The sequence below is a fragment of the Mycobacterium rhizamassiliense genome (assembly GCF_900157375.1).
Taxonomy (GTDB): domain Bacteria; phylum Actinomycetota; class Actinomycetes; order Mycobacteriales; family Mycobacteriaceae; genus Mycobacterium; species Mycobacterium rhizamassiliense.
The window spans coordinates 5,879,286-5,934,973 of sequence record NZ_LT721901.1 but is presented as its reverse complement, the minus strand read 5'-3'; the positions used below and the strand labels follow the sequence as shown (position 1 = coordinate 5,934,973).

At 68.6% G+C, this 55,688-nt stretch carries 58 protein-coding genes and 2 pseudogenes (1 of these 60 only partly in view); 30 read left to right on the top strand and 30 right to left on the bottom strand.

Features of this window, described 5'->3' with window-relative positions:
* The first annotated feature begins 39 nt into the window (after nt 1-39).
* The 3 genes from nrdF to MRAB57_RS27985 all read left to right on the top strand — a co-directional run bounded on the left by nrdF (nt 40) and on the right by MRAB57_RS27985 (nt 1,971).
* On the top strand, nt 40-1,014 hold the full coding sequence (nrdF, locus tag MRAB57_RS27995; protein WP_108638025.1) for a class 1b ribonucleoside-diphosphate reductase subunit beta: 975 nt from the start codon (nt 40-42) through the stop codon (nt 1,012-1,014).
* Nucleotides 1,015-1,027: 13 nt separating this feature from the next.
* On the top strand, nt 1,028-1,516 hold the full coding sequence (locus MRAB57_RS27990; protein WP_077090227.1) for a hypothetical protein: 489 nt from the start codon (nt 1,028-1,030) through the stop codon (nt 1,514-1,516).
* Between the two features lie 161 nt (nt 1,517-1,677).
* Nucleotides 1,678-1,971 carry a DUF3349 domain-containing protein gene (locus tag MRAB57_RS27985; RefSeq protein WP_077090226.1) on the top strand — a complete coding sequence of 98 codons (294 nt, stop codon included), beginning with the start codon at nt 1,678-1,680 and terminating at the stop codon, nt 1,969-1,971.
* Between the two features lie 42 nt (nt 1,972-2,013).
* Here MRAB57_RS27985 and phoU read toward each other — a convergent pair whose 3' ends face one another.
* Complete coding sequence (phoU, locus tag MRAB57_RS27980; RefSeq protein ID WP_077090225.1) at nt 2,014-2,658, bottom strand: phosphate signaling complex protein PhoU; 645 nt, start codon at nt 2,656-2,658, stop codon at nt 2,014-2,016.
* 96 nt (nt 2,659-2,754) lie between these two features.
* Here phoU and MRAB57_RS27975 point away from each other — a divergent pair, with 96 nt between their 5' ends.
* Nucleotides 2,755-3,063 carry a DUF3349 domain-containing protein gene (locus MRAB57_RS27975; protein WP_245836032.1) on the top strand — a complete coding sequence of 103 codons (309 nt, stop codon included), beginning with the start codon at nt 2,755-2,757 and terminating at the stop codon, nt 3,061-3,063.
* Nucleotides 3,064-3,178: 115 nt separating this feature from the next.
* On the top strand, nt 3,179-3,595 hold the full coding sequence (locus tag MRAB57_RS27970) for a DUF3349 domain-containing protein (protein WP_077090224.1): 417 nt from the start codon (nt 3,179-3,181) through the stop codon (nt 3,593-3,595).
* Here the strand turns inward: MRAB57_RS27970 and MRAB57_RS27965 are convergent.
* Nucleotides 3,584-4,624, bottom strand: a complete 1,041-nt coding sequence (locus MRAB57_RS27965) for an NAD(P)-dependent alcohol dehydrogenase (protein WP_077090223.1) — start codon at nt 4,622-4,624, stop codon at nt 3,584-3,586. The two genes, MRAB57_RS27970 and MRAB57_RS27965, sit on opposite strands and share 12 nt — an antisense overlap.
* Before the next feature lie 127 nt (nt 4,625-4,751).
* Nucleotides 4,752-5,831, bottom strand: coding sequence for an iron-siderophore ABC transporter substrate-binding protein (locus tag MRAB57_RS27960; protein WP_216823781.1), 1,080 nt, complete (start codon nt 5,829-5,831; stop codon nt 4,752-4,754).
* Between the two features lie 226 nt (nt 5,832-6,057).
* On the opposite strand from MRAB57_RS27960, the gene ctaD reads away from it, so the two are divergent.
* The 5 genes and pseudogenes from ctaD to MRAB57_RS27935 form a co-directional block, all read left to right on the top strand.
* Nucleotides 6,058-7,806 (top strand): aa3-type cytochrome oxidase subunit I, encoded by a 1,749-nt coding sequence (gene ctaD, locus MRAB57_RS27955; protein ID WP_077090926.1) that lies wholly within the window; start codon nt 6,058-6,060, stop codon nt 7,804-7,806.
* Between the two features lie 22 nt (nt 7,807-7,828).
* Nucleotides 7,829-9,070: a phosphoserine phosphatase SerB gene (gene serB / locus MRAB57_RS27950; RefSeq protein ID WP_077090222.1), complete on the top strand. Its 1,242-nt coding sequence runs from the start codon at nt 7,829-7,831 to the stop codon at nt 9,068-9,070.
* Nucleotides 9,071-9,121: 51 nt separating this feature from the next.
* The gene (locus tag MRAB57_RS27945) at nt 9,122-9,991 is read left to right on the top strand and encodes an ABC transporter ATP-binding protein (RefSeq protein WP_108638024.1); all 870 of its coding nucleotides are present in this window, start codon (nt 9,122-9,124) and stop codon (nt 9,989-9,991) included.
* Complete coding sequence (locus MRAB57_RS27940; RefSeq protein WP_077090220.1) at nt 9,988-10,803, top strand: NUDIX hydrolase; 816 nt, start codon at nt 9,988-9,990, stop codon at nt 10,801-10,803. The genes MRAB57_RS27945 and MRAB57_RS27940 overlap by 4 nt, the downstream gene beginning before the upstream one ends.
* A pseudogene (locus MRAB57_RS27935) lies at nt 10,800-11,453 on the top strand (enoyl-CoA hydratase); the annotation flags it as partial. The gene MRAB57_RS27940 and the pseudogene MRAB57_RS27935, both read left to right, overlap by 4 nt.
* 24 nt (nt 11,454-11,477) lie before the next feature.
* On the opposite strand, the gene MRAB57_RS27930 reads toward MRAB57_RS27935, so the two are convergent.
* The 7 genes and pseudogenes from MRAB57_RS27930 to MRAB57_RS27895 form a co-directional block, all read right to left on the bottom strand.
* Entirely contained in the window at nt 11,478-11,987 is a 510-nt protein-coding gene (locus MRAB57_RS27930) for a hypothetical protein (protein ID WP_245836030.1), read from the bottom strand.
* A 74-nt stretch (nt 11,988-12,061) separates the two neighbouring features.
* Nucleotides 12,062-12,325 (bottom strand): colicin immunity domain-containing protein, encoded by a 264-nt coding sequence (locus tag MRAB57_RS27925; protein WP_077090219.1) that lies wholly within the window; start codon nt 12,323-12,325, stop codon nt 12,062-12,064.
* Between the two features lie 244 nt (nt 12,326-12,569).
* Nucleotides 12,570-13,181: a hypothetical protein gene (locus tag MRAB57_RS27920; RefSeq protein WP_157900673.1), complete on the bottom strand. Its 612-nt coding sequence runs from the start codon at nt 13,179-13,181 to the stop codon at nt 12,570-12,572.
* Nucleotides 13,181-13,587, bottom strand: a pseudogene (locus MRAB57_RS27915) (PPE family protein); the annotation flags it as partial. The pseudogene MRAB57_RS27915 and the gene MRAB57_RS27920, both read right to left, overlap by 1 nt.
* Before the next feature lie 1,095 nt (nt 13,588-14,682).
* The gene (locus tag MRAB57_RS27905; protein ID WP_077090215.1) at nt 14,683-15,192 is read right to left on the bottom strand and encodes a barstar family protein; all 510 of its coding nucleotides are present in this window, start codon (nt 15,190-15,192) and stop codon (nt 14,683-14,685) included.
* 2 nt (nt 15,193-15,194) lie between these two features.
* The gene (locus MRAB57_RS29690; RefSeq protein WP_077090214.1) at nt 15,195-16,241 is read right to left on the bottom strand and encodes a ribonuclease domain-containing protein; all 1,047 of its coding nucleotides are present in this window, start codon (nt 16,239-16,241) and stop codon (nt 15,195-15,197) included.
* Between the two features lie 3 nt (nt 16,242-16,244).
* Nucleotides 16,245-16,544, bottom strand: coding sequence for a hypothetical protein (locus tag MRAB57_RS27895; RefSeq protein WP_077090213.1), 300 nt, complete (start codon nt 16,542-16,544; stop codon nt 16,245-16,247).
* 120 nt (nt 16,545-16,664) lie between these two features.
* Here MRAB57_RS27895 and MRAB57_RS27890 point away from each other — a divergent pair, with 120 nt between their 5' ends.
* The 3 genes from MRAB57_RS27890 to MRAB57_RS27880 all read left to right on the top strand — a co-directional run bounded on the left by MRAB57_RS27890 (nt 16,665) and on the right by MRAB57_RS27880 (nt 19,562).
* Nucleotides 16,665-17,627, top strand: a complete 963-nt coding sequence (locus MRAB57_RS27890) for a class I SAM-dependent methyltransferase (protein WP_077090212.1) — start codon at nt 16,665-16,667, stop codon at nt 17,625-17,627.
* The gene (locus tag MRAB57_RS27885) at nt 17,585-18,808 is read left to right on the top strand and encodes a THUMP-like domain-containing protein (protein WP_077090924.1); all 1,224 of its coding nucleotides are present in this window, start codon (nt 17,585-17,587) and stop codon (nt 18,806-18,808) included. The genes MRAB57_RS27890 and MRAB57_RS27885 overlap by 43 nt, the downstream gene beginning before the upstream one ends.
* A 70-nt stretch (nt 18,809-18,878) precedes the next feature.
* Nucleotides 18,879-19,562: an esterase gene (locus MRAB57_RS27880; protein ID WP_077090211.1), complete on the top strand. Its 684-nt coding sequence runs from the start codon at nt 18,879-18,881 to the stop codon at nt 19,560-19,562.
* Nucleotides 19,563-19,572: 10 nt separating this feature from the next.
* Here the strand turns inward: MRAB57_RS27880 and MRAB57_RS27875 are convergent, their stop codons facing one another.
* Nucleotides 19,573-20,847 carry an outer membrane protein assembly factor BamB family protein gene (locus tag MRAB57_RS27875; protein WP_216823767.1) on the bottom strand — a complete coding sequence of 425 codons (1,275 nt, stop codon included), beginning with the start codon at nt 20,845-20,847 and terminating at the stop codon, nt 19,573-19,575.
* A gap of 141 nt (nt 20,848-20,988) precedes the next feature.
* Between MRAB57_RS27875 and MRAB57_RS27870 the strand changes: the two genes are divergently transcribed.
* Nucleotides 20,989-21,726: an acyltransferase gene (locus MRAB57_RS27870; protein WP_077090209.1), complete on the top strand. Its 738-nt coding sequence runs from the start codon at nt 20,989-20,991 to the stop codon at nt 21,724-21,726.
* Between the two features lie 77 nt (nt 21,727-21,803).
* Nucleotides 21,804-22,088, top strand: a complete 285-nt coding sequence (locus MRAB57_RS27865; protein ID WP_245836029.1) for a hypothetical protein — start codon at nt 21,804-21,806, stop codon at nt 22,086-22,088.
* A gap of 6 nt (nt 22,089-22,094) precedes the next feature.
* On the opposite strand, the gene MRAB57_RS27860 is transcribed toward MRAB57_RS27865, so the two are convergent.
* The 4 genes from MRAB57_RS27860 to MRAB57_RS27845 all read right to left on the bottom strand — a co-directional run bounded on the left by MRAB57_RS27860 (nt 22,095) and on the right by MRAB57_RS27845 (nt 26,872).
* Entirely contained in the window at nt 22,095-22,856 is a 762-nt protein-coding gene (locus MRAB57_RS27860; protein ID WP_077090207.1) for a DUF4333 domain-containing protein, read from the bottom strand.
* Between the two features lie 82 nt (nt 22,857-22,938).
* Nucleotides 22,939-24,267, bottom strand: a complete 1,329-nt coding sequence (locus MRAB57_RS27855) for a cryptochrome/photolyase family protein (protein WP_077090206.1) — start codon at nt 24,265-24,267, stop codon at nt 22,939-22,941.
* Nucleotides 24,267-24,755: a TspO/MBR family protein gene (locus tag MRAB57_RS27850; protein WP_077090205.1), complete on the bottom strand. Its 489-nt coding sequence runs from the start codon at nt 24,753-24,755 to the stop codon at nt 24,267-24,269. Before MRAB57_RS27850 ends, MRAB57_RS27855 begins: the two co-directional genes overlap by 1 nt.
* Nucleotides 24,752-26,872, bottom strand: a complete 2,121-nt coding sequence (locus MRAB57_RS27845; protein WP_077090204.1) for an MMPL family transporter — start codon at nt 26,870-26,872, stop codon at nt 24,752-24,754. The genes MRAB57_RS27850 and MRAB57_RS27845 overlap by 4 nt, the downstream gene beginning before the upstream one ends.
* A gap of 63 nt (nt 26,873-26,935) precedes the next feature.
* On the opposite strand from MRAB57_RS27845, the gene MRAB57_RS27840 reads away from it, so the two are divergent.
* On the top strand, nt 26,936-27,445 hold the full coding sequence (locus MRAB57_RS27840) for a MarR family winged helix-turn-helix transcriptional regulator (protein WP_077090203.1): 510 nt from the start codon (nt 26,936-26,938) through the stop codon (nt 27,443-27,445).
* Between the two features lie 81 nt (nt 27,446-27,526).
* Here MRAB57_RS27840 and MRAB57_RS27835 read toward each other — a convergent pair whose 3' ends face one another.
* From MRAB57_RS27835 to MRAB57_RS27785, 11 genes are all read right to left on the bottom strand, one after another.
* A complete protein-coding gene (locus MRAB57_RS27835; RefSeq protein WP_077090202.1) occupies nt 27,527-28,099 on the bottom strand; it encodes a MarR family winged helix-turn-helix transcriptional regulator in 573 nt (190 codons plus the stop codon).
* Between the two features lie 151 nt (nt 28,100-28,250).
* The gene (locus MRAB57_RS27830; RefSeq protein WP_077090201.1) at nt 28,251-28,469 is read right to left on the bottom strand and encodes a hypervirulence associated TUDOR domain-containing protein; all 219 of its coding nucleotides are present in this window, start codon (nt 28,467-28,469) and stop codon (nt 28,251-28,253) included.
* Nucleotides 28,466-29,488, bottom strand: a complete 1,023-nt coding sequence (locus tag MRAB57_RS27825; RefSeq protein WP_077090200.1) for a DUF5914 domain-containing protein — start codon at nt 29,486-29,488, stop codon at nt 28,466-28,468. Before MRAB57_RS27825 ends, MRAB57_RS27830 begins: the two co-directional genes overlap by 4 nt.
* A complete protein-coding gene (locus tag MRAB57_RS27820; RefSeq protein ID WP_077090199.1) occupies nt 29,485-31,008 on the bottom strand; it encodes a hydroxysqualene dehydroxylase in 1,524 nt (507 codons plus the stop codon). The genes MRAB57_RS27825 and MRAB57_RS27820 overlap by 4 nt, the downstream gene beginning before the upstream one ends.
* Nucleotides 31,005-31,730: a class I SAM-dependent methyltransferase gene (locus MRAB57_RS27815; protein ID WP_077090198.1), complete on the bottom strand. Its 726-nt coding sequence runs from the start codon at nt 31,728-31,730 to the stop codon at nt 31,005-31,007. Before MRAB57_RS27815 ends, MRAB57_RS27820 begins: the two co-directional genes overlap by 4 nt.
* Nucleotides 31,717-32,028: a lycopene cyclase domain-containing protein gene (locus MRAB57_RS27810; protein WP_077090197.1), complete on the bottom strand. Its 312-nt coding sequence runs from the start codon at nt 32,026-32,028 to the stop codon at nt 31,717-31,719. Before MRAB57_RS27810 ends, MRAB57_RS27815 begins: the two co-directional genes overlap by 14 nt.
* Nucleotides 32,025-32,348 carry a lycopene cyclase domain-containing protein gene (locus MRAB57_RS27805; protein WP_077090196.1) on the bottom strand — a complete coding sequence of 108 codons (324 nt, stop codon included), beginning with the start codon at nt 32,346-32,348 and terminating at the stop codon, nt 32,025-32,027. Before MRAB57_RS27805 ends, MRAB57_RS27810 begins: the two co-directional genes overlap by 4 nt.
* Nucleotides 32,345-33,295 (bottom strand): phytoene/squalene synthase family protein, encoded by a 951-nt coding sequence (locus MRAB57_RS27800; RefSeq protein WP_077090195.1) that lies wholly within the window; start codon nt 33,293-33,295, stop codon nt 32,345-32,347. Before MRAB57_RS27800 ends, MRAB57_RS27805 begins: the two co-directional genes overlap by 4 nt.
* On the bottom strand, nt 33,292-34,824 hold the full coding sequence (gene crtI, locus MRAB57_RS27795) for a phytoene desaturase family protein (protein WP_077090194.1): 1,533 nt from the start codon (nt 34,822-34,824) through the stop codon (nt 33,292-33,294). Before crtI ends, MRAB57_RS27800 begins: the two co-directional genes overlap by 4 nt.
* On the bottom strand, nt 34,821-35,927 hold the full coding sequence (locus MRAB57_RS27790; RefSeq protein ID WP_425436830.1) for a polyprenyl synthetase family protein: 1,107 nt from the start codon (nt 35,925-35,927) through the stop codon (nt 34,821-34,823). The genes crtI and MRAB57_RS27790 overlap by 4 nt, the downstream gene beginning before the upstream one ends.
* Nucleotides 35,928-36,164: 237 nt before the next feature.
* Nucleotides 36,165-37,520, bottom strand: a complete 1,356-nt coding sequence (locus MRAB57_RS27785) for a TIGR01777 family oxidoreductase (protein ID WP_077090922.1) — start codon at nt 37,518-37,520, stop codon at nt 36,165-36,167.
* Between the two features lie 65 nt (nt 37,521-37,585).
* Between MRAB57_RS27785 and MRAB57_RS27780 the strand changes: the two genes are divergently transcribed.
* Nucleotides 37,586-37,798, top strand: coding sequence for a hypothetical protein (locus MRAB57_RS27780; RefSeq protein WP_077090193.1), 213 nt, complete (start codon nt 37,586-37,588; stop codon nt 37,796-37,798).
* Between the two features lie 34 nt (nt 37,799-37,832).
* Here the strand turns inward: MRAB57_RS27780 and MRAB57_RS27775 are convergent, their stop codons facing one another.
* Genes MRAB57_RS27775 through MRAB57_RS27765 form a run of 3 tightly spaced genes read right to left on the bottom strand, consistent with a single transcriptional unit; the run spans nt 37,833 to nt 41,448 of the window.
* A complete protein-coding gene (locus MRAB57_RS27775; RefSeq protein ID WP_077090192.1) occupies nt 37,833-39,077 on the bottom strand; it encodes a glycosyltransferase family 4 protein in 1,245 nt (414 codons plus the stop codon).
* Nucleotides 39,074-40,642 (bottom strand): 1,4-alpha-glucan branching protein domain-containing protein, encoded by a 1,569-nt coding sequence (locus tag MRAB57_RS27770; RefSeq protein WP_108638021.1) that lies wholly within the window; start codon nt 40,640-40,642, stop codon nt 39,074-39,076. The genes MRAB57_RS27775 and MRAB57_RS27770 overlap by 4 nt, the downstream gene beginning before the upstream one ends.
* Nucleotides 40,639-41,448 (bottom strand): class I SAM-dependent methyltransferase, encoded by an 810-nt coding sequence (locus MRAB57_RS27765; RefSeq protein ID WP_077090190.1) that lies wholly within the window; start codon nt 41,446-41,448, stop codon nt 40,639-40,641. Before MRAB57_RS27765 ends, MRAB57_RS27770 begins: the two co-directional genes overlap by 4 nt.
* A gap of 228 nt (nt 41,449-41,676) precedes the next feature.
* On the opposite strand from MRAB57_RS27765, the gene MRAB57_RS27760 reads away from it, so the two are divergent.
* From MRAB57_RS27760 to MRAB57_RS27730, 7 genes are all read left to right on the top strand, one after another.
* A complete protein-coding gene (locus MRAB57_RS27760; RefSeq protein WP_077090189.1) occupies nt 41,677-42,468 on the top strand; it encodes an electron transfer flavoprotein subunit beta/FixA family protein in 792 nt (263 codons plus the stop codon).
* 39 nt (nt 42,469-42,507) lie between these two features.
* A complete protein-coding gene (locus MRAB57_RS27755; RefSeq protein WP_077090188.1) occupies nt 42,508-43,464 on the top strand; it encodes an electron transfer flavoprotein subunit alpha/FixB family protein in 957 nt (318 codons plus the stop codon).
* A gap of 164 nt (nt 43,465-43,628) precedes the next feature.
* Nucleotides 43,629-44,486, top strand: a complete 858-nt coding sequence (locus tag MRAB57_RS27750; RefSeq protein WP_077090187.1) for a GNAT family N-acetyltransferase — start codon at nt 43,629-43,631, stop codon at nt 44,484-44,486.
* Nucleotides 44,483-45,328 carry a lysophospholipid acyltransferase family protein gene (locus MRAB57_RS27745; RefSeq protein WP_077090186.1) on the top strand — a complete coding sequence of 282 codons (846 nt, stop codon included), beginning with the start codon at nt 44,483-44,485 and terminating at the stop codon, nt 45,326-45,328. The genes MRAB57_RS27750 and MRAB57_RS27745 overlap by 4 nt, the downstream gene beginning before the upstream one ends.
* Before the next feature lie 41 nt (nt 45,329-45,369).
* Complete coding sequence (locus tag MRAB57_RS27740; protein ID WP_077090921.1) at nt 45,370-46,551, top strand: cysteine desulfurase family protein; 1,182 nt, start codon at nt 45,370-45,372, stop codon at nt 46,549-46,551.
* Nucleotides 46,548-47,624 carry a tRNA 2-thiouridine(34) synthase MnmA gene (gene mnmA, locus MRAB57_RS27735; protein WP_108638020.1) on the top strand — a complete coding sequence of 359 codons (1,077 nt, stop codon included), beginning with the start codon at nt 46,548-46,550 and terminating at the stop codon, nt 47,622-47,624. Before MRAB57_RS27740 ends, mnmA begins: the two co-directional genes overlap by 4 nt.
* Before the next feature lie 138 nt (nt 47,625-47,762).
* Nucleotides 47,763-48,047, top strand: a complete 285-nt coding sequence (locus MRAB57_RS27730) for a hypothetical protein (protein ID WP_077090185.1) — start codon at nt 47,763-47,765, stop codon at nt 48,045-48,047.
* A gap of 72 nt (nt 48,048-48,119) precedes the next feature.
* On the opposite strand, the gene MRAB57_RS27725 is transcribed toward MRAB57_RS27730, so the two are convergent.
* Entirely contained in the window at nt 48,120-48,776 is a 657-nt protein-coding gene (locus MRAB57_RS27725; RefSeq protein WP_245836028.1) for a sensor domain-containing protein, read from the bottom strand.
* A gap of 101 nt (nt 48,777-48,877) precedes the next feature.
* Between MRAB57_RS27725 and MRAB57_RS27720 the strand changes: the two genes are divergently transcribed.
* From MRAB57_RS27720 to MRAB57_RS27695, 6 genes are all read left to right on the top strand, one after another.
* Nucleotides 48,878-49,915 (top strand): uroporphyrinogen decarboxylase/cobalamine-independent methonine synthase family protein, encoded by a 1,038-nt coding sequence (locus MRAB57_RS27720; RefSeq protein ID WP_077090184.1) that lies wholly within the window; start codon nt 48,878-48,880, stop codon nt 49,913-49,915.
* 34 nt (nt 49,916-49,949) lie between these two features.
* Entirely contained in the window at nt 49,950-52,031 is a 2,082-nt protein-coding gene (ligA, locus tag MRAB57_RS27715) for an NAD-dependent DNA ligase LigA (RefSeq protein WP_077090183.1), read from the top strand.
* Nucleotides 52,028-53,137 (top strand): cystathionine gamma-lyase, encoded by a 1,110-nt coding sequence (locus tag MRAB57_RS27710; protein WP_077090182.1) that lies wholly within the window; start codon nt 52,028-52,030, stop codon nt 53,135-53,137. Before ligA ends, MRAB57_RS27710 begins: the two co-directional genes overlap by 4 nt.
* A 21-nt stretch (nt 53,138-53,158) precedes the next feature.
* The gene (locus MRAB57_RS27705; RefSeq protein ID WP_245836026.1) at nt 53,159-53,767 is read left to right on the top strand and encodes a TetR/AcrR family transcriptional regulator; all 609 of its coding nucleotides are present in this window, start codon (nt 53,159-53,161) and stop codon (nt 53,765-53,767) included.
* Between the two features lie 144 nt (nt 53,768-53,911).
* Nucleotides 53,912-54,358 carry an MmpS family transport accessory protein gene (locus MRAB57_RS27700; RefSeq protein WP_216823766.1) on the top strand — a complete coding sequence of 149 codons (447 nt, stop codon included), beginning with the start codon at nt 53,912-53,914 and terminating at the stop codon, nt 54,356-54,358.
* A protein-coding gene (locus MRAB57_RS27695) for an MMPL/RND family transporter (protein ID WP_077090179.1) crosses the window boundary here: on the top strand, nt 54,355-55,688 show its beginning. 1,576 nt of this gene lie beyond the right edge of the window; 1,334 of the gene's 2,910 nt are visible here — the first part of the coding sequence; it begins with the start codon at nt 54,355-54,357; its stop codon lies beyond the right edge, outside the window. The genes MRAB57_RS27700 and MRAB57_RS27695 overlap by 4 nt, the downstream gene beginning before the upstream one ends.

Sequence of the window (55,688 nt, the reverse complement as noted above, 5' to 3'; positions counted from 1 at the left end):
ACGTCCCTCAGGCAAAACGGCGTGTGAAGTGGGGTTCTGGTGACCGAAAACATGAAGCTGATCGACCGCGCTTCGGCGATCAACTGGAACCGGGTGCAAGACGAGAAGGATGCCGAGGTCTGGGACCGGCTGACCGGCAACTTCTGGCTGCCGGAGAAGGTGCCGGTGTCCAACGACATCCCGTCCTGGGGGACGCTGACCGCCAACGAGAAGCAACTGACGATGCGGGTCTTCACCGGCCTGACGCTGCTGGACACCATCCAGGGCACGGTCGGAGCGGTCAGCCTGATTCCCGACGCGCTGACCCCGCACGAGCAGGCCGTCTACACCAATATCGCCTTCATGGAGTCGGTGCACGCCAAGAGCTACAGCAACATCTTCTCGACGCTGTGCTCGACGGTCGAGATCGACGAGGCGTTTCGCTGGTCGGAGGAGAACCCCAACCTGCAGCGCAAGGCCGAGATCGTCATGCAGTACTACCGCGGTGACGAACCGCTCAAGCGCAAGGTCGCCTCGACGCTGCTGGAAAGCTTCCTCTTCTACTCCGGCTTCTACCTGCCGATGTACTGGTCGAGCCGGGCCAAGCTGACCAACACCGCCGACATGATCCGGCTGATCATCCGCGACGAGGCCGTGCACGGCTACTACATCGGCTACAAATACCAGCGCGGCTTGGCGCAGGTCGACGAGGAGCGCAAGCAGGAGCTCAAGGACTACACCTACGAGTTGCTCTTCGAGCTCTACGACAACGAGGTGGAGTACACCCAGGACCTCTACGACGAGGTCGGGCTGACCGAGGACGTCAAGAAGTTTCTGCGGTACAACGCCAACAAGGCGCTGATGAACCTCGGCTACGAGGCACTGTTCCCGCGCGACGAGACCGACGTGAACCCGGCGATCCTGTCCGCGCTGTCGCCCAACGCCGACGAGAACCACGACTTCTTCTCCGGTTCCGGCTCGTCGTACGTGATCGGCAAGGCCGTCGTCACCGAAGACGCGGACTGGGACTTCTAAAGCCCGGGTCGCAATGAGCACCGACGCCCCACTGGGCGCGGCGGACTTCCGTCGCGCATTGGCGCTCATCCAGCACGGCGAGCGCGGGGACGTAGCGGCCATGCGCGTCGTCATCGACGACGAAGTCATTCCGGGCGACCGGCTTACGCAGCTGATCCGCGCCACCGTGTCGATCCTGTGGCAGCTGGTGGCTCAGTTGTGCGAAGCGGACGAAGTCGCCGAGATCGGCGCGATGCTGACCGTGGCGGCCACCGACGACGAAATCGAGCTCGACGGCGACAACCGGCTGGTCGCCCGGATCGCGATGGCGCAGCACTCCGAGGATCCTTCCGCCGAGAACGACGTGCTGCGCGAGGCGGCCGCGGCGCCGGACGGCCTGGTGCGCCTCGCGCTCACCGCCGCGGGTGTCGTCTCCGCGATGCTGCCCCAGCTGCGCACCCCGGTCGGGCGGCAGCTGCTCGACAACCTGGCGACCGAGGCCCTGCGCGCGGAGAACGGCTGAGCGCGACGGCCAAATTAATCGGCCGCCGCGCGTGAGAAATCCCCTCTGAGGGGAATCCCACTGCCTACCGGGCCGGGGGCGTCTATGAGGGGGTGTCCCCGGCTCGGCCTGGGTAGGCTAAGCGCGCAGCTTGCGTTTCCACTGACAAAGGGGAGCCAGGAATGAGTCTTAGCGATGTAGCGGCGCGGGTGCTGGCATTCATCCGTGCCGGCTATCCGGAGGGCGTGCCGCCGACCGATTACTACCCGTTGCTGGCGTTGCTGCGGCATCGGCTGACCGAGGACGAGGTCGCGGCGATCGCCGCTCAGCTGGCGACCGGCGACGGGTCGAGGGTCGAGACCGGCGAGATCCGCCTGGCCGTCACGGAACTGACTGCCGAAGCGCCGTCCGCCGACGATATCGACCGGGTGCGGCGCCGGTTGGAGACGACGGGCTGGGCCGCGGACCCGGTCTAGCACGTAAAGCCCTGTGCTACAGGGCTTTACGTGCTGACATCGTCAGCCGGTCGGGGCGCCCATGGCCTGGAAGATAACCCGCTGGCCCACCGTCACCGCGTGGTCGGCGAAGCGTTCGTAATACCGGCTGAGCAACGTGACGTCGACCGCGACGCCGACGGTGTGGGACCACTTTTGGTCCAAGACGATGGAGAACAACAGCCGGTGCAGCTCGTCCATCGCGTCGTCGTCGCACGCGAGTTGGGCGGCCCGATCCGGATTACCCGACAGCACAACGTCTTTGGCGTTGTGGCCGAGATTGACTGCGATGCGGCCCATTTCGGCGAAGTAGTCGTTGACGTCGGCGGGAATCGCCGGCTCGGGGTGTCGGCGACGGACGATGTCGGCGACGTGACGGGCCAGGACGCCCATTCGGAAGACGTCACCGACGTTTTGCATGCAGCCCAGCACGGCACGCAGATCGGTCGCGACGGGGGACTGCAGGGCCAGCAGGTTGAAGGCGTCGTTCTCGGCCTTGACGCCCAGAGTCACGAAGTCCCGGTGGTCGCTGATCACCGTTTCAGCAAGCACGATGTCGACGTCGAGCAGTGCCCGGGTGGCGCGCTCCATCGCGGTACCGCCGAGCTCGCACATGTCCGCCATGGTGTGCAGTAACGCGTCGAGCTGGCTATGGAATGCGGTACGCATGACAGTCAACGGTAGGCCGCCGCGCAAGGCGGCGTGGGGTATATGCGGCGCGCAGGTAAGTTGGGCTGAGCGTTGGTGAACGATGTGGGGTGTCGCGTGCAGTTGAGTGAGCTGGTGGCCCGATTTGTGGCGTTCATTCGCGCTGGTTACCCGCAAGGCGTCCCGCAAACCGACTACATTCCGCTCGTCGCGCTGTTGCGTCGACGGCTCACCGATGAGGAGATCGCGGCGGTGGCCAGCCAGCTGGCGGCCGATGGCGCGTTGCGCGACTTCACGACCGACATCGCCGACATCGGCGCGGCCATCACACGCATCACCGACGAGCTGCCGTCGCCCGCCGACATGGAACGCGTCCAGCGCCATCTGGAGGAGCTCGACGGCTGGCCCGTCGTCTCCGACGACTAGTCACATTCCGTGCGGCGAGCAAATTCCTCGTCGAAGATGTTCGGGGCATGAACGCCGCATGAATAGTGCCGCTGCTCCGAAGCCAGGGCGGTGCCCCAACCGTGAGACTGGTGAGGTGACGTCAACTCACTCTCACAAGCATGCGAAGTTTCTCCGTTCCGTCGTGCGCTGGCTCGATGTCGGCTACCCGCAAGGCGTTCCCGGGCCCGACCAGGTGGCGCTGTTCGCCTTGCTGCGTAGCACCCCGCTGTCCGAGGAACAGCTCCACGACGTGGTCGTCAACCTCAAGGAGGCGCACCCCGACGCGGACGGCCCGATCAACAAAAGCGAGATCTCCGAGTTCATTTCGCAGACGACTCACAAAGACCCGGGTCGCGAGAACATCATTCGCGTCGCCGCCACCCTGGCCGCCGCCGGTTGGCCGTTGGCGGGCATCGACGTCAGCGAAGTGATTCCCGGCGACGAGCACGGCGAAGCCGCCGAAGAGATCGCCTGCCGCCACGACCTGGCAGAGGGTGTCTCACAAAGTTGAGATGTCGATGACGAAGCGGTAGCGCACGTCGCTGGCCAGGACGCGCTCGTAGGCCTCGTTGACGTAATCCGCTTCGATGACCTCGATTTCGGGGGTCACGTCGTGCTCGGCGCAAAAGTCAAGCATCTCTTGGGTTTCGGGGATCCCGCCGATGTTCGACCCGGACAGGCTGCGGCGCGCCAGCGCCAGCGGGAACGCCCCGATCTGCATGGGGTGCTCGGGGATACCCAATTCCACGAGCGTGCCGTCGACGTCGAGCAGGCTCACGTAGTCGTCGAGCTTCAGGTTCGCCGACACGGTGTTCAGGATCAGGTCGAAGCTGCTGCGCAACTGCTTGAAGGTGCCGCGGTCGGAAGTGGCGTAATAATGCTTGGCGCCCAACCGAAGTCCGTCTTCCATCTTTTTCAGCGACTGTGACAGCACGCTCACCTCGGCGCCCATCGCCGCGCCCAGCTTGACGCCCATGTGCCCGAGGCCACCCAGGCCGATGACCGCCAGGCGCGTGTCCTTGCTGGCCTTCCAGTGCCGCAGCGGGGAGAACAGCGTGATGCCCGCGCACAGCAGCGGAGCCGCCTTGTCCAGTGGCAGCGAGTCGGGGATGCGCAGGACGAAGTTCTCGTCGACGACGATCGCCTGGCTGTAGCCGCCCTGCGTGATGGTGCCGTCTCGGTCGACGGCGTTGTAGGTGAAGGTCGCGCCCCGCTTGCAATAGTTCTCCAGCCCGGCCTTGCAGCTGCTGCACTGACCGCAGGAATTCACCATGCAGCCCACACCGACGTGGTCGCCCACCTTGTACTTGGTCACCTCGGAGCCGACGGCGCTCACCACGCCGGCGATCTCGTGGCCCACGACGAGGGGATAGTTCGGCACGCCCCACTCGCTCTTGGCGGTGTGGATGTCGGAGTGGCAGATGCCGGCGAACTTGATGTCGATCGCGACGTCGCTAGGTCCCGGGTCACGCCGTTCGATGGTCGTCTTGGTCAGCGGTTCGGTCGCCGAGGTGGCGGCGTAGGCCGAAACAGTGCTCATCAGAAATTCCTCTTCGAGTCGTATGCGTCTCTTAAAAGATTAGCTAAGGTAAAGGTCTGAAGCCAGTCGTCGGCGAACAGATCACATATCAGCTTATGACGATGAGTGCGTACCAGCAGCTCCGGTGCTAGTTGATCGGGGCGTTCACCAGACGTAGGTCGTCCACGATCCCCCGGGCCGCGATCACGCCCTCACCCGACTGCCATACCTCGTCGTTGACGATGTAAACGCGGTTGTCGCGATTGGCGGAAAGCTTGCGCCAGGGGTCGCTGTCCAGCAGGACGGCGGCACGGTCGGCTGCGGCCGGCGAGGTGCACGACAGGTAGATGACGTCGGCATCGGCCGCCGAGAGGTCCGGCCCCTTCGCGAGATCCCCATCGGTAGCGCCGATTTCGAGGTACGGCTTGTCGGTGAACCGCTGGGCGGCGGGCCGGTCCACGCCGACCGCGGACAGCACGCTGGCCGGGAAGTTGCTGGCCCCGTAGATCCGCAGGGTGGTGGGCGTCAGCTGGACGATCGAGGCCTGGAAGTGCGCGGCGTCGTGCGCGGCGCCGATCTGGTCCGCCCGCGCGTTGAACCTCTTGATCAGCCCGTCGACGGCGTCGCCGCGCGCGGTGGCGGCACCGAGGGCGCGCAGATTGTCCTGCCATGCCGCGCCGGGCGCCGCGGTGAACACCGTCGGGGCGATCGCGGCCAGCTTTGGATACAGCTTCGGCGTCAGGCCCTGCGAACCCAGGATCAGGTCGGGGTGTGCCGACGCGATCGCCTTCAGGTCGGGGTTGCTGCGGGTCCCGACGCCCGGCAGGACGTGCACCGCGTTGCCCAGATAGGTGGGCTGGCTAGGGGAGCCGTCGGGAACCGCGGCGGCGATGACGCGGGACTGCAGGCCCAGCGCGCAGAGGCCATCGAGCTGGTCGCCGGAGAGGACCACGATGCGTTGCGCCTCGGCGGGGACGTCGACGGTGGCGGGGGTGACGCCCGCCGCGTTGTGGGCCTGTCGCGTCGACGGCCCGGAATCGGCCGCGGCCGGGTCGTGCGCGCAGGACTCGTCGGGCTTGCGGTCGTTGCCCAGCACGCCGGCGCCCGCGATCTGGGTGGTCGGGGTGATCAGCGGGTGGCCCGCAGACCCCTTCGGGGCAGGCTGCGACGAACCGCAACCGGCGCACGCCAGGACCACGGCCGCGGCGATCGCGGCAAGGGTCGCCAGGCGCCCCTTGATGGGTCTGCCGCTGGGCCTTTGTGTAGGCCTCTGTGTGGGTCGCGCCCCGCCGGATTGCACGCGTCCGACGCTAACATCCGGCCAGCTGGGAACCGGTGCGCCGACGCGGCCATGGCCCAATTACGACAGTTTGTAGGACCAGCACTGCCTGCGACCTATCAGGGGGCTAAGATTCGGGGGAACCCCTGTCTGGGATGGATGTTTGGAGGAGCTGTTGACAGCCGAAGCGCCCCCCTTGGGAGAACTCGAGGCCGTTCGCCCGTACCCGGCACGGACCGGTCCCAAAGGGAACCTGATCTACAAGCTGATCACCACCACCGATCACAAGCTGATCGGCATCATGTACTGCGTCGTGTGCTTCGCCTTCTTCTTGATCGGCGGCATCCTGGCGCTGCTGATGCGCACGGAGCTGGCGGCGCCGGGTCTGCAGTTCCTGTCGAACGAGCAGTTCAACCAGCTGTTCACCATGCACGGCACGATCATGCTGCTGTTCTATGCCACTCCGATCGTGTTCGGCTTCGCCAACCTGGTGCTGCCGCTGCAGATCGGTGCGCCCGACGTGGCTTTCCCTCGACTGAACGCCTTTTCATTCTGGCTGTTCCTGTTCGGCGCCACGATCGGTATGGCCGGCTTCATCTGCCCGGGTGGGGCCGCCGACTTCGGCTGGACTGCCTACACCCCGCTGACTGACGCGATCCACTCGCCCGGCCCCGGCGGTGACCTGTGGATCATGGGCCTGATCGTCGCCGGTCTGGGCACCATCCTGGGCGCGGTCAACATGATCACCACCGTGGTCTGCATGCGCGCGCCGGGCATGACGATGTTCCGGATGCCGATCTTCACCTGGAACATCCTGGTGACGTCGATCCTGGTGCTGATCGCGTTCCCGCTGCTGACCGCCGCCCTGTTCGGGCTGGCCGCCGACCGCCACCTGGGCGCCCACGTCTACGACCCGGCCAACGGCGGAGTTCTGTTGTGGCAGCACCTGTTCTGGTTCTTCGGCCACCCCGAGGTGTACATCATCGCGCTGCCGTTCTTCGGCATCGTGACCGAGGTGTTCCCGGTGTTCTCCCGCAAGCCGATCTTCGGCTACACCACGCTGGTCTACGCGACGCTGTCGATCGCCGCGCTGTCGGTCGCGGTGTGGGCGCACCACATGTTCGCCACCGGAGCCGTTCTGCTGCCGTTCTTCTCGTTCATGACGTACCTGATCGCGGTGCCCACCGGGATCAAGTTCTTTAACTGGATCGGCACAATGTGGAAGGGCCAGTTGACGTTTGAGACCCCGATGCTGTTCTCGGTCGGGTTCCTGGTGACCTTCCTGCTGGGTGGTCTGACCGGCGTGCTGCTGGCCAGCCCGCCGCTGGACTTCCAGGTCACGGACAGCTACTTCGTCGTCGCGCACTTCCACTACGTGCTCTTCGGCACGATCGTGTTCGCCACCTACGCCGGCATCTACTTCTGGTTCCCGAAGATGACCGGCCGGCTGCTGGACGAGCGACTGGGCAAGCTGCACTTCTGGCTGACGTTCATCGGCTTCCACACCACCTTCCTGGTGCAGCACTGGCTGGGTGACGAGGGCATGCCGCGCCGGTACGCCGACTACCTGCCGACCGACGGCTTCCAAACCCTGAACGTGGTTTCCACGATCGGCGCCTACATCCTGGGCGCGTCGATGTTCCCGTTCGTGTGGAACGTCTTCAAGAGCTGGCGCTACGGCGAAGTCGTCACCGTCGACGACCCGTGGGGTTACGGCAACTCGCTGGAGTGGGCGACCAGTTGCCCGCCGCCGCGGCACAACTTCACCGAGCTGCCGCGCATCCGCTCCGAGCGGCCCGCGTTCGAGCTGCACTACCCGCACATGGTGGAGCGAATGCGCGCGGAGTCGCACGTCGGCCGGTCACACGGCTCCGAGGGCCACGACGTCACCCGGCTTGACGACGTCAGCGTCCGCACCGAATGACGCATAGCGGGGGCACTCGCGGGTGAACACGCCACCCAAGGTGTCGGTGCTGATCACCGTCACCGGAGTGGATCAGCCAGGTGTGACATCGGCGCTCTTTGAGGCGCTGTCCGGCCACGGGATCGAATTGCTCAACGTGGAGCAGGTGGTCATCCGGGGCCGCCTGACGCTGGGTGTGCTGCTGTCCTGCCCGCCGGAGGTCGCCGAAAGCATCGTGGTCGGCGACGGCGTCGAGGACGCCATTCATGCGGTGGGCCTCGACGTCACCATCGAGCGCAGCGACGACGTGCCGATCATCCGGGACCCGTCCACGCACACCATTTACGTTCTGGGCCGGCCGATCACCGCCTCGGCGTTCGGCGCGGTGGCCCAGGAGGTCGCGGCGCTGGGCGTCAACATCGACCTCATCCGCGGCGTGTCCGACTACCCGGTGACCGGCCTGGAGCTGCGGGTGTCGGTGCCGCAGGGCGCCGACGTCGCGCTGCGGACCACGCTGAACCGGGTCTCGTCCGCCGAGCGCGTCGACATCGCGGTCGAGGACTACAGCCTGGAGCGGCGGGCCAAGCGGCTGGTCGTGTTCGACGTCGATTCGACGCTGGTGCAAGGCGAGGTCATCGAGATGCTGGCCGCTCGCGCGGGCGCCGAGGGCGCGGTCGCCGCGATCACCGACGCGGCCATGCGCGGCGAGCTGGACTTCGCCGAGTCGTTGCACCAGCGGGTGGCGACGCTGGCGGGCCTGCCCGCGACCGTGATCGACGAGGTCGCCGAGCAGCTGGAGCTGATGCCCGGTGCCCGAACCACGCTACGCACGTTGCGCCGCTTGGGTTTTCGCTGTGGCGTGGTGTCCGGCGGGTTCCGGCGGATCATCGAACCGCTCGCCCACGAACTGATGCTCGACTTCGTCGCGGCCAACGAGCTGGAGATCGTCGACGGCACCCTGACCGGCCGGGTCGTCGGACCGATCATCGACCGCCCCGGTAAGGCCAAGGCGCTGCGCGACTTCGCGGCGCAGGCCGGCGTGCCGATGGAGCAGACCGTCGCCGTCGGTGATGGCGCCAACGACATCGACATGCTGTCGGCGGCCGGGTTGGGGATCGCGTTCAACGCCAAGCCCGCGCTGCGAGCCGTCGCGGACGCGTCGTTGAGCAGCCCGTACCTGGACACCGTGCTGTTCCTGCTCGGCGTCACGCGCGGGGAGATCGAGGCCGCCGACGCCGGCGACCTCGGCGTGCAGCGCGTCGAGATCCCCTGGGAAGGGCCGTGACCGCGGCGACCCGACAGCCGTCGCCGCGCCGCGGTACGGCACGATAATCGCGTGTCCGAAACTGGTTCGGAAGCTGGCCCGGTGGGCGATGACGTAGTAGCCGATCCGGATCTGCTGATCGACTTCCGCGACGTGTCCCTGCGCCGCAACGGGAACACTCTGGTCGGCCCGCTGGATTGGGCCGTCGAGCTCGACGAGCGCTGGGTGATCATCGGCCCCAACGGCGCAGGCAAGACGTCGCTGCTGCGGATCGCGGCGGCGGCCGAACACCCGACGACCGGCGTGGCGTTCGTCTTGGGGGAGCGGCTGGGCCGCATCGACGTGTCGGAGCTGCGGTCGAGGATCGGGCTCAGCTCGTCGGCGCTGGCGCAGCGGATCCCCAGCGACGAGGTGGTGCGCGATCTGGTCGTCTCGGCCGGCTACGCGGTGCTGGGCCGGTGGCGGGAACGCTACGAGGACATCGATTACCAGCGGGCGATCGACATGCTGGAGAGCCTGGGCGCCGAGCACCTCGCCGACCGCACCTACGGGACGCTGTCCGAGGGCGAGCGCAAGCGGGTGCTGATCGCGCGGGCCCTGATGACCGACCCGGAGCTGCTACTGCTCGACGAGCCCGCCGCCGGCCTGGACCTGGGTGGCCGCGAGGAGCTGGTGGCCCGGCTGACCGATCTGGCCGCGGACCCCGACGCGCCGGCGCTGGTCCTGGTCACGCACCACGTCGAGGAGGTTCCGCCCGGCTTCACGCACTGCCTGCTGCTGTCGGAGGCCCAGGTGGTCGCGGCGGGCCTGCTGCCCGACGTGCTGACCGCCGAGAACCTGTCCGCCGCGTTCGGGCAGTCGATCGCCCTGGAGGCGGTCGACGGGCGTTACTTCGCGCGGCGCATCCGTACCCGCGCGGCTCACCGCAGGAGGCTGGAATGACGACGACTCCCGAGCCGCTGCCGACCCGGCCGGCGGCCACCGTGATGCTGGTCCGCGAGAGCCGCAAGGGCATCGCGGTTTTCCTGATGCGCCGGCACGCGCAAATGGAGTTTGCCGCGGGCACGGTGGTGTTTCCCGGCGGCGGCGTCGACGACCGCGACCGCAACGCCGACATCGCGTGGGCCGGGCCATCACCGGACTGGTGGGCGCAGCGCTTCGGCGTCGAGCCCGACCTGGCCGAGGCGCTGGTCTGCGCCGCCGCCCGCGAAACCTTCGAGGAGTCCGGTGTGCTGTTCGCCGGGCCGGCCGGCGACCCGGACGGCATCGTGGCCGACGCCTCGGTGTACGGCGACGCCCGCCAGGCGCTGGCGCAGCGGTCGCTGTCGTTCGCCGACTTCCTGCGCACCGAAAACCTGGTGCTGCGTTCCGATCTGCTGCGGCCGTGGGCCAACTGGGTCACGCCCGAAGCTGAGCGCACCCGCCGCTACGACACCTACTTCTTCGTCGGCGCCCTGCCGGAGGGCCAGCGCGCCGACGGCGAGAACACCGAATCCGACCTCGCCGGCTGGACGACGCCGCGGGCCGCGATCGACGAGTTCGAGGCCGGCAACCTCTTCCTGCTGCCGCCGACCTGGACTCAGCTGGACTCGCTGGCCGACCGCACCGTCGAGGAGGTATTGGCGGTCGAACGACAGATCGTCGCGGTGCAGCCGAATCTCGAAATCCAGGGCGACAACTGGGTTTTCGAGTTCTTCGATTCCGACCGATATCACGAAGCCCGGGAAAAGGGCGGCCTGGGGTGGCGGCATTGAGTGAGTTCGTCCACGTCGTGGTCAGCGATGGCACGCAGGACGCCGGCCTGGGCGTGCTGCTCGTGTCGCGTCCGCCGACCAACACGATGACCCGCCAGGTCTACCGCGAGATCGCTGCCGCGGCAGAAGAATTGGGGCGGCGTGACGACGTCGCCGCGGTGATCCTGTTCGGCGGCCACCAGATCTTCTCCGCCGGTGATGACATGGCCGAGCGGGCGCGGCTGACCGCCGCCGAGGCCGACATGGCCGATCGTGTGCGCGCCGATGCCGTCGATGCCGTCGCGGCCATCCCGAAACCGACCGTCGCCGCGATCACCGGCTATGCACTGGGCGCCGGGCTGACCCTGGCGCTGGCGGCCGATTGGCGGATTAGCGGCGACAACGTGAAATTCGGCGCCACCGAGATCCTGTCCGGCCGGGTGCCCGGCGGGCTGGCGCGGTTGACCCGGGCCGCAGGGGAGAGCAAGGCCAAGGAGCTGGCGTTCAGCGGGCGCTTCTTCGACGCCGAGGAGGCCCTGGCGCTGGGCCTGATCGACGAGATGGTGGCCCCGGACGACGTCTACGACGCCGCCGCGGTGTGGGTGCGGCGTTTCCTGGACGGCCCGGCCGACGCGCTGGCCGCCGCCAAGGCGGGGATCAATGCCGTGTTCGGGGCCTAGGTCGCGGACTTGCGTTCAATCCCACGACATCGCTGAAACCATGAAGAGTCCCCAACAAAATCCCGCGCCATAGTTTTCTTCGCCCCACTCGAATTGGTATTCTTCGTATGCCGGAAGAAGTTCGTCGAATAACGGAAACTTACGACCACCGTTCAGCGGGCCAAATCGCTCGTTGAATTCAGTGACATCCATGCTCCAGATAGGCAGCCCGATGGGTAACTTGACGATGGGCACGTCGCGGCTGCGGTGCCAGTACCGCGCCGACTCAAGCCGCCCGCCTCCGTTTGTGATCACTTTAAACTCAAATCCCGGCCATAACACGCTGCTGAATTCCAGCGACGAAGCTGCCGGATCGGCGCCCAACAGTTTTTTCGTGTTCTGAAAGAAGGATGCCTCGCCACCAAGAAAGTCGGCTACTCGATCGTGTACACGCTGCGCGTCGTCGACCGACAGCCCCTGTTCGGATAACTTGGCTTCGAGCTCAGCTTCCTCCTTTGACATCTTGACCCTGAGCTTCATCGTCATGAGCACGTAAGTTTCGAATTCGACTATTGCGGAGTTAGGGATTGTATTCATCACTTTCCGTTCAGCTGCGGGGTCTACGCGGGGTACAGCATTTGGTAGGTATCACGCGCGCTCGCACGTAGTTGCTCCCCGTCTAAGCCGTGCACAGCTTTGCGCAATTTAGGGTCGGCGACGTAGTCATCGATGGCGAAAAATAATTTTTCAAGTGTATTGAACTCGGTACCCGAAACTTGATCGTTGTCATTCTTAAATAACACGAGATAAGCTGATTCAAATTCCTCAGCTGAAATCCGCCGATTGATGAACCTGGAAATTAAATCCTTATACTTTTCGGTCATGCGCCGCACCGTTGTCTTATTGGACGACATTTAATCACCACTTCCCAAGCCCGTCGCCGCGATTTCTAGGTGAGCGACATCCCAGGCTTCGATCGGCCACGTCGTCGATTTTATGTCGCCGCCGCCGATTAGCACTTCACCTCAGATCAGCGGCGACAACGTGAAGTTCGGGGCGGCCGAGATCCTGTCCGGCTAGGCGGTTCTTCGGCGCGAGGGACCACATCCGTCTGCGAGCAGGCTGCACTCAACCGAGCGCTCCGGCGAGGTCAGCAGCCGATGCGGTACGAGCCCATTCCAACAGCCCATCGACGTTGAGCTGGGGTTGGATTCCTGCGGTTCCCGCCAGGCCTGGTGAGCTGGTCAACGCGCCTAAGGCCACGACGTTGCCGGTTTGGCTTGCAAAGCCGCCGGATCCGCTGGCGGTGACGACGCTGTTCACGACCGTCAGGCTGCTGCCGAAGCCGTTGACGAAGTGGCCGCCTGCGAGGTTGATGATGCTGTCCGAAATCGTTAGCTCGCCGAAGGACTGGAAGACGCCGGAGACGGTGACGGTGCTGTTCGTAAGGGTGGTAGTGAAGCCGTTCGAGATGATGGCAGAGGCGCCGGTCTGGAGGGTGAAGCTGCTGCCGGGGCCGAGGCTGAGGGTGCTGCCGGTGTTGATGAAGAGGTTGCCGTTGACGACGACGGCTCCGGCTTGGTTCGGGGTGATGATGCTGCCGCCGTTGGCGACGGTCAGCAAGCCGTTGGGGCCGACGACGACGGTGCCGTTGGCGTAGCTGCCGGCGGTGTAGGTGCCGGGCCCGAGGACCGGGTCGCTGCCGACGGCGGAGCTGACCTGCTGGCTGGTCATCTGCACGCGGCGGCGTCCTGGGCCCACATCTCCATGTACTGGGCTTCGGTGGCGGCGATGGCCGGGGTGTTTTGTCCGAGGAAGTTGGTCGCGATCAGCATCATCAAGTGCGCCCGGTTTGCCGCGACTGCCCACGGCGGCACCGTCATCGCAGACGCCACCTCGTAGGCCGCGGCCGCCCCATAGGCTTGGGCAGCGGTTTGCTGCGCCAATGCGGCGGTGGTCTGCAGCCACGCCATGTGGTGCGCGGCCGCACCCGCCATCGCCGCCGACGACGGCCCGAACCAGGCCAGGCCGGTCAGCTCCGACACTGACGACGCGTAGCCGGTTGCGGCAGATTCAGCTGGGCTGCGGCCGCCCCCCACTCGGCGGCGGCCGACAGCATCGGCCCCGCCCCTGGACCGGTATACATCAGCCCGGAATTGACCTCCGGACACAGCAACGCAAAATCCACGGCGGTTCTCTTCGTCCGAGCACAACGCAGTGATTTGTTCAACAACGGTACAACGACACGGTCCCGGCGCCTAGGTAGTGACCTGGCCGCATCGCTTCACCTTGGCAGGCGCTGGCCGCCGCGAAGGCCGGGATCAATGCGGTGTTCGAGGGCGGCGCGCGCGGCCGTTAGGGTCCCGGCATTCTTGACGTCTTGGCGACTTCAGTCCCAGTACATCGACGACGACAAGAAAAGCCCCCAAAGGAATGACGCCCAATAGCGATCTCCCTTCCACAAAAACTCGTACGCTTCGTGTGCTGGAAGGATGTCGTCGAACAGTGGCCTCTTCTCACGTCGACGGGTAGGACCGAAAAGCTCATCAAATGCTGGAATGTCGACGCTCCAAGGGCCAGTTGAACCGGAGATTCGACATCGATCGGTGTGCGCTGGGTGTGCGAGTAACGTGCTGACTCGAGTAACCCGTGTTCGTCAGCACGGGCGGTGAAGCAAAACCCGGGCCACAACACACTGTCGTAATCAGCGACGTGGCGCCATCTTCAGGAATTCCCAAGAGCGCCTTCATGTCTCGAAATCGCGACGCCTCTTCGGTCAGCGCAGCGGCTGTTCGTTCGTGAATACGCACCGCATCGTCCAAAGAGGCCCCTATCCTGCTCAGTCGGGCATCCAACAAGCCCCGGGTATCGGCTAAAGACAGCCGTGGCTTCATTGTCATCAGGAGATAGACCTCGAAGTCGGTTACCGCGGTTACATTCATCGCCCACTCCATTACTTCGGCAGGAACTGGAAGAGGTCGCCCCGAAATACAGAAATCGTTCCATCCGGGGCTACCATGATGGCTTCCCCGACACTCGGGATGACAGGGCCGTTGACAATCCAAGCAGTTTGGCCCCCCGCCGCTTTCGCCGCGGCGTCTGCTGCCTCCGCAGCCTGTTGCTGACCCCCGATGTGCAGTTGATTGAGCCTATCGACCAATGTTCCCAGTCTTGAGCCTTCGGGCACATTCGCCATGACGTCTCTACCGATCTGCGCGGCTTGATCGGACACACTCGGTGCTCAGGCGTCCACGTCTGAGACTTGGACGCCGACGGATAGCCAGCGTTCACCGACCTCGTGGAGCTTGTCAGCAGGAGCAGAAAGCAACAATGCGAAGGCCGCTGGCGGTGTGAGCTCGTCGCGATAGTAGTCCCGGTAGAACGACATCTTGTTGGCGAACCAAGAGAAAACTTCGGGCTCGTCGATTAGCAGGAGATGGGAATTAGTGACCTCGGTTAGATATCCGCGCGCAGGCGGCTTCTCAAGGGCTTTATCAGTCATGTTGTCGAGATCCCGCATGAAATCATCGAAGGCCGCGTAATTGCCGCCGAACCAGGGCGGAAACTCCCAGACCTTTGCGAAGGCATCGAAGAGGGCGTCCAGCGTTTTTGCGTCCCCACCATCAACGGTACGAAATTCGACTCCGGCCGGAGGCAACACCGGCGACGGCGTCTCATGACGTATAGCAACGCAGGATGGGCCATCGGTCGCGTGCAGTAAGAATTTGTCGAGCGTCACTGTGTGTGCCATCGCTATCGCATCCTGTGGAATGTTCCGTAATGATCATTGGTATACCAAGCCGATCCGTCACTACCAGTAATGATGCGTTGCTCATCGCGCCCCTGGCCCGGCACCTTGGGATTGACGTCCCACTCCTGGTACGTAATTGGTTTGCCCGATGAGTCAGTGGCCGGCAGAAGCGGTGGTCGGCCCGGGGGCGGCGTGTTCGCAAATGCGCTTCCGCCCTTGGTGCCTGGGGCGTTGGCAGCGCCTGGCCATTTTCCCGCATCGATCTGCTGCAGCACATCCCGAGCGTTTTTGGGTATTACCGGCCCTCCGCCGCCGCCTAGGCCTGGCCCCGGTGGGCCCTTTTCGCCAAAGTTACCGGCGCCGCCCCCGCCGCCTTGGACGGTTCCAGTTTTCGGATCGAACTGTGTTTTCCCTGGCGAGACTGGCTCGAAGGGGCCATGCGCGGGTTGATCGGTGTAGGGGTCCCGCTCGTGGTCCAGCTTGAAACCGGCACCGAGCGCCCGAGCCACGGGTGACGCCGGGGCTTCGGGGCAAGTGACGCTCTGCAGGGGCGCGGTAGCAGCGGTGATGTTGGTGGCGATTGCCGCGTCGTGGGCGACCAGCTGCGCGGCCCGTTCTTGGATGCCCGCGGCGTAAACCTGCGCCTGCGCCTGGGCTGCCAAACCGGCTCGCGTCGGCATTACCGAAAGATCTTCGCCTACAACATATCCGGCGCTGGTGGCTTCCTCGACCGCATCCAGCACACTGCGCTTGGCGGAATCGAGAGTTTCAGCTCCTCTGCGCGCTATCGCGGCGGATTCGTGGAGGGCATCGGCGAGCCCCCGGACCTTGACCAGATCGGCCAAGGCTCTCTCTTGTGCCGCCTCGGCGGCGAGACCCTCCCACACGCTGCCGCCCGGCGACACGGTCGCCCGATGAATCGACGTGAAGGAGGACTCCCAATGCTCGGCAGTGGCTTTCCAGCCCGTCGCTGCGTTTTCTAGGTGAGCGACATCCCAGGCTTCGATCTCCGAGAGGGACGGCGCTCCGGCACCACCAACCGCCGCCACTGGCTACACCTGGGGTATCGAGTTACCGACAGCGGCGGCTTGCTGCGCGCCGGCGGCGTCCGTCGTTGCAAATTGGGCGCCCGTCAAGGCGGATTTGACTGTGCTTGTCTGCGCTCGCTCGGCCAAGGCGGTAATGACTTCCTCGACGGCGGCATGCGCAGCACCTACGGCTCCGGACGTCGCCTGGATTGGTAGGCCTACGCTGGGCACCGGCGCCGCAGCCACCATACCCGCCGACACCGTCTCGCAATGGGCTGCCAGTGCTTGCAGCCCGGCGTCGCTGACCCCAAGAACGTCGGCCACGTCGTCGATTTTAGGTCGCCGCTGCCGATTAGCACTTCACCCAGACAAACGGCACCACCACCTCAGCACCATCGCTGGGGGCAAGCACCCCTGATTCGCCGTGCGATTAGGCTGCCCTGCATGACCGACGTAACTCCGGCCGGCCATGTCACGGCCGATCAGGTCGAGGCCGCCCGGCACGACACCAAGCTCGCCCAGGTGCTCTACCACGACTGGGAGGCCGAGACCTACGACGAGAAGTGGTCGATCTCCTACGACCAGCGCTGCGTGGACTACGCCCGCGGCCGGTTCGACGCGATCGTGCCCGACCAGGTCCTCGCCGAGCTTCCGTACGACCGCGCCCTCGAATTAGGCTGCGGCACAGGGTTTTTCCTGCTCAACCTGATCCAGTCCGGCGTCGCGCGGCGCGGGTCGGTCACCGACCTGTCGCCGGGCATGGTCAAGGTCGCCACCCGCAACGGGCAGTCGCTGGGACTGGACATCGACGGCCGCGTCGCCGACGCCGAGGGCATTCCCTACGACGACGACACCTTTGACCTGGTCGTGGGCCACGCGGTGCTGCACCATATCCCCGACGTCGAGCTGTCGCTGCGCGAGGTGATCCGGGTGCTCAAGCCGGGCGGCCGGTTCGTCTTCGCCGGCGAGCCGACCAACACCGGCGAGGTCTACGCCCGGTCGTTGTCCACGCTGACCTGGCGAATCGCCACCAACGTCACCAAGTTGCCCGGCCTGGGCGGCTGGCGACGCCCGCAGGTCGAGCTCGACGAGTCCTCCCGCGTCGCGGCGCTGGAGGCGATCGTCGACCTGCACACCTTCGCGCCCGAGGACCTGGAGCGGATGGCCACCAGCGCCGGGGCCGTCGACGTCGAAACCGCCAGCGAGGAGTTCACGGCGGCGATGTTCGGCTGGCCGGTCCGCACGTTCGAGGCGTCGGTGCCGCCCGGGCGGCTGGGCTGGGGTTGGGCGAAGTTCGCGTTCAACGGCTGGAAGACGTTGAGCTGGGTCGATGCCAACGTCTGGCGGCACCTGGCCCCGAAGGGCTGGTTCTACAACGTGATGGTCACCGGGGTCAAACCCTCCTGAGTGGCGGTCTGCGCTTCACCACCGACGACGTCAGCTATCTGCGCTCGGAAGCCGGTGGCGCCGCGCTGGCGGCAGTCGCCGAATTCGCGCTGACCGACGCGACCCGCATCGCCGACACCACCGAGGCGCGGGCCCGATTCGGCGACCGGGCACCGGTCCTGATGGAAACCATGCTGCTGCGCCGGCGCGCGGTCGACAAGCTGGGCGAATTCGAGGCGTCGGGCTGGCTGTTCACCGACGAGGCGCTGCAGCAGGCGACCGCGGCGCCCGTCGCCGTGCACCGGGCCGCCCGCCTGGCCGCGACCGGCCGGGTGGTGCACGACGCGACGTGTTCGATCGGCACCGAACTGGCCGCGCTGCGCCGGGCGCGGGTCGACGCGCTCGGCAGCGACATCGACCCGGTGCGTTTAGCGATGGCGGCGCACAACGTCGGCGGCGGTCTTTGCCGCGCCGACGCGCTGCGCCCGATCACCCGCGACGCGGTCATCGTCGTCGACCCGGCGCGCCGCAGCGGCGGGCGACGCCGATTCTCACCCGACGACTACCAGCCGGGCCTGGGTCACCTCATCGACACCTACCGGGACCGCGACTTCGTCGTAAAGTGTGCTCCCGGAATAGATTTCGAGCAGTTAGCACGAATGGGGTTCGACGGCGAGATCGGGGTGACGTCGTACCGCGGCTCGGTGCGCGAGGCGTGCCTCTGGTCGGCCGGGCTGGCCGAGCCGGGCGTGCGCCGCCGCGCGAGCGTGCTCGATCGCGACGAGCACCTCACCGACAACGAGCCCGACGACTGTGGTGTGCGCCCGGCCGGGCGGTGGATCGTCGACCCCGACGGCGCCGTGGTCCGCGCCGGGTTGGTGCGCCACTACGGCGCCCGGCACGGGCTGTGGCAGCTCGACCCCGACATTGCCTACCTGTCCGGCGACGAGCTGCCCGCGAACGTCCGCGGCTTCGAGGTGCTCGAGCGGCTGGACTTCGACGAGCGCCGGCTGCGCCAGGCGCTCGCGGCGCTGGACTGCGGGGCGCTCGAGATTCTGGTCCGCGGCCTGCAGGTGGACCCCGACGCGCTGCGGCGGCGGCTCCGGGTGCGCGGCACCAGGGCGCTGTCGGTAGTGATCACCCGCCTCGGCGCCGGGCCGGCCGCCCGCGCCACGGCCTACGTCTGCCAGGCCTCGCGATAGCCCCCGGGTATTCTGACCGCGGTCACTTCGGGGGCCTCGCCTTTTTCACTCGACGAGGACAATTCACGTTATGCGTTATCTGTTTGCGGCCGCGGTGCTGTTCACCGCGGTCCTGCTGGGTGGGCCCGCGGCCGCCGAACCGCCGTCGTGTGCCAGCCTGGGCGGCTCCGTCGACCCCGGGCAGCTGTGTCACGTGCAGGCCACCGGTCCGATGTACACGCTCAAGATGACGTTTCCGGCCGACTATCCCGACGAACAGCCGCTGATCGACTACATCACGCAGAACCGCGACGGGTTCATCGCCGTGGCGCAGTCCTCGGGGTCGCGCGACCAGCCGTATCAGATGGAAGCCACCAGCGATCAGCGCTTCGCCGGTCAGCCGCCGCACAACACCCGCAGCGTGGTGCTCAAGTTCTTTCAGGACGTGGGCGGCTCGCGCACGTCCACCTGGTACAAGGCGTTCAACTACAACCTCGGCAGCAAGCAGCCCATCACCATTGACAACCTGTTCGGCCCCGGCGGCGCGCCGCTGGACGTCATCTTCCCGCTCGTCCAGCGCGACCTGGAACGGCAAAATGCCGTGGCCGCAGCGATATTGCCGTCCACGGGCCTCGACTCGACGCACTACCAGAACTTCGCGATCACCGACGACCAGCTGATCTTCTACTTCGCGCCGGGGGAGATGCTGCCGGCGTTCGCCGGCCTCAGCCAGGCCCAGGTTCCGCGCAACGCCATCCCGCCGCTGGCCATCTGACGCCCCGCGCTCAGGGCGCGAAGCTGTACACCTGACCGTCGCTGGTCGCGGTCACCACCCGGCGGTCGGCGCCGACCGAGACGCCGACGGGATAGCCGGTGGCCGCCGGAAGCGGATAGCTGTTCAGCGTGTGGCCGTTGCCCGGATCGAAGACCAGCAGCGACATGCCCGGGTGGTCGCCGCTGGGCGGCCCGCTGGCGACGGTGTAGCCGACGCCGGAGCCGGCCAGGCTCGACGATGCCAGCGGACTGACGTCGTCGCGGCGCCAGACCTGATCGGCGTGACTGCCCGCGTCCTTGAACGCCACCAGGCGCGCGTCGGGGCCCCCGCCGGACACGATCAGCCCCTGCGGAGTGACCGCAGGTGGCGTCTGGGCCAGAAAGCCGAGCGGCACTGACCATTTCGGCTTCCCATCGGCGGCGGCCAGGGCCCACAGTCGTTGATCGCGGCCGTTGACGTAGACCGTCGTGCCGTCTGCCGACAGCACCGGGCTGGCGATCACACCGGCGCTCACGGCGTCGCTGGTCCACTCCCGGGTGATCAGGGGCGTCTGGCCGGCGTGGTACTTCAGCCCGACCAGCCCCGCCGCCGCGGCGCCCGGCTGCCAGACGCCGAGCACCACCGTCGAGCTGGCCGTGGAGTACGCTGGGGCGGCCGCGACCGGGCAGGCTTGGCGGGCCGGCGCGCAGTCGGCCAGCCCGCGCGTCGCGTCGGTCGGGTCGACGCCGTCGACCAGATCCAGCGGACTGCCGACCACCTCGCCGCGGTGCGCGTCGAACACCAGCACCTGCCCCAGGTGCGTGCTGACCAGCAGCTGCCCGCCGCCGAGAAACCGCGGGGTGGACGGCATTCCGATCACCGGCTGCCGCCAGCGCGTCCACTGCGTCACCGGGAGCGACAGGAAAGCCCCGGGTTGGCCGACGTACAGGTTGTCGAAGCCGTCGAACAACGGACTGGCGAAACCGCCGCCCTGGAACAGCCGCACGCACCAGCGCTGGCGGCCGTTGTTGTCGTTCTCCCACTCCATCAGCGAACAGCCGGCGGGTGTTTGGGCGTTGACGGCGAGGTAGCTGCGGTCGCTCAGCGCCGGGGCGGCCCCCAGACTGCCCTTGACGGAGCGCGTCCATCGCAGCGACAGCTTGGTGGCGCCGCCCGTCGCGGTGTAGCTGCTGTTGGCAGCGTCGGCGTACTGCGCGGGCCAGCCCGGCGACGGCGCCGCGTCGACCCACGAGTCGGTGTTGCCGCAACCGGCGAGGCCGCCGGCGAGCACAGCCGCGAATACCACAGACGACCAACGCCTGACGTGTTGTCCGGCAAGCACCTCGAAGTCCAAATCCTTCCGCGACGCGGGCAGCGATCGAGTACAGGTGAGGGTAACCCGTGGCGGTTCGCGTGCCGGTGATTGCCCGCGTTAGGCTCTTGCGCCATGACGTCCATGTGGGGTGCGCCGGTCCATCGCCGCTGGCGGGGCCACCGGCTGCGGGACCCACGCCAGGCCAAGTTCTTGACGCTGGCGTCGCTGAAGTGGGTGCTGCGCAACCGCGCCTACACACCGTGGTACCTGGTGCGCTATTGGCGGCTGCTGAAGTTCAAGCTGGCTAACCCGCACATCATCACGCGCGGAATGGTGTTCATCGGCAAGGGCGTCGAGATCCACGCGACGCCCGAGTTGGCGCAGCTGGAAATTGGTCGCTGGGTCCACATCGGGGACAAGAACACGATTCGCGCGCACGAGGGCTCGCTGCGGTTCGGCGACAAGGTGGTGCTGGGTCGCGACAACGTGATCAACTGCTACCTCGACATCGAGCTCGGCGATTCGGTGCTGATGGCCGACTGGTGCTACGTCTGCGATTTCGACCACCGGATGGACGACATCACGCTGCCCATCAAAGATCAGGGCATCATCAAGTCCCCGATCAGGATTGGCCCGGACACCTGGGTCGGGGTCAAGGTGACGGTGTTGCGCGGCACGTCGATCGGGCGGGGCTGCGTGCTCGGTTCGCACGCGGTGGTGCGCGGGGTCGTCCCCGATTTCTCGATCGCGGTCGGGGCACCGGCCAAGGTGGTCAAGAACCGGCAATTGTCCTGGGAGAGTTCGGCAGCCCAGCGCGCCGAGCTGGCCGCCGCACTGGCCGACATCGAACGTAAGAAGGCGGCCCGCTGACCGCACCGCAGTTCGTCCCCGCGGGTGGCGCGCCTTCGCACCCCCGGTGGGACCGGCCGCTGTCGATCGTCCTGCTGGTGGTCGCCGTCGTCGGCTGGGTCGCGGCCGCCGGCGTCGAATTCATGTTCCTGGCCTTCACCGATTACTGTCCGCCCGACCGATGCAGCGCGGACCGGGCCGCCACGGCGGTGATGCTGTCGGTGTCGGCGGCGGCCGTGTGTGCGCTCGTCGGTGCCGTGTGCACGATCGCCTGCCTGGTTCGGCGCCGCCTGGCGTGGCCGTTCGCGACCGCCACGTTGGTCCTGTCGGTCGGCGCGGAATTGTTCGGCGTCGTGGGTTACTTTGCGGCCGTTGGCTATTGAGCCCGGCTACGACGGCTGGTTGTCGAGCAGGATGTTGAAGCTGACGTCACCGGCGTCGACGTCGGTGACCGTGACGTTGGCGCCGTAGTTCTTGCCGCCCGAGCTGACCTGGCAGCGAAGCGTGGCGCCCTCGACACCCTTCAGGTTGTCGGGGCAGGTCACCGAATCGGGGGTGACTCCGAGTAGGGGCGTGACCTTATTGCTGATGATGCTGGCCACCTGTGCCTTGTCGACCGTCTCCACCATGTCGTATTTGACGTTGGTGCCGCTGACGCTCGTCACGGTGACGTTGACGTTGTAGGTCTGGCTCTTGGCGTTCATCGTGCAGTTCAGTTGCGCCCCAACCTTTGCCAGCAGGTTGTCCGGGCAGGTCACCGAATCCGGCTTGTTGCCGGCGCCGTCGGTGAGCTTGGCGGTGATGTCGCTGGCGATCTGGGTCTTGTCGATCTTTTGCACCATGTCGAACCTGACGTCGCTGCCGTTGACACTGGTCACGGTGACGTTGACGTCGTAGTTCTTGCCGTTGGACTTCATCGTGCAGTCCAGTTGCGCCCCCACTTTGGCGGGCAGGTCGTTCGGGCAGGACACCGATTCGGGCTTGAGGCCCGCGGGGTCGGTCATCTTCGCGCTGATCTGGCTTGCGACATCGCCTTTGGGGACGCCATGCGACGACGACGATCCCACCGAGCACGAACACGCCGAAGCGGCGGCGATCAGCCCCGCGGCGGCGCCCGCACCAAGCAATGTCCGAAAGACCGACCCAGCCATAGCGCCTCCCGTGCGTTTAATCAACTGTGAATCGGCTGATAATTACATGCCAAACAGCTTCGAGTAAACGGTTGGCCGAAAATTAGAGGCTTTGGTAGCGGCGCAGGGCCTCGGCGCGCTCGGCGCCGTGGTCGACGATCGGCGCCGGATATCCCTTGGGCCTCTCGGCTTTGCGCAGGTGCGCGTCGGTGGCGTCGCGCAGCTCAGGCACCCAGCGGCGGATGTAGTCGCCCGACGGGTCGAACTTCTCGCCCTGCGTGCTCGGGTTGAACACGCGGAAATACGGCGCCGCGTCGGTGCCGGATCCGGCGCACCACTGCCACCCGTGCTGGTTGTTGGCCATGTCGCCGTCGACGAGCTGATCGAGGAACCAGCCCGCGCCCCACTGCCAGGGCAGGTGCAGGTCCTTGACCAGAAACGACGCCACGATCATCCGCACCCGGTTGTGCATGAAGCCGCTCTCGCGCAGCTGCCGCATGCCGGCGTCGACGATGGGGAACCCGGTCTTGCCGTCCTTCCAGGATTCGAAGCGGCGCTTGGCCTCGGCCCCGGTATCGGTCGCGATGCCGTCGAATTGGCTGTTCCAGTTGTGCCAGGCGCTGGTCGGCCACTGGCGCAGCACGTCGGCGTAGAAGTCGCGAAATGCCAGTTCCCGCAGATAGGTCTGCGCCCCCTTGGTGCGCAGGTTGAGGTCGGCGACCAGGGTCCGCGGATGGATGGTGCCGAACTTCAGGTGCGCCGACATCCTGCTGGTGCCCGGCAGGTCCGGCCGGTTGCGGTCGTCGTGATAGTGCTGTAATGCCTTGTCGGTGAACGACTTCCATTGTCCGAGCGCAGCCGCCTCGCCGGCCTCGATGTCGAGCGTGACGCCGGGGTCGGGGATCTTGCACGGCTTTTGACGCAGCTGCGCGGGGTCGATCCAGCGCGCAGCATCGGCGCCCGACCGTGCCGGCTTGCGCCAGCCGACCTCGCGCCAGGTGCGCAGAAACGGGGTGAAGACCCGGTAGGGATCGCCGTTGGGTTTGGTGACTCGGCCAGGGGACACCAGGTATGGCGAGCCCGTCGCCACCAGCGGCACCGAGCCCAGCGCGGTGCGGACCCGCTCGTCGCGGCGCCGGCCGAACGGCGCGAAGTCGTCCGTGACGTGCACGGCCGATGCGTCGATCTCCGTGGCGATCAACGGGATCCGCTCTTCGGGTCGGCCGCGGACCACCAGCAGCCTGCCGCCCAGGTCGTCGCGCAGCTGCCGCAGCGAGTCGCCCAGGAATTGCAGTCGCCGGGCTCCCGACGATTTCTCCAGCCGCGGGTCGAGCACGAAGCAGGCCAACACGTCGGTGTCCTCGGCCGCGGCCGCCAGCGCCGGGTGGTCACCCAACCGCAGGTCGCGCCGAAACCACAACACCGCGGGCATTATTCGATACCGCGGTTGAGCCGCCAGATGTGGGTGGACAACGCGGTCGCGAAGGCGCACCACGCCGGATAGGGTGCCAGCGCCGCGCCGGCCCGCGGGTCGGCCTGGGCCGCGCGGCGCGCCAGGTCGGCGCTGCTGGCCGCCAGCACGGCCGCGCCCAGAGCGGACGCGCCGAGCTTGTGGTAGCGGAAGAACAGCCAGCTCCACCCCGCGTTGAGCACCAGGTTGGCGCCCAGCGCCGCGGCGTAGCGACGCGCCTTTTCGGGTTGTCCCGCAGCGCGATACGCGTCGATGGTCACCGCCGACGTGGCGGCGATGTCGGCGTACAGGGCGGTCCAGACGACGGGGAAGACGGCGCCGGGCGGCTGATACGCCGGCTTGCGCACCCGCGTGTACCAGCCGGCGACCCGGCCCGGGCTGGCGATGCTTCCGGTGCCCGCCGCCGCGGCGACGGCAAGGGTGGTTGCGGCGAGTGTTGTCGTCTTCATCGTGTGCTCCGCTCGTGTTGGGCCGAATCGCGCTCGCTTTCGGCATGTTTGGGTGTGGCGGGGTTGGCGGGGTTGGCCGGCCACCAGATGCGATCGCCGATGAGCTCGAACAGCGCGGGGATGACCAGCGTGCGCACCACGAAGGTGTCGAGCAGGATGCCCAGGCCGACGATGATGCCCAGCTGGGCCATCACGATCAGGGGCAGCACCCCCAGCACGCAGAACACCGCGGCCAAAACGATTCCCGCGCTGGTGATCACGCCGCCGGTGGCCGAGACCGCGCCAATCATGCCCTCGCGGGTGCCGTGCTTGGCCGCCTCTTCCCTGGCCCGGGTGACCAAAAAGATGGTGTAGTCGACGCCGAGGGCGGCCAGGAACAGGAAGGCGAACAGCGGGGTGCTGTTGTCCAACGCGGGGAAGCCAAAGACATGCAGGCTGGCCCAGCCGCCCAGCCCGAGTGCGGCCAGCGCGCCGAGAATCGTTGCGGCCAGCAGGGCGGGCGGTGCGAGCGCCGAGCGCAGCAGCACATACAGCACGGCCAGGATCACCGCCAGGATCGCCGGCACCAGCAGGTGGCGGTCGTGGGCGGCGGCGTCGCGGACATCGAGCGCCTGCGCGTCGGGCCCACCCACGAGAGCCCCGGCGTCGCTTACCGAATGCCGCAGCGCGACAACGGTGTTGAACGCCTTATCCGACGACGGGGCGCCGTCGATGACCACCGACCACTTCGTCAAACCGGATACCGAGCGACCGGACTCGTTCGCCGACACCACACCGGGCGTCCCGTCGATCGCCTGCTGCACCTGCGGCGCGCGGTCGGTCGGTGCGACGACCACGGCAGGATTCACCAGGCCGGCTGGAAAGTGCGCGGCCACAACGTCATAGCCGGCGACCGCGTCCGCCCGCACCCGGAACTGCTCGGTCTGCGACAGGCCGATGCGGGTGCTCAGCAGGCCCGCGCCAAGGATCGCCAGCACAGCGATCGCGACCGCGGCGACTACCGCGGGACGACGGGCCACCCACGCGGCGACGCGGTGCCAGGCGCCGGGCGCGGGGGCTGTGTTCTCCGGCCGGGGGATCAGCGGCCAGAACAGCCGTCTGCCACACAGCGCCAGCAGTGGCGGCAACACCACCAACACCGAGACCGCCGCGACGACCAGCCCGCAGGCGGCCAGCGCGCCCAGGCTGCGGGTGCTCGGCGTCGAGGCGAACAGCAGGGTGAGCAACGCCAGCACCACGGTGGCGTTGCTGGCGAGGATGGCCGGACCGGCCATGCGCACGGCGCTTCGCAGGGCTTCGCGATGATCGCCGGTGCGCCGAAGCTCTTGGCGGTAGCGGGAAATCAGCAGCAGGGCGTAGTTGGTGCCCGCCCCGAACACCAGCACGCTGGTGATCCCGGAGGTGGCGCCGTCGAAACTCAACCCGGTCACCGACGCCACCGCGGTGCCCACAGCCGCGGCGACGCGATCGGCGAATCCGACCACCAGCAGCGGCGCCAACCAGAGCACCGGCGAGCGATACGTCGCGACGAGCAGCAGCGCCACTACCGATGCCGTGACGGCCAGCAGGGTGATGTTGGCGTGGGTGAACGCGTCGGCGATGTCGGCGCCAAAGGCCGGGCCGCCGGTGACATGCACCGTCAATCCCGCGGGCAGGCCCGCCGCAGCGGCGTTGCGCAGCACGGTGACCCCGTCGCGCAGCACCATGCCGGACAGGTCGGCACGGATGGGTACCACCGCGACCGCGGCCCGGCCGTCTGCCGACACCAGGGGCGGTTGCTGATCGGCGGCCCCGAACGGCGCGACGACGGCCCGCATCCGGTCGCGGGCGGCCCCGGCCGCGACCACGTCGGAGGTGCTGAGCGCGGCGCCGTCAGCGCGGCTGACCACCGCGATCAGCGGCACGCGATCGCCGTTGGGGAACTGACGGCTCAGGGTCTCCACGGTTGCCGATTCGGAGGTGGTGGGCACCGACAGCGGCGCCTGGCCCGCCGACGCGTTTCCACCGATCAACACCATGAAGCCGATACCCAGCAGAACCGTCATCAATCCCAGTTGCCAGGAACGTCGGCCCGTGACGGCGGCCGCCAGCCTCTCCCAGGACACGAAGTCAAGCATTTCAGTCACTTAACCATTAATCAAGTTAACAAAACATGGTCGGGGCGGTATGGTGGAATTCTGATGAACCCGGTTCGGGGGGCCGCCGAACGCGAGCGGCTCGAGGCGCTGGTCGCGGCCGACGCACGTGCGCTGGCCGCCGAGTCCGAAGAGCTGGGCCGCGTGTTCGCGGCGGCGCATCAGCTGCGGCCCAGCGACTTTCGTGCGCTGCTGCACATTTTGGTGGCCGAGGGCGCGAGCGCTCCGCTGACATCGGGGGAGTTGCGCCACAAGATGGGGCTGTCCGCGGCGGCCATCACCTATCTCGTCGAGCGGATGATCAACTCCGGTCACATCAGGCGCGAGTCTGACCCCGCCGACCGCAGAAAGGTGATACTGCGTTACGCGGATCGGGATTTCGACGTGGCTCGTGCCTTTTTTGCCCCTCTGGCCGCCCATACCCAGATTGCGATGGCCGACCTGGCGGACACCGAATTGACCGCCGCGCACCGGGTGCTCACCGCCTTCATCGACGGCATGCGCGAATTTCACCACGAGGTGCGAGTCTCCGGCGCCGACGTGGGTACCACCTAACGCATGAACGGGATGGATTGTCGATGCGCGCTTCGACGTTGACCGCCACCATCGCGGCGGTCGCCGCGGCCTCCGCGGCGTTTACCGGACAACGGGTTTGGAGTTCTGCCGACGCGACGCTGCGGCGCCAGGCCGGACGCGGGCTGATCTCTTGATGGGCTCGTGGGTGAGCTCATCCTCGAAAGTCGTCATCGCGTCGATCATCGCCGTGAACACGCGGTGCGCGGCGGCGAGGTCTTTGTCGCTGAGGTCCGTCATGGCGGCGCTCATTTGAGCGCCTAGGGGCCTGAAGAAGGAGTGAGCCATCGTCATGCCGCTCTCCTCGTAGCGCAGCAGCCACTTTCGCCGGTCGGCCGGGTCGGGCTCGCGGCGGATGTGGCCGGCCTCGATCATCCGGTCGACGAGGTAGGTGATCGCCGCCGACGACACGTTCATGCGCTGGCGCAGCTGGGCCAGCGTCAGCGGCGCGCCGGCGGTCTCGCTGACCATGATGTGCAGCAGGGCGTGGAAGTCGCCGCTGCTCACCTCGTTTACCCGCGCAAAGTGCCGGCCCACGCGGTCGGATCGTGCGGTGATCGCCCGGATATCGGCCGACAACTGCTTTTCCAGCTCGGCCCGGTTGGGGGGTGCGTCGTTAGCGCGGCGCTTGCTCACCTACCCGCATCCTTCATCAGGTACACCAGCGTATCCGCGCGCTTGTCGGAGGGTTGAAGACACCCGGTCGCGGATCAGGAGCGAACTTACCCGAGACCGCGCGAATCATCTCGGATAATGGCAGCTACGTCCGGTTCGGCGGGCATGAGCGTCAGCCTCTGTGACTTCGCAGCGCGCTCGGCTTGTGCACGGCGTCGGCGCCCGTCTTGTCGCTGCGCACCTGGTACTGCGGTTCGTCCTTGGACGCCCGCACGGTGCGCCCCGCCGCCTCGGTGTCCGAGGTGATTTCGCGTTCTACGGTTCCCGTGACGGTGGTCCCGTGGCTTTGCCATTCGACGTTGTCGCCCTTGCGGAACTTTTTGTCGGTCAACCGTCTTCGCCCCTTCCTCTCGGTACCTCGCCGGTGCGGACCTGGTACCGCCGCTCGGCGTAGGCCAAGTCGTCGCGCCACAGCCGGGTCGCCGCGATGCGCATCATCGGCGTGATCAGTGGGGCGGCGCGACGCGCGGCTTTGAATCCCGGGCGGGGCGATGACGCGATGGTCGCCTCGATCACGGCGACGCGCGGCCGGCCGTCCGGGCCGAGCCCGATTGGTGTGGCGTGTGTTTCGACCACACTCCCGGTGCCCTCGCCCTCGATGATGCGCATGACGACGGTGCGCGCCTCCGGCGTGGTGAATTCGGCGATCACCGGCACGCCGAAGCGGCCCATCCGGAAGGTCACCGAGACCACGAAGCGGTCGTCGTCCTCCGTCGGGGTGGTCAGCACGTCGAGCCGGGTGAACGAGTACGGGTGAAACCATGCGCCGTGCCATGGGTCGAGCCGGTTGGCGATGACGTCGGCTGGTTCGCAGCTGCCGTCCACCCGCGAGACCGCCGCCAGCGTTTCGTCCCCGGGGCGCGCCGCAAGCACCGGCTCATCGGTCGGCATTTCGCCGCCCGCGGCGTCCAGACGCACCCACGCCAGGACGCCGTCGTCGTGACAGGGGAACGGCTTCCAGCGCATGTCACACGTTTGGCCGTCGAACGCGAGCCCGTGCCATCGGCAGTACAAGACGCCGCCGTCCACGACCCCGGTGCCGAGGTCGGCGCCCAGGTGTGGGCACCGGGCGGGCCCGACGCGCAGGCGGTCGTCTTTGTCGCGCCAGGCCACCAGCTCCGCGCCGGCGATGCGGGTGCCGAAGGCGCGACCCGCGCGCACCTCGCGGCTGGCGGCGAAGACATACCAGTTTCCGGTCGGCCGTCGCCGCGCCCGATCCAGGGCGGCGTCGATGATGCCGGGCTGGGCGTCTCGGTAGGTCGGGCGCTGTTGCGCCCACGGGATTCGCGGGAACACCCCGATCGGGACGTCCTTCGGCCAGCGCGCGCGCAGCCGGTCACGGATGCTCATAACCGTTGCCGCCCTTGGTGCTCGGCCAGCGACCGCAGCAGCGCGGAGCGCCCGCGCACCGGAACGGTGCACAGCTCGTGGCCGGCAATTCCCCACGACGCGAGTAGGTGGTTGGCGGCGCAGAGGCCGGTGGTGGCGGCGCGCTCCATCAGCGCCACCGGCAGGTCGACGCGGATACCGTCGCCGGCCAGCACCAGCCCGGGCTGCGGCGTGGCCACGGTCGGGCGGCGCGAATGGGTGCCGGGCGCGAACAGCGGGCAGTCGCCGCGGCGCAGCACCCGCTGGTGGACTACCTCCGCCGCGGTGGTTTCGGGGTAGAGCCGGTGCAGCTGCTCGATCGCGGCTTGCGCGGGATAGTCGGAACTCGTTGCATAGGAATGCAATTCGATGACCGATCCGCCCTGCCGGCGCGCCCACTCCTGCGCGTCCAGTTCGTAGCGTTCGAGCACGCTGATGTTGTCGAGTGGCGGGTGCCCCGCGGTGCCGAGAAACGCGGCCCGGTCGGGGTCGACGGGACGATCCAGCCACAGCCGGTGCACCACGAATGGTGGCGCGCTGCGCAATTGACCGATGCGCGAGCGCCACTGTTCGTCGCCCAGGTCGGGCGAGGCGGCCACCACCCGCTGCAGGCCACCGCCGTCCACGGCCAACACCACGGCGTCCGCGTCGAAATGCTCGCCCGAATCGACGTGGACGCGAAACGCCGTCGTGGCTTCCGCATCGATGCGCCGCACCTGTGTGCCGAGGTGCACCCGAACACCCCGGTCGCTCAGGTAGTCGCGCAGCGGATCCCACAGCGCCACATCGAAGTTCGCGTTGGCCACGTCGAAGATCAGCCCCTCGCTGGAGCCGAGGAAATAGATGTGGAACATCGTCGCCAGCTCGGCCGCCGACAGCTGCGCCGGCTCGGCGAAGAAACTTCGCGAGAACACCTCGAACGCGAGGTGACGGGCCGACTCGGGAAAATTGATGCTCTTGAGGAAGGTTTCGGCATCGATGTGGTCGAGCCGGCGGTAGATGTCGGGCACCGACACGGCCGCCAGCGGCGCGGCAGCCCGCGCGTGGATGCGAGCCAGGTCGCGGAGCCGAAACGTCGGGCTGCGCAACGCGAACGCCAGCGCGTTGAACGGTGGCGTGCGGGGCAATCCGCGGAAGGTGTCGCGCCGGCCCGCACCGTCGATCAACGGATAGTCCTCGACGGGCGTGAGCATCCGCAGCGCCGGGTCGACCCGCCGCAGCAGGTTGCGCAGGTTGTAGTACTGGCGAAAGAACGCGTGGAAGCCGCGATTCATCGCCAGCCGGGTGCCGTCGCGGGATTCGGACCAGCCGCCCACCCGACCGCCCAGGTAGTCCTCGCGCTCGACAAGGTCGACGGCGACACCGCGTTCGGCGAGCCCGGTCGCGGCGGTCAGGCCGGCGATGCCGCCGCCGACGACCACGACGCGTGGGCGCGCGGACAGCTCGGCGGCGTCCGGCAATCCGGTTGGGGCCGGCTGAATGTGGCGGCGGCAGTCGGTCATCGCGGCGCCTCCCCCAGGAACAGGTGGACGACGTTGCGTTCCCAGCCGGGCACGGTATCGATGCGCACCGCGGTGAATCCGGCGTCGCGAATGCGGCTCCGGAATGCGGCCGCCCCGTCGAACGTCAGCACGCTGCGCCACAGATGCCGATACAGCGTCGTGTCCCGGGTGCCCCACCAGCCGGCCGGGATGATGATGCCCCAGCACACCGCGTGCCAAACCAGCGTCGCCGCAACCGAATCGCGCACCGAGTACTCGTGCACCGCGAGCGTGCCGCCGGGCCGCAGCAGGTCGCGAAAGACCCGCAGCTGGCGGTCGGGGTCCGCGACGTTGCGCAGCAGGTACGCGGACAGGATGGCGTCGAACGGTCCGGTGATGCCGTGTTCGTTCAGGTCTTCGACGCGAGTGTGCACGAATCGGACCGACGACGGCCACGACTTCGCGTGTGCCGCATCGAGCATGCCGCGCGAGGCGTCGACGGCGACGATCTCGGCCTCGGGGGCTACGGCCAGCAGCGCGGCCGTCGACGCCCCCGTGCCGCAGCCCGCGTCGAGCAGCCGCAGCCCCCGCCCCCGCCCGGGCAGCGCCATCCGGCGCGCCGACAGCGCGAGATTCGCGTGATACCGCGGGTTGGCGCCGACCAGCCGGTCGTAGGCCATCGCGCCGGCGTCGAAGGCGCCCGGCACATCGGCGCGGGGCAGGCCCGCCTTATCGACTCGCACGTTGACGCTCCCACAGCAGCAGCACGGCGGTCACCAGCGCGAAGCCGAACAAGAAGTCCTCGATGGGGATGTCGAACGGAAACCGTACGCCGCTGGTGTGCCGTTGGTTGTAGATGACGACCGGGGCGCTGCGCTTGGTCAGCCAGCCGTCGACCGGGATCTGGAAACCGATCACGATCACCATCGACAGCCAGTAGGCCGGCCGCCGGAACAGCCCGGTATGCAGCAGCGCGAATTCGAGTGCGAACACCGCCAATACGGCCACGACGGCCGGAAGGGTGTAGCCGAGCCCGGTCATCGCCGCCTGCTCCGCTCGAGGATGGCGGTCACCGCGTTGTAGGTCAGCAAGGCGCACAGCGGGATCACCACGAAGAAGAGCACCTCCTCGAGCGGCACCGCGAAGGGCAGGTGGATGCCGGTGATGTAGGCGCGGTTGTACGTCCACACGCCCGCCGCGATCGCCACAGCGTCCCAGATCAAGAACGCCAGCGCGACGGGTGCCACCGCGCCAATCACCCGCCGGGGCTGGCGGTAGACGCCGGGACCGAAGGCCTCCAGCGGCGCGGTGATCGCCAGGCACAAGCCAAGCACGATGAGGTACTGCCACCGCTCGCTCACGCCGCACCGGCCCGTCGCTGCTCGAATCCCCTTCGCGCCCACCAGGATCGCAGCAGCGCGCCGCTGGCGACCTGCAGTCGACGCGTGGTACCGACGGTGGCGCGCTGCGTGAACACCGCGAAATCGCAGTCCTCGATGCGGTCCAGGATCTCGGAGTACAGCGTCAGCGCCGTGGCCACACAGGGCCGCGATCGCGGCGCCAGCAGGGCGATCCCGTCGGCGGCGAATCGGTAGATGTCCCGGGTCATCGCGTGCTGGGCCGCGAGCGCGTCGCGCACCCGGGGGTCGGTGCGGCGGTGCAGGTGACACCAGGTCATCAGGTGCCGGTCGACTCCGTGGGCCGCGAGTTCGTCGGCCGGCAGGTAGATCCTGTTGCGGGTCAGGTCCTCGTCGATGTCGCGCAGGAAGTTGGTGAGCTGAAACGCACGGCCCAGCGCCGCGGCATACGGGGCGGCCTCGTCGGCGCCGCCGACCGTGCCCAGGATCGGAAGCATCTGCAGCCCAATGACTTCCGCTGAGCCGCGCATGTACCGGTTGAGCGCGGCGCGATCCGGATAGTCGGTGACCGTCAAATCCATGCGCATGGAGTCCAGGAAGTCGACGAACAGATTCGTCTCGATCGCATAGCGGTGCGCGGTGTCGTGCACCGCGGTAAGCACGGGCTCGTCGCGGTCGTCGCCGCCGGTGAAGAACCGGTCGGACAGCCGCTGCAGCCGCTCGGCCCGCGCGGCGACGTCGAGGGACGGATCGAGCTCGTCGAGGATGTCGTCGGCGTGCCGGGCGAAGCCGTATAGCGCGTGTACCGCCGGGCGCTGGTCCGGGGCGAGCAGCCGGGTGGCCAGGAAGTAGGTGCGGCCGTGTTCGGCCGCGATCTGCCGGCACCGCCGATACGCCGCGCGCAGGCCCAGATCGGCGATGCCCGCGGCGTCCAATTCGGTGCGGATCATCGCGATCGGGCTTTCAGGTCGAGGGTTGCGGTCGCGGCCGACCGGTCGACGGCGCCGGCGATGCGGTCGGCGGCCAGGCGGCCCGAGATCAGTGTGGTGGGCACGCCCACCCCCGGCAACGTCGAAGACCCGGCCAGCACCGCGTTGTCGATGCCACGCACGGTGTTGGCCGGCCGGAACGGTCCGGTCTGGGCGAAGGTGTGCGCCAGCGCGAACGGCGTACCCGCCGCCATGCCCTGGCGGGCCCAGTCGGCGGGGGTGTCGACGTGCAGCAGCCGGGCGTCGTCGCGCAGGCCGGGCAGCAGCCGTTCCTGCACGACGTCGATCAGGGATTGCGCGTACACGTCGCCGATGCGCGGCCAGTCGATGTCGCGGCGGCTCAGGTTGGGGGCCGGTGCCAGCACGTAGAGCAGCTCGCGCCCGGCGGGTGCCAGGCTCGGGTCGCCCGCCGTCGGGCGGGTCACCAGCAGCGACGGGTCGGCCATCAGCTTGCCGTCGCGGATGATGTCGGTGAATGTCCGATCCCACTCGTCGCCGAAAAGGATGGTGTGGTGCGCGCTTTGCGGTCCCACGGGCCCCGCGCCGACGTGCAGCACCACCGCCGAGGGGGCCGCGCGCAGCGGCAGGGCCCGCCGCGGCCGCCGGCCCAGCAGCTGGTAGGTCTGCGGGAGTTCGGTCGTCAGAACCACTGCGTCGCACGCGATGCGTTCGTCTTGGTCGGTCCGCACCGCGGTGATCCGTTCGCCGCTGCGCTCCAGCCCGGTGACCGCCGAGGAGTAGCGGAATCGCACCCCCGCGTCGGTGGCGGCCGCGGCCAGCGCGTCGGGAAGCGCGCGCACGCCGCCGCGGGGAAAGAACACGCCCGACACGGTGTCCATGTAGGCGATCACCGCGTAGACCGCGAGCGCCTGCTGCGGCGCCACTCCCGCATACAGCGACTGGAAGGTGAAGACCCGCCGCAACCGTGGGTCGGTGATGTGGCGCTTGATCATCGTGTCCCAGCGGCGGAACCCGCCGAGGGCCGTCAGCCTGGCCAGCCGTCCATTGAGCAGCGACACCGGCGAGTCGAAGTTCGCATCGATGAATCCGTCGAACTCGGTGCGGTACAGCCTGTGCAGCCAGTCGCGCAGCCGCCGGTAGCCGTCCTCCTGGTGCGGGCCCGCGAATTCGCGCACCGCGGCGGCCATCCGGTCGGCGTCGCTGTGCACGTCGATGGTGCTGCCGTCGGAGAACTTCGCCCGGTAGGCGGGGTCCACCGGCAGCAATTCCATTCGCTGCGAATAGGTTTCGCCGACGGCAGCGAACGCCTCGTCGATGATGTCGGGCATCGTCAGCACCGTCGGCCCGGTGTCCATCCGGTACCCGTCGATGTCGAGGCGGCCGGCCCGTCCGCCCGGCCACGGGTTGCGGTCCACCACGGTGACCTCCCGGCCGCGGCCGGCCAGCTGCAGCGCGGCCGAAAGGCCGGCGAATCCGGCGCCGACCACGACGACGCGATCGGTGCGACCCGGCACGGTGCGGATGCTCATGCCGCCCGCTGGGTGCACAGGCCGGCCATGTCGATCAGCGCGGCGGTCAGGGGATGGGCGAACATGCCGCGATCCAAGGCTTTTCGCGCCTGCTCGACGCGGTCGGCGATGAGGTCCTCGATCAGCTGCACCGCTCCGGTGGTGACGATCAGCGATCGCCAGTGCTCGAGAGCGGCATCGTCAAGCGTCTCGCAGGTCATCAGCTGCTGCAGTTGCCGCCGGGTGGAGGTATCGGCCAGCTGATGCGCGGCCACCACGACGCTGGTGGCCTTGCACTCGACCAGGTCCCCGCTGTTCGGCTTGCCGGTTTGCTCGGGGGAGCCGAAGATGCCCAGAATGTCGTCGCGCAGCTGGAAGGCCTCGCCGATCGCCGAACCGTAACCGCCAAGGGCGATCAGGACCTCCTCGGTGCAGCCCGCCATCGCGGCACCGATCTCCAGCGGCCGGCGCACCGTGTAATTGCCCGACTTGAGCCGGGCCACCTGCAGGACCGATTCCAGCGTGGGCAGGTCGCGCACATCGATTGCCAGATCGGCAAATTGGCCGACCGCGAGCTCGGTGCGCATGGCGTCGTAGCGCGGCCAGACGCGCGCCAGGTGCGAATCTGCCAGGCCGCTGTCGCGCAGCATCTGCTCGGCCCAGATCAAGCACAGATCGCCGAGCAGGGTGGCCGCCGATTCGCCGAAGCGGCGCGACGACCCGGACAGACCGCGCCGGTGATGCCAGTCGGCAAACTGCAGATGGGCTGCTGGGCGGCCGCGCCGCGATGCGGAATCGTCCATCACGTCGTCCTGCAGCAGCGCGAACGAGTGCAGCAGCTCCAGGCTGGCGGCCGCGGACAGGGCGGCGTCGCTGCCCGGTGCGCCGCACAGCCACCCCAGGTACATGAACGTCGAGCGCAGGCATTTGCCGCCGTCGACGAACTCGCTCAGGATGTTGCCGGCCACGTCGACGCCGCAGGCGCCCAGTTCGTCGGCGCACCGCGCGGTGACGAAGGCGACGACGCGGGACAGGACCTGTTCACGCAGAGCCGTTTTCCAGGTGTCGAATTGGCCGGCGGTGGGTGCCGCCGCTGGGCTGTCGACAACTTCGGCGAGGCGCAGACCTGGGAATGCACGCAGAGCTCCCACCGAGGCCCCCCTGGCAAGGTCGGTCAGCCGCTGGCTTGAACGGCTCGGATTCACGCGCGGTACCCCTTCGACGAGAAAACAAACACCGGACAGCTGGCTTCCCGCGGAAGCCAATAGAGAGTTGCTCTCCCTTCACAAATTTAAACATTAACTTACTGAATGAAATTGTGGTCCGCCAGTCCTGGGGAGCCGGCGGGGAATGCCGCGTTTCTAGCGGGCCCGCCCGAGCAGGTGGCGCAGGGCCTGGTCGAGGTCGGGCTGGCGAAACCGGTGCCCGGCCCCGCTGAGCTTGCCGGGGCTCACCCGCTGGCTGGCGCACGCGAGTTCGCGCGCGCCCTGCTGGCCGAGCAGCAGGGCGGGAGCCAGCGACGGCACGGGTAGCACCGCCGGCCGGCGCAGCACGCGCGCGAGGGTGCGGGTGTATTCGGTGTTGCGGACCGGTTGCGGTGCAACGGCATTCACCGGACCCGACAGCGACGCATCCCACAGGGCGCGGTGATAGGCGTCGACCAGGTCGTCGATGCCGATCCAGGACAGCCACTGCCGGCCATCGCCCAGCCGGCCGCCCAGCCCCGCGCTGAACAACGGGCGCATCAGCTTCAGCGTGCCGCCGCGAGGGGATTGCACGATGCCGGTGCGCATCCGCACCACCCGCACCCCGGCCTGCTCGGCCGGCGCGGTCGACTCCTCCCACTGCGCGACGACGTCGGCCAGAAACCCCTCGCCGCGGTCGCTGTCCTCGTTGAGGGTGTCGTCGCCGCGGTCGTACCCGTAGAACCCGACCGCCGACGCGCAGATCAGCACCGCGGGCCCGGCGTCGGTGCGCGCGACGAGTTCGGCGAGGCGGCGGGTGGGCCCAATGCGGCTGTCCAAGATGGCGTTTCGATGCTGTTCGGTGAATCGGCCGGCGATCGAGGCGCCGGCCAGGTGGATGACGGCATCGACGCCGGCGAGCAGCTCAGGGTCCGGATCGTCGGGATTCCACTGCCGCTCATCGGCGCCGCGCGCGGTCCCGCGGACCAGCCGGATGACGCGATGGCCGCCGGTGCTCAAAAACGCCGTCAGCGCGGCGCCGACCAGCCCCGACGAGCCGGTGACCGCGACGGTGGCCGGCGCCAGGCCGTGTTCGGCCGCCAGCCTGTGCGCGGCCAGGTCGTCGGCCAACTGGCGATGCCGATAGACGAACATCGGCCGCAGCGCGGCCCCGGGCACCGGCGTCTCAACCCGGTCGGTGACCCGCGTCCGGCCATCGCCGAGGTCGTCGAAATCGTGGGTGTGGCGCCAGCGCACCGCGAGTCGGGCCGGCAGGGAGGCCAGCCCGTGGCTGCCGATGCTGTCGACGAAACGCCGGGGGGGATCGTAGGAATCGGCTTGATGATCGGCCACCCAGCGAAGCCCGCCGGGCAGTGCGAGTTCGGCGCGCCCGTCGCGCAGCGAGGTCGCCTCGGTCAGCACGCGCAGCGGCGACCATGGCGGCGAGAGCCGGTTGAACGCCCCCGGTCGAGCATGCCAGGCAAAAACTTCGTCGCGCGGCGCATTCAACACGCTGGAAAAAGTCACCCCCATGCTCTCGACGTTACCGCCGTCATGGTCCATGCTTAGTGAAGCTGTTTTGGGGAACGGGGTGGGCAATGGATGTTGTCGACGAGATGCGCTGGCTAGTGGACAGTGCCTTGGATCGTGCGGTGGTGCCTGGCTTCAGCAAAGTGGGCGGCTATCGGCGGCGAGGCGGGCGCGGCGACGATGCGCAGTTGGCGCCCGCGACCAGGGCCGTTCGGCCGCGCGGGATCGCCGCCAGCCTGGTTCGGCTGGGCGCGAGCGTTATTTCGCCGCTGCATCGTTAAGGTCGGCCCGCGGGCTTCGAACCCCCGGCGTCGACTACCGGCCGGGCAGGGCGTGCTCGACGATGGGCATCCGCGGCTGCTGCTGACGCTCGCCGCGCTTTGCGGCCAAATACACCTGCGCGGTCTCCTTGGCCACCGTCTCCCAATCGAAATCTGAGGTGAGCCGTTCGCGGGCGGCGGTGGCACGCTGCTGGGCCGCGTCGGGATCGTCGAGCACGACGCGCACCGCGTTGGCCAGCCCGGCCACGTCGCGCGGCGCACATGACACACCGGTCTTCCCATTGATCACCGCCTCGCCCAGGCCGCCGATGTTCGACGTCACCAGCGGGGTGCCCGCCGCGGCGGCCTCCAGCGCGGCCAGGCCGAACGGTTCGTAGTGGCTGGGCAGCACCGCGGCGTCGGCGCGGTGCAGCAGCGCCAGCAGCTCGTTGTGGCCGCAATGCCCGGCGAACTGAGTTGCCTTGAGCACCTTGTGCTTACGGGCCTGCTCGACGAGCCAGTCTTCCTGGGTTCCGGTGCCAGCGATGGTCAGCGTGGTGCCCGGGTGGGTGCGCCTGATCCGCGGCAGCGCGGCGATCGCGTCGTGCACACCCTTCTCGTATTCCAGGCGCCCGACGTAGAGCAGCTCGGCGGGGCCGGTGCGCGGCCGGCGGGGTGCGAAGGGCCAGCGCGCCGGGTCGATTCCGTTGCGGATCACCGAGATTCCGGCGAGGCCCGGGCCGAACAGCTCGGTGATCTCGTCGCCCATCGACGCCGAACACGTGATCAGCGAATCGGATTCGCGCACCAGCCACGACTCGACCGCGTGCACCTGCCGGCTGATCGCGCCGGAGACCCAGCCCGAATGCCGGCCGGCCTCGGTCGCGTGGATCGTGGAAACCATTGGCACATCATAGAATTGGGCGAGGGTGATGGCCGGGTGGGCGACCAGCCAGTCGTGCGCGTGCACGACGTCGGGGCGCCACGGCCGCCCGCTGCCCGGCTTCTTCAAGTTGAGCCCGGCGCGGATCATCGAATGGCCCATCGCCAGCGTCCAGGCCATCATGTCTGTCCCGAAAGCGAATTCGTGTGGGTCCTGCGCCGCGGCGACCACCCGCACACCCTCGGCCATCTCGTCGGAGGACGGGTGGGTGCTCGGGTCGGTGTCCGTGGGGCGTCGGGACAGGACCACGACGTCGTGACCGGCGTCGGCCAGCGCGGTCGACAGGTGATGCACGTGCCGGCCGAGCCCGCCGATCACCACCGGCGGGTACTCCCACGACACCATCAGAATTCTCATCGGGGCAGCCTTCGTGCATCCAGGGCGCCGAACAGCCCGTCGGCGCGGTTCCACCCTTCGGCCAGCCGCTGCGCGGTGTCGCGCCGGCCCGAGGCCAGCGCCCCGGCGATCTCGCGGGTGGCGTGCGCGTGCAGGTGGGCGCGGTAACGGGCGTAGTCGGCGGCCGAGTCCTTGCTGACCATGAACGGCCAATCGCTGGACACGGTGAGCAGGGTTTCGCGCAGGATCTGGTCGGCGACGCGGTCGCGGGCGACCGGGCCGTCGCTGGCCAGCGCCTTGTCGACGGTGCTCAGCGCGGTGTCGACGACCTCGGTGTTGAGCTGGACCAGGTCGGCCACCTGCTCGCCGGCCCACACCTGCCAGTCCTTGCCCGAGCCCCAGGAGCTCGGCGGCAACGCGACCGGCTGGCCGACGAAGCCGTCGGCCAGCGCGTCGCTCAGGGTGCCCACCCGCACGCCGGCGGCCGGCAGCGCCCGCAACACCCGCGCCAGCCAGGTCGGTCCCTCGTACCACCAATGGCCGAACAGCTCGGTGTCGAACGCGGCCACCACGTGAGCCGGGCGCCCGATGCGCTCGGACTCGCTGAGCAGCCGGTTGCGGACCACCTCGACGAAGTCGGCGACGTGGACGTCGACCGCGCGGTCGGCCCGCTCGGGGTCATACGGCGCCTTGGCCTCGGAACCCACGCTGCGGCCGGTGACCCGGGCCGGCTTGAGCCCGGTCAGGTGGTCGTAGGTGTGGAAGTCGCGGTAGGCCGCGTGGCCGGGATAGCCGGACTTCGGCGACCACACCCGGTAGCTGACCTGCAGATCGCGGCCGAAGGCCACCACGTCGGTGTCGCCGATCGGCCGGCCCAGCGCGGTGTCGCCGTGCAGCGAGGGGCCGTCGACCATGAAGTGCGTGACACCGGCGGCCGCGTAGTCGGCCTCCATGCTGGGCGCGTAGGCGCACTCGGGCGCCCAGATGCCGGTGGGCCGCGCCGCCAGCCGCGCCTGCGCGTCGGCCAGGCCCTCGCGCAGCGCGAATTCGCGCAGCCGCGGGTTCAGCAGCGGCTGGAAGGGGTGGGCCAGCGGGCCGCCCAGCAACTCCACGGTGCCCGCATCGAGCAGGCCGCGCAGCAGCGGGCTGCCACCGTGGCGCCACGCGGTGGCGAAGTCGTCCAGCGCGTCGTCGGCCTCGGCGCCCTCGCGGATTCCCAACGCGCGCAACGCTTCCGGCGTGCAAGACAGGTATTCGGCGGACTTCGACGCCGGCGTGGCGCGCACGCTGGCGGCTTCGGCCGCGCGCAGCCTCCAGTTGGCCAGCCAATGCTGCATGCCGTCGAGGCAATACGGGTCGTCGAGCTGGGCGTTGACCACCGGGGTGACGCCGAGGGTGAGCAGCCGGTGCCGGTCCTCGGCGGCCAGCTCGCGCAGCACCCGCATCAGCGGCAGGTAGGCCGCCGCCCAGGACTGGTAGAGCCATTCCTCGCCGACCGGCCAGCGGCCGTGATGGGCCAGCCACGGCAGGTGGGTGTGCAGCACCAGGGTGAACATCCCGGGCACGCGGCTTGCCGAATCCGTCACGGGCGCACCGCTATGGCGACGAGGTCCAGGCTGTCATCAATTTCCCGGTCGCCGGCGTCGACCAGGTCGAAGTCGTCGATCGTGACCGCCGCGACGTCGGCGACCAGCTGCTGCGGCCAGGGCGCGTCGGTGACGGCCCGCTCGATCTGCGCGTCGATGATGGAGCCGCCGTGGCGGGCGTCCATCTCGCGCAGGCGCGCGCCGTGGAACAGGCCGCTGATCGAGACGTCGGTGAGGCCCGCGTCTTCCAGAAGTTCGGTCATTTCGCGGGCGTTGAGCTCGCGGGTGTGGAACGGGTTGATCGGGGTGTCGCGGCCCGGCGAGAAGGTGATGCGGTTGGGCGTGGACATCATCAGCAGGCCCGACGGCCGCAGCACCCGGGCGCACTCGGCCACGAATTGCCCCTGGTCCCAGAGGTGTTCGATGACTTGGAAGTTCACTACCACGTCCACCGACGCGTCGGGCAGCGGCAGCTCGGCCAGGTTGGCCTGCATGACCTCCACCCGCGGATAACGGCCGCGGACGTGGCCCACCGCGGCGGCGTCGTAGTCGACCGCGACCACCCGGCGGGCGACGTCGGCGATCAGGTCCGCGCCGTAACCTTCGCCACATCCGGCCTCGAGCACCTCACGGCCCACACAGCGCTTAGCCAGTCGTTGGTAGACCACTTCGTGGCGGCGGAACCAGTAGTTCTCGATGTCCAGGCCGGGGATGGTGCGCTCGCCCGTCAGCGTCAACACCGCGTCAACCTCCGGCAATGTGCCGGCGGGAGAGTGCTGGGGGGCGTCGGGAACGAATGCGCTCATTGCATAGGCAGGCTAACGCGAAGTGTCCGATTCGCGAACCGTGCAACGGGTAGCCCCCGCTCGCAGGGGGGAGACATGCCGGAAATACCTGCAGTACGACCCGCTATGGTGTGAGGGCAGACCGCACAAAGTTACCGAGCAGTAACACCATTGTGCGTTGCGAAACACGTACTGAAAGTCTCGCTGCCGACTGCTGCGGGACTCCTTCAAGGAGGACGAACCACACTCATGACGAACATCGTGGTCCTGATCAAGCAGGTCCCTGACACCTGGTCCGAGCGCAAGCTGACCGACGGCGATTACACGCTGGACCGGGAGGCCGCCGACGCGGTGCTGGACGAGATCAACGAGCGCGCCGTCGAAGAGGCCCTGCAAATCCGCGAGCGCGAGGGCGGCGAGGGCTCGGTCACCGTGCTGACCGCCGGACCCGAGCGCGCCACCGAGGCCATCCGCAAGGCGCTGTCCATGGGCGCCGACAAGGCCGTGCACCTCAAGGATGACGGCCTGCACGGCTCGGACGTCATCCAGACCGGGTGGGCGCTGGCGCGTGCGCTGGGCACCATCGAGGGCACCGAGCTGGTCATCGCCGGCAACGAGGCCACCGACGGCACCGGCGGTGCGGTTCCGGCCGTCATCGCGGAGTACCTGGGCCTGCCCCAGCTGACCCACCTGCGCAAGCTGTCGCTCGAGGACGGCAAGGTCACCGGCGAGCGCGAGACCGACGACGGCGTCTTCACGCTGGAGGCCACGCTGCCTGCGGTCGTCAGCGTCACCGAGAAGATCAACGAGCCGCGCTTCCCGTCCTTCAAGGGCATCATGGCCGCCAAGAAGAAAGAGGTCACGGTGCTGACCCTGGCCGAGATCGGCGTCGAGGCCGACGAGGTCGGCCTGGCCAACGCCGGTTCGACCGTGCTGGCTTCGACACCGAAGCCCCCCAAGACCGCGGGTGAGAAGGTCACCGACGAGGGCGAGGGCGGCAACGAGATCGCCAAGTACCTGGTCGGCCAGAAGATCATCTAAGACGAGCAACCGACAGACACGAGAAGAGCGAGATAACCCATGGCTGAAGTTTTGGTGCTCGTCGAGCACGCCGAAGGTGCCGTCAAGAAGGTCACCGCCGAGCTGATCACCGCCGCCCGCACGCTGGGCGAGCCGGCCGCCGTCGTCGTCGGCGCCCCCGGCACCGCCGCGCCGCTGGCCGACGGCCTGAAGGAGGCCGGCGCCGCCAAGATCTACGTCGCCGAGTCCGACGACGTGGACAAGTACCTGATCACCCCTGTGGTCGACGTGCTGGCCGGGCTGATCGAATCCGCCTCTCCGGCAGCGGTTTTGCTGGCCGCAAACGCCGATGGCAAGGAGATCGCCGGCCGGCTCGCGGCCCGTCTCGGGTCCGGCCTGCTGGTCGACGTGGTCGAGGTCAAGGAAGGCAACAAGGCGATCTACTCCATCTTCGGTGGTGCGTTCACCGTCGAGGCGCAGGCCAACGGCGACACCCCGATCATCACCGTGCGCGCCGGCGCGGTCGACGCCGAGCCGCAGGCCGGCGCGGGTGAAGAGGTCACCGTAGAGGTGCCCGCGCCCGCCGAGAACGCCACCAAGATCACGTCCCGCGAGCCCGCCGTCGCCGGCGACCGCCCGGAGCTGACCGAGGCCACCATCGTGGTCTCCGGCGGCCGTGGCGTCGGCAGCGCGGAGAACTTCGAGGTCGTCGAGAAGCTGGCCGACTCGCTGGGTGCGGCCGTCGGTGCGTCGCGTGCGGCGGTCGACTCCGGCTACTACCCGGGCCAGTTCCAGGTGGGCCAGACCGGTAAGACCGTGTCGCCGCAGCTGTACATCGCGCTGGGCATCTCCGGCGCCATCCAGCACCGCGCGGGCATGCAGACGTCCAAGACCATCGTCGCGGTCAACAAGGACGAAGAGGCGCCCATCTTCGAGATCGCGGACTACGGCGTGGTGGGCGACCTGTTCAAGGTCGCGCCGCAGCTGACCGACGCGGTCAAGGCCCGCAAGGGCTAGATCCCCGCTTAACGCAAAAGCCCCCGCGCGCACGTCGCCCGGGGGCTTTTGCGTGGTCGCGGCCTGTGACGTCGGTCTCTTCATCGCATTTCGTCATCTGTCGTGCACCAACACGTCACAGCATCGATGCCGATTAGCACATCGATTGCGACACGTTGTTTCCCATGAGCATTGCTTCTGTCCTGATACCGAGTGACAAACCGGACGGGGCCGCGACCAGCTCATCTGGCCCGCGCTATTCGCTGCTGCTGTCCACCGACCCCAGCCTGGTGGAGGCCGCCCAGCGGCTCCGCTACGACGTATTCACCAGCACACCCGGCTTTGCGCTGCCCGCGGGTGCCCCAAACCGCGATGTCGACCGGTTCGACGAGTTCTGCGACCACCTGCTGGTGCGCGACGACGACACCGGCGAGCTGGTGGGGTGTTACCGGATGCTGGCGCCCGCGGGCGCCATCGCGGCCGGCGGCCTCTACACCGAGACGGAATTCGATGTCAGCGCGTTCGACCCGCTGCGGCCCTCGCTGGTGGAGATGGGCCGCGCCGTGGTGCGCGACGGTCACCGCAACGGCGGCGTGGTGCTGCTGATGTGGGCGGGCATCCTGGCCTACGTGGACCGCTACGGCTACGACCATGTGACCGGGTGCGTCTCGGTCCCGATCGGCGGGGGACCGGAAGAACAGGCGCCCGGCAGCCAGCTGCGCGGCGTTCGCGACTTCATCCTGAACCGGCACGCCGCGCCGCCGGAGTACCGCGTGACGCCGTACCGGCCGGTGGTGGTGAACGGGACGGCGCTCGACGAGATCGCCGCGCCGGCCCGGCCCGCGATTCCGGCGCTGATGCGCGGCTACCTGCGGCTGGGCGCCAGGGTCTGCGGTGAGCCCGCACACGACCCGGACTTCGGGGTCGGCGACTTCTGCGTGCTGCTGGACAAAAAGCACGCCGATACCCGATACCTGCGACGCCTGCGGTCGGTGTCGGCGGCCTCGGAAATAAGCGGCGACATGGCGGGCAGCGGCCAGTGAACAACGTCGCGGGCACCACGGGGCACGCCTGGCTGCCGCGCGCGACCTGCGACAGCAGCTGCGTAGGGGCGGACCCCGCCTCGCCGCGGTGGCGGGTGGTGCTGCGGGTGACCCTTCGCCTCGCGCTGGCGCTGCTGCTGGCGCCCGGGGTACCGCTGATCCTGCTGCCGCTGCCCGGCCAGATGCGGCTGCGGCAGTTCTACTGCCGCGCGGTGCTGCGCTGCTTCGGCGCCCGGATCAGCGTGTCGGGTGCGCCGATCCGAAACCTGAGCGGCGTCCTGGTGGTCAGCCCGCACATGTCCTGGCTGGACGTCTTCGCCATCGGGTCGGTGCTGCCTGCGGAATTCGTCGCCCGCGCCGACCTGTTCGGCGAGAGCATGGCGCGCCGGCTGCACATCATCCCGATCGAGCGGTCCAGCCTGCGGCAGTTGCCCGGGGTGGTGGACACGGTCGCGGATCGGCTGCGCGCGGGCCAGACCGTGGTGGCCTTTCCCGAGGGCACCACGTGGTGCGGGGTGGCGTGCGGATCGTTCTATCCGGCGATGTTCCAGGCCGCGATCGACGCCGGTCGCCCGGTGCAGCCGCTGCGCCTGACCTACCACCACATCGACGGGCTCATCTCGACCGCCCCGGCCTTCGTCGGCGACGACACCATGTGGGGCGCGATGATCCGGTTGATCTGCTCGCGCCGCACCCTGGCGCACGTGCACGTGGAATCCCTGCAGCTGCCGGGCACCGACCGGCGCGACCTGGCCAGCCGCTGCCAGTCGGCGGTCGGCGTGGGAGTGCAGCGGCGTCCGGGCAAGCAGCAGAGCGAACGCCACGTGCTGGTGGCCTCCTAGGTCTAAGGGGCCTTCAACCTGCCGGTATCGTGAACGGCGACATGGTCTACCTGGATCACGCTGCCACCACCCCGATGCACCCGGCCGCCATTGAGGCGATGACGGCCGTTTTCGGCACGGTTGGCAACGCGTCGTCGCTGCACACCAGCGGTCGCGCGGCCCGGCGGCGCATCGAGGAATCCCGCGAACTGATCGCCGCGAAGCTCAGCGCGCGCCCGTCCGAGGTGCTGTTCACCGCGGGCGGCACCGAAAGCGACAACCTGGCCGTCAAAGGCATCTACTGGGCCCGGCGCGACGCCGAGCCGCGTCATCGCCGCATCGTGACCAGCGAGGTGGAACACCACGCGGTGCTGGACTCGGTGAGCTGGCTGGTCGAACACGAGGGCGCCGAGGTGACCTGGCTGCCCACCGCGCCCGACGGGTCGGTGTCGGCCGCCGCGCTGCGTGAGGTGTTGCAGAGCCACGACGACGTCGCGCTGGTGTCGGTGATGTGGGCCAACAACGAGGTGGGCACCGTGATGCCGACGGCCGAGCTGGCCGCCGTGGCCGCCGAGTTCGGCGTGCCGATGCACAGCGACGCCGTGCAGGCGGTGGGGCAGCTGCCCGTCGACTTCACCGCGAGCGGGCTGTCGGCGATGAGCGTGGCGGCCCACAAGTTCGGCGGTCCGCCTGCGGTCGGCGCGCTGCTGCTGCGCCGCGACGTCGCCTGTGTGCCGCTGCTGCACGGCGGCGGCCAGGAACGCGACATCCGTTCCGGCACACCCGATGTGGCCGGCGCCGTCGGTATGGCCGCGGCGGCCCGGATCGCCGTCGACGGCCTGGAGGCCAACAGCGCGCGGCTGCGCGCGTTGCGGGATCGCCTGGTGGCCGGCGTGCTGGCCGAGATCGACGACGTGGCCCTCAGCGGCGCTGCCGACCCGCTGCGGCTGCCGAGCAACGCGCACTTCACCTTTCGCGGCTGCGAGGGTGACGCGCTGCTGATGTTGTTGGACGCAAACGGGATTGAGTGCTCGACGGGATCGGCGTGCACCGCCGGCGTGCCACAACCGTCGCACGTGCTGATGGCGATGGGCGCCGACGCGGCCACCGCCCGCGGGTCGCTGCGATTGTCGTTGGGGCACACCAGCGTCGACGCCGACGTCGACGAGGTGTTGCGGGTGCTTCCGGCGGCGGTGGAGCGTGCCCGCCGCGCCACCCTGGCCGCCGCGGGGGCATCCGGGTGAGGGTGCTGGCCGCGATGAGCGGCGGCGTCGATTCGTCGGTCGCCGCCGCCCGCATGGTCGACGCCGGACACGACGTCGTCGGCGTGCACCTGGCGCTGTCAACCGCGCCGGGCACGCTGCGCACCGGCTCGCGCGGGTGCTGCTCGAAGGAGGATGCGTCGGACGCCCGGCGCGTCGCTGATGTGCTCGGAATCCCGTTCTACGTATGGGATTTCGCGGAGAAATTCGCCGAAGACGTGATCGACGACTTCGTGTCGTCCTACGAACGCGGGGAAACCCCCAACCCGTGCGTGCGGTGCAATCAGCGCATCAAGTTCTCGGCGCTGTCCGCGCGGGCGCTGGCCCTGGGCTTCGACACCGTCGCCACCGGGCACTACGCCCGGCTGTCCGGCGGGCGGCTGCGTCGCGCCGTCGATCACGACAAGGACCAGTCCTATGTGCTGGCCGTGCTGACCGCAGAACAGCTGCGCCACGCCACCTTCCCGATCGGCGACACCCCCAAGTCGCAGATTCGCGAGGAGGCCGCGCGCCGCGGCCTGGCCGTCGCCGAGAAGCCCGACAGCCACGACATCTGCTTCATCCCGTCCGGTGACACCCGCGCCTTTTTGGGGGCGCGCATCGGCGTCCGGAGCGGCAGCGTGGTCGGTGCCGACGGCGCGGTGCTGGCCACCCACGACGGGGTGCACGGGTTCACCATCGGCCAGCGCAAGGGCCTCGGCATCGCCGGGCCCGGGCCCGACGGCGGCCCCCGCTACGTCACCGCGATCGACGCCGAGACGGGCACCGTTCGGGTGGGCGAGGCCGCCGACCTGGAGGTGCACGCGCTGAGCGGGCGCGAGCCGGTCTTCACGGCGGGAGCCGCGCCGGCGGGCCCCATCGAGTGCTCGGTCCAGGTGCGCGCGCACGGCGAAACCGTCGACGCGGTGGCCGAGCTGACCGGCGACGAGCTGGCGGTCCGGTTGCGTGCCCCGATCCGCGGGGTGGCGCGCGGCCAGACGCTGGTGCTCTACCGCCCCGACGCCGACGGCGACGAGGTCTTGGGCAGCGCCACCATCGCCGCCACCTCGCGCTGAGTCTCCGCCGGTCAGCGGCCCGCAGATCCATTTTCGGGCCGCTTCAAGAATGCTTTGAGGATCCGCCAAGCCCCATCTCCGACTATTTCCCTGACGCTAAACGCCACCGGGGCCGCGAGCGGAGAGGAACTAACCGAGATGACCACCAGCCACGTCGCAGTGCGGGCAGTAGCCCCCGTTCAGACCAACGGCATCGCCATCGCAGCCTTCGTCCTCAGCCTGATGGGCATGTACGCCAGCCCGCTGCTGAGCGCGGCGCTCGCCCTCGTCGGGCTCTACCAGGTGCGGCGCCGCGAGCAGAACGGATTCGGGCTGGCGATTGCCGCGCTGGCGGTCTCGGCGGCCGTCACGGCCCTGCACGTCGCGATGTGGATCCACTGCGGCCACGCCAACTTCGAAATGCTCACCACGTCGCACTGGTGACCGGCAGCACGCTGCCCCCGAGCCGCACAGCCGCCTGGCGTACCCCTCACGCGCCAGGCGGCTGTTGCGCGTTTAGTTCGGGATGTTGGCGGTGATGTTCGTCAGCACGATGTCGGACACCGATTGCGGGAAGCCGCAGAAGGTGACCTCCAGCATGGTCACCGACACCACCCGGTAGTCGCGGCCGCAGCCGCCGGGGCTCAGATGCAGCGAGGTGGCGTCGGCCTTCCAGTCGCCGACGAACAGGTTGCCCGCCGACCCGCCGGCGCACGTCCCGACGGTGGCGACCAGATCCGAAAACGCGTGCCGGGCGGTGCCGGTGTCCCGGTAGGCCGCGGCACCCTCGGATATCAGCGCGCCGTCCGGGGGATCCTGGAACGTGGTCTTGTGGAACTTCGCGACATCGGGTCCGAACGTGGCGGTCTCGGCGAAGATGAACCGGCACGCCTGCGGGGTGGTGTCGGCCAGGGTGTCGACGTCGACGGGGTTGTTGCCGTCCATCGAGGGAATGATCGTCAGATGCTCACCGGTGCCGGTGATCGCGCGCATCCGGGACTGGTCCAGCAGGATGGTGTCGACGTTGACGCCGTTGACCTCCCTGCCGCCGCCGGCGAACCCGGGGACCGCCGCACCGCCCACCACCCGGGTGCACGCCGCCGTCAGCGCCAGGACGCCACACAACAGCAGTGGCCGCGTCAGTCTGGCCGTCGATCTGGCTCTGTGCCGCACCGAAATGCACCTTTCCGGGGCTTTCCAGAGTAATCGCGTCGCGATGGTCACATCGGGAGGCGGCGCCACCCCCGCGGCACGACGTCGAATACGGTTGCCGGGTGACTAATTTCGCGGCCGGTTTCGCCGGCGTCCTGCCGAAGGCCACCGGCACCGGATCGTGGCCGGGAACCTCGGCGCGCGCCGCCGCCGAGGTCGTCGTCGGCGAATTGGCGGACGCGATCGCACACCTCGTCGAATTGCCGGCCAGGGGAGTGGGCGCCGACCTGCTCGGCCGCGCCGGGGCGCTGCTGGTCGACGTGGCCATCGACACGGTGCCGCGCGGCTACCGCATCGCCGCCCGGCCGGGCGCGGTGACCCGCCGCGCCCGCAGCTTCCTCGACGAGGACATGGATGCGCTGGAAGAGGCGTGGGAAACGGCCGGCCTGCGCGGCGGCGGGCGGGTGGTCAAGGTGCAGGCCCCCGGCCCGATCACGCTGGCCGCCGGGCTCGAGCTGGGCAACGGCCACCGGGCGATCACCGACCCCGGCGCGCTGCGTGACTTGGCGGGGTCGCTGGGCGAAGGCGTCGGGGCGCATCGCGCGGCGCTGGCCCGCCGGCTCGACACACCCGTCGTCGTGCAGCTCGACGAGCCGTCGCTGCCCGCGGCGCTGGCCGGACACCTGACCGGGGTGACCGCGCTGAGCCCGGTCGCCGCGCTCGACGAGGCGGTAGCGGGTCCGCTGCTCGACACCTGCGTCACTGCCGCGGGCGCCGACGTGCTGGTGCACAGCTGCGCGGCCGGCCTGCCGTGGAATCTATTGCAGCGCAGCACTATTCGTGCGTTATCGGTCGACGCCGCGACGCTGAAGGCGGCTGACCTGGACGGCATCGCCGCGTTCGTCGAGTCGGGCCGCACCGTCATGCTGGGGGTGGTCCCCGCGACAGCCCCGGCCAAGCGGCCGTCGGTCGAGGAGGTGGCCGCGGCGCTCGTCGCGGTGACCGACCGGCTCGGGTTCGGTCGCTCGGCGCTGCGCGACCGCATCGGGGTCACCCCGGCCTGCGGCCTGGCGACGGCGACCCCGGAGTGGGCCCGCATTGCGATCGAGCTGGCGCGCCAGGCCGCCGCGGCCTTCGCTGAAGACGCGGACTCCATCTGAAGGGCCTGTCGGGCGCCTTCGATAGCCTGCGAGGGTGAGTTCGCCAGAGGCTGACCCCACGGTGTCCGATCCCTTGGGCGCCGACGTTCGCCGGCAATGGCGTGAACTGGCCGACGAGGTGCGCGAACACCAGTTTCGCTACTACGTGCGCGACGCGCCGATCATCACCGACGCGGACTTCGACGTCCTGCTGCGGCGGCTGGCCGCGCTCGAGGACGAGCACCCCGAGCTGCGCACGCCCGATTCGCCGACCCAGCTCGTCGGCGGCGCCGGGTTCGCCACCGACTTCACTTCGGCCGACCACCTGGAGCGGATGCTGTCGCTGGACAACGTGTTCAGCACCGAGGAGTTCGACCAATGGGCCGCGCGCATCCGCGCCGACATCGGTAACGACGTGCCCTACCTGTGCGAGCTCAAGATCGACGGCGTCGCGCTGGCGTTGGTCTACCGCGACGGCCGACTGGTGCGGGCGGCGACCCGCGGCGACGGCCGCACCGGCGAGGACGTCACGAACAACGCGCGCACCATCGACGACGTCCCCGAAAAGCTGACGGCCGCCAAGGGCCACCCGATACCCGCCGTCCTCGAGGTGCGCGGCGAGGTGTTCTTCCGGGTCGCCGACTTCGAGGCGCTCAACGCGTCGCTGGTCGAAGACGGCAAGGCGCCGTTCGCCAATCCGCGCAACAGCGCCGCGGGCTCGCTTCGGCAGAAGGACCCGGCCGTCACCGCCCGCCGCAAGCTGCGGATGATCTGCCACGGGCTCGGGCACATCGAAGGCTTCCGGCCGGCGACGCTGCACGACGGCTACCTCGCGCTGAAGGCCTGGGGGCTGCCCGTCTCCGAGCACACCACCCGGGTCCAGAGCGCGGCCGGCGCGCTGGACCGCATCGCCTACTGGGGCGAGCACCGCCACGACGTCGAGCACGAAATCGACGGTGTCGTAGTCAAAGTCGACGACGTGGCGCTGCAACGCCGGCTGGGCTCCACCTCGCGGGCGCCGCGCTGGGCGATCGCCTACAAGTACCCGCCCCAAGAGGTGCAGACCAAACTGCTCGACATCCGGGTCAACGTCGGACGCACCGGGCGCGTCACGCCGTTCGCGTTCATGGAGCCGGTCACGGTGTCCGGATCGACGGTGGGACTGGCCACGCTGCACAACGCCGCCGAGGTCAAGCGCAAGGGCGTGCTGATCGGCGACACCGTGGTGATCCGCAAGGCGGGCGACGTGATTCCCGAAGTGCTGGGTCCCGTGGTCGACCTGCGCGACGGCACCGAACGCGAATTCGTCATGCCCACACACTGTCCCGAGTGCGGCACCGAGCTGGCTCCGGCGAAGGAGGGCGACGCCGACATCCGCTGCCCGAATTCGCGGTCGTGCCCGGCGCAGTTGCGGGAGCGGGTGTTTCACGTCGCCGGCCGCGGCGCCTTCGACATCGAGGCGCTGGGGTACGAGGCCGCCATCGCGCTGCTGGGCGCCGGGGTGATCTCCGACGAGGGAGACCTGTTCTCGATCACCGAGGATGACCTGCTGCGCACCGAGCTGTTCACCACCAAGGCCGGCGCGGTGTCGGCCAACGGCAAGCGGCTGCTGGCCAACCTGGACAAGGCCAAGTCGCAGCCGCTGTGGCGGGTGCTGGTGGCGTTGTCGATCCGGCACGTCGGTCCGACCGCAGCACGGGCGCTGGCAACGGAATTCGCCGAGCTGAAGGCCATCGAAGAGGCGTCGACGGAACAGCTGGCCGCGGTCGAGGGCGTCGGGCCGACCATCGCCGCCGCGGTCACCGAGTGGTTCACCGTCGACTGGCATTGCGCGATCGTCGAGAAGTGGCGCGCGGCCGGTGTGCGGATGGCCGACGAGCGCGACACCAGCACGCCGCGCACGCTGGAGGGACTCACCATCGTCGTCACCGGTTCGCTGACCGGCTTCTCCCGCGACGAGGCCAAGGAGGCGATCCTGGCGCGCGGCGGCAAGGCCTCGGGTTCGGTGTCGAAGAAGACCGACTACGTCGTTGCGGGGGACGCGCCCGGATCGAAATACGACAAGGCGGTCGAGCTCGGGGTGCCGATCCTCGACGAGGACGGCTTCCGCACGCTGTTGGCCGAGGGGCCGCAGTGACCGGTTACGGCGACTCCACCCGAACCGTCAAAGCCGTTGATTCCCACATCATTCCGGGTCAGCCGGTGGCGCCGCAGGCGGTGCTCGCCAGCGCCTATCACCTGTCCGCCGACGAGTCGGAATCCTTGGACAGCTACGGCCGCTACTCCAATCCGACGTGGCGGCAACTGGAGTCGGCGCTCGCGGAGCTCGAAGGGGCGACCGACGCGCTGGTGTTCGGCTCGGGCATGGCGGCCATCGGCGCCGCGCTGCGCGCGCTGGCCACGCCCGGGTCGACGTTGGTGGTGCCGGCCGACGGCTACTACCAGGTGCGCCGCTTCGCCACCGAAGACCTGGTGCCGTCGGGTGTGACGGTCATCGAGGCGACCAGTTCGCAGATCTACGACGCTGCCGACAAGGCCGACGTGGTGCTCGCCGAGACTCCGACGAACCCCGCGCTGGATGTCGTTGACCTGCAACGGTTGGCGGCGATCTGTCATGGTCGCGGCGGGCGGCTGATGGTGGACAACACCGCCGCAACCCCGCTCGGCCAGCAGCCGCTGTCGTTGGGCGCCGACCTGGTGGTCGCCAGCGCCACCAAGGGCCTGTCCGGCCACAGCGACCTGCTCGCCGGATACGTCGCCACCAGCCGGCCCGAGGTGATCGCCGCGGTGCAACGCCAGCGCCTGCTGGCCGGCGCGATCCTCGGCGGCTTCGAGGCGTGGCTGGTGCTGCGCAGCCTCGGCAGCGCCGGACTGCGATTCGAGCGGCAATGCCGCAACGCGCAGGCGGTCGCCGAGATGCTGGCGGGCCATCCCGCCGCGCGATCGGTCCGTTACCCCGGCCTCGCCGACGATCCGTCGCATCCCGTCGCGGCCGCGCAGATGCGGCGCTTCGGTTCACTGGTGTCGGTCGAATTCGCCGATGCCGCCGCGGTGCACGCGCTGGTGGCGCGCAGCGAGTTGCTCATCGCGTCGACCAGCTTCGGCGGCCTGCACACCGCGGTGGACCGCAGGGCGCGCTGGGGCGACGCCGTCGCCGACGGCTTCGCCCGCATCTCGCTGGGCATCGAAGACACCGACGACCTTCTCGCCGACATCGAACGCGCCCTCAGCTCGCGGTCATAGCCCCGCAGCCCGAGCGGTTCTATGGTGGGCGCTATGTCCCAGGCCGCCGGCGAGTGCCCGCAGGCCTCGCCGTGGTCGCCGCGCGAGGCCGAGATATTGGCGGTGACCCTGCAGTTGTTGCAGGAACACGGCTACGACCAGCTGACGGTGGACGCGGTGGCCGGCGAGGCGCACGCCAGCAAGGCCACCGTCTATCGCCGCTGGCCCTCGAAGGCCGAACTGGTGCTGGCCGCCTTCACCGAGGGGGTCCGCCTGGTTGGGGACCCGCCCAATACCGGCACCCTGCGCGGCGATCTGCTGCACCTGGGGGAGGCGATCTGCCAGGAGGGCGGGCAGCACGCCGGCACCATCCGCGCGGTGATGGTCGAGGTGTCGCGCCATCCGAAGCTCAACGAGGTCTTGCAGAACCAATTCCTCAAGCAGCGCAAGGCCGTGCTCCAGCACGTGCTGCGCCAGGCCGTCGACCGGGGAGAGATCTCCGCCGAGGTCGTCACCGACGAGCTCTGGGACCTGTTGCCCGGCTACCTGATCTTCCGGTCCATCATCCCGGACCGGCCGCCCAACCGTCGCACCGTGCAAGCGCTCGTCGACGGGTTCCTCATCCCGGGCCTGACCAGAACCAGCGGTTAACCGCCTAGCCACCGATGTGTACGGTCGCGTCTCTTGAACAGTACGGTCCAGTACCGTACTGTCAGAGCGATCGACGACCCTTGCGGCAGGCAGTGGTCGTGGTCCTAGAGTGAGCGAGACGCCCGACCATCGAAAGGCCGACGGGTGAAGGCGATTTCCCTTTCCAGGCTCGTTAGACGCGGCTGGATGGTGCTGGTCGCGGTGCTCGTCCTGGCCATCACCGGGTTCGCCATCTTCCGGTTGCACGGGATCTTCGGCTCGCACAACAACACGACGGCCAACAGCGGCTTGTCCAACGAGATCGTCCCGTTCAACCCCAAGAAGGTGGTGCTCGAGGTCTTCGGCTCGCCCGGCGCGGTGGCAACCATCAACTACCTTGATGTCAACGCCCAGCCGCAGCAGGTCAGAAACGCGCCGCTGCCTTGGTCATTCACGATCACCTCGACGGAGCCCGCGGTCGTCGGCAACGTCGTGGCCCAGGGCAACGGAGACACGCTGGGCTGCCGCATCATCGTCAACGGCGAAGTCAAAGACGAACGCACCGTCAACAAGGTTGACGCCTACACCTTCTGTTTGGACAAATCCGGATGACCCCACCAGAGAACCCAGATGAACCCCGGCGGTCCCGCGTGCCGCGGACCATCCGTCGGCTCGCGCTGCCGATCCTGCTGTTCTGGATCGCGCTGGCCGCCCTCACCAACATCACGGTGCCGCAGCTGGAAGAGGTTGGGCGAACCCACAATGTCGCGCTGAACTCGCCGGATGCGCCGTCGCTCAAGGCGATCAAGCGCATCGGTGAAAAGTTCAACGAGTTCGACACCGACAGCACGGCGATGATCGTCCTGGAAGGTGACAAGCCGCTCGGCGCGGACGCCCATCGCTTCTACGACGAGATGATCCGCAAGCTCGAGCAGGACCGCAAGCACGTCCAGCACGTGCAAGACTACTGGGGCGACACCCTGACCGCGGCGGGATCGCAGAGCAGCGACGGCAAGGCCGCCTACGTTCAGGTGAATCTCGCCGGTAATCAAGGCTCGGCGATGGCCAACGAGGGCGTCGGGGCGCTGCGCGACATCATCGACCACATGCACCCACCGCCGGGCGTCAAGGTCTATGTCACCGGCGCGGCCCCGCTGATCTCCGACCAGTTCGACGTCGGCAGCAAGGGCACCGCGAAGGTCACCTCGATCACCGTCGGGGTGATCGCGCTGATGCTGTTCTTCGTCTACCGCTCGGTGCTCACCACGCTGCTCGTGCTCGGCACGGTCCTCATCGAAATGTCCGCCGCCCGAGGCCTTGTCGCCTTCCTCGGCAATGCCGGGGTGATCGGGCTGTCGACCTACGCGACGAACCTGCTGACGCTGCTGGTGATCGCCGCAGGGACCGACTACGCGATCTTTTTCGTGGGGCGCTATCAGGAGGCGCGCGGCGCCGGCGAGGATCGCGAGACCGCCTTCTACACCATGTATCGCGGGACCACCCACATCGTGCTGGGCTCCGGGCTCACCGTCGCCGGCGCGGTGGCCTGCCTGAGTTTCACGCGGCTGCCCTACTTCCAAAGTCTGGGCATCCCAGCGGCATTGGGCATCCTGGTCGCGCTGTGTGCCGCGCTGACGTTGGGCCCGGCCATCCTCACGCTGGGTGCCAGGGTGGGCATCTTCGATCCCAAGCGGGCGATGAGGACCCGCGGCTGGCGGCGCATCGGCACCGCCATCGTGCGCTGGCCCGGTCCCGTGTTGGCCGCGGCCTGCGTGCTGGCCCTGGTGGGCCTGCTCGCCCTGCCCGGATACAAGACCAGTTACGACACCCGCCCCTACATGCCCGCCAGCGCGCCGGCCAATGTCGGCTACACCGCGGCCGAGAAACACTTCTCGCGCGCCCGGCTGGAGCCCGAATTGCTGATGCTCGAATCCGATCACGA

Bases quoted from the DNA above. Each gene is read 5' to 3' on its own strand.
- MRAB57_RS27990 (WP_077090227.1), top strand. From the start codon at position 1,028: ATGAGCACCGACGCCCCACTGGGCGCGGCGGACTTCCGTCGCGCATTG.
- MRAB57_RS27985 (WP_077090226.1), top strand. From the start codon at position 1,678: ATGAGTCTTAGCGATGTAGCGGCGCGGGTGCTGGCATTCATCCGTGCC.
- phoU (WP_077090225.1), bottom strand. From the start codon at position 2,658: ATGCGTACCGCATTCCATAGCCAGCTCGACGCGTTACTGCACACCATG.
- MRAB57_RS27965 (WP_077090223.1), bottom strand. From the start codon at position 4,624: ATGAGCACTGTTTCGGCCTACGCCGCCACCTCGGCGACCGAACCGCTG.
- MRAB57_RS27940 (WP_077090220.1), top strand. From the start codon at position 9,988: ATGACGACGACTCCCGAGCCGCTGCCGACCCGGCCGGCGGCCACCGTG.
- MRAB57_RS27930 (WP_245836030.1), bottom strand. From the start codon at position 11,987: ATGACGATGAAGCTCAGGGTCAAGATGTCAAAGGAGGAAGCTGAGCTC.
- MRAB57_RS27925 (WP_077090219.1), bottom strand. From the start codon at position 12,325: ATGACCGAAAAGTATAAGGATTTAATTTCCAGGTTCATCAATCGGCGG.
- MRAB57_RS27905 (WP_077090215.1), bottom strand. From the start codon at position 15,192: ATGGCACACACAGTGACGCTCGACAAATTCTTACTGCACGCGACCGAT.
- MRAB57_RS27890 (WP_077090212.1), top strand. From the start codon at position 16,665: ATGACCGACGTAACTCCGGCCGGCCATGTCACGGCCGATCAGGTCGAG.
- MRAB57_RS27880 (WP_077090211.1), top strand. From the start codon at position 18,879: ATGCGTTATCTGTTTGCGGCCGCGGTGCTGTTCACCGCGGTCCTGCTG.
- MRAB57_RS27870 (WP_077090209.1), top strand. From the start codon at position 20,989: ATGACGTCCATGTGGGGTGCGCCGGTCCATCGCCGCTGGCGGGGCCAC.
- MRAB57_RS27860 (WP_077090207.1), bottom strand. From the start codon at position 22,856: ATGGCTGGGTCGGTCTTTCGGACATTGCTTGGTGCGGGCGCCGCCGCG.
- MRAB57_RS27855 (WP_077090206.1), bottom strand. From the start codon at position 24,267: ATGCCCGCGGTGTTGTGGTTTCGGCGCGACCTGCGGTTGGGTGACCAC.
- MRAB57_RS27850 (WP_077090205.1), bottom strand. From the start codon at position 24,755: ATGAAGACGACAACACTCGCCGCAACCACCCTTGCCGTCGCCGCGGCG.
- MRAB57_RS27845 (WP_077090204.1), bottom strand. From the start codon at position 26,872: ATGCTTGACTTCGTGTCCTGGGAGAGGCTGGCGGCCGCCGTCACGGGC.
- MRAB57_RS27840 (WP_077090203.1), top strand. From the start codon at position 26,936: ATGAACCCGGTTCGGGGGGCCGCCGAACGCGAGCGGCTCGAGGCGCTG.
- MRAB57_RS27825 (WP_077090200.1), bottom strand. From the start codon at position 29,488: ATGAGCATCCGTGACCGGCTGCGCGCGCGCTGGCCGAAGGACGTCCCG.
- MRAB57_RS27820 (WP_077090199.1), bottom strand. From the start codon at position 31,008: ATGACCGACTGCCGCCGCCACATTCAGCCGGCCCCAACCGGATTGCCG.
- MRAB57_RS27810 (WP_077090197.1), bottom strand. From the start codon at position 32,028: ATGACCGGGCTCGGCTACACCCTTCCGGCCGTCGTGGCCGTATTGGCG.
- MRAB57_RS27800 (WP_077090195.1), bottom strand. From the start codon at position 33,295: ATGATCCGCACCGAATTGGACGCCGCGGGCATCGCCGATCTGGGCCTG.
- crtI (WP_077090194.1), bottom strand. From the start codon at position 34,824: ATGAGCATCCGCACCGTGCCGGGTCGCACCGATCGCGTCGTCGTGGTC.
- MRAB57_RS27785 (WP_077090922.1), bottom strand. From the start codon at position 37,520: ATGGGGGTGACTTTTTCCAGCGTGTTGAATGCGCCGCGCGACGAAGTT.
- MRAB57_RS27780 (WP_077090193.1), top strand. From the start codon at position 37,586: ATGGATGTTGTCGACGAGATGCGCTGGCTAGTGGACAGTGCCTTGGAT.
- MRAB57_RS27775 (WP_077090192.1), bottom strand. From the start codon at position 39,077: ATGAGAATTCTGATGGTGTCGTGGGAGTACCCGCCGGTGGTGATCGGC.
- MRAB57_RS27765 (WP_077090190.1), bottom strand. From the start codon at position 41,448: ATGAGCGCATTCGTTCCCGACGCCCCCCAGCACTCTCCCGCCGGCACA.
- MRAB57_RS27760 (WP_077090189.1), top strand. From the start codon at position 41,677: ATGACGAACATCGTGGTCCTGATCAAGCAGGTCCCTGACACCTGGTCC.
- MRAB57_RS27755 (WP_077090188.1), top strand. From the start codon at position 42,508: ATGGCTGAAGTTTTGGTGCTCGTCGAGCACGCCGAAGGTGCCGTCAAG.
- MRAB57_RS27750 (WP_077090187.1), top strand. From the start codon at position 43,629: ATGAGCATTGCTTCTGTCCTGATACCGAGTGACAAACCGGACGGGGCC.
- MRAB57_RS27740 (WP_077090921.1), top strand. From the start codon at position 45,370: ATGGTCTACCTGGATCACGCTGCCACCACCCCGATGCACCCGGCCGCC.
- MRAB57_RS27730 (WP_077090185.1), top strand. From the start codon at position 47,763: ATGACCACCAGCCACGTCGCAGTGCGGGCAGTAGCCCCCGTTCAGACC.
- MRAB57_RS27705 (WP_245836026.1), top strand. From the start codon at position 53,159: ATGGTGGGCGCTATGTCCCAGGCCGCCGGCGAGTGCCCGCAGGCCTCG.